The organism is Phytopseudomonas punonensis (assembly GCF_900142655.1).
Lineage (GTDB): Bacteria > Pseudomonadota > Gammaproteobacteria > Pseudomonadales > Pseudomonadaceae > Aquipseudomonas > Aquipseudomonas punonensis.
This window is the reverse complement of the sequence record NZ_FRBQ01000016.1, coordinates 1-47,069: the sequence shown is the minus strand read 5'-3', so window position 1 is coordinate 47,069 and position 47,069 is coordinate 1. Positions and strand designations below refer to the sequence as shown.

Annotated in this window: 37 protein-coding genes and 1 other RNA gene; 17 read left to right on the top strand and 21 right to left on the bottom strand. The window is 60.9% G+C overall.

All coding sequences use genetic code 11. The features are described 5' to 3' along the window. The 3 genes from BUC40_RS23040 to BUC40_RS22340 all read left to right on the top strand — a co-directional run. Positions 1 to 306: hypothetical protein (locus tag BUC40_RS23040; RefSeq protein WP_208605800.1), on the top strand; the 306-nt coding region annotated here is incomplete at its 5' end. A 226-nt stretch (positions 307 to 532) separates the two neighbouring features. Then, positions 533 to 973 carry a type II 3-dehydroquinate dehydratase gene (gene aroQ, locus BUC40_RS22345; protein ID WP_073269001.1) on the top strand — a complete coding sequence of 147 codons (441 nt, stop codon included), beginning with the start codon at positions 533 to 535 and terminating at the stop codon, positions 971 to 973. Between the two features lie 4 nt (positions 974 to 977). Then, the gene (locus tag BUC40_RS22340) at positions 978 to 1,835 is read left to right on the top strand and encodes a shikimate dehydrogenase (protein ID WP_073269000.1); all 858 of its coding nucleotides are present in this window, start codon (positions 978 to 980) and stop codon (positions 1,833 to 1,835) included. A gap of 31 nt (positions 1,836 to 1,866) precedes the next feature. Here BUC40_RS22340 and BUC40_RS22335 read toward each other — a convergent pair whose 3' ends face one another. Continuing rightward, positions 1,867 to 2,538, bottom strand: coding sequence for a TetR/AcrR family transcriptional regulator (locus BUC40_RS22335; RefSeq protein ID WP_425272950.1), 672 nt, complete (start codon positions 2,536 to 2,538; stop codon positions 1,867 to 1,869). A gap of 83 nt (positions 2,539 to 2,621) precedes the next feature. Then, complete coding sequence (gene quiC / locus BUC40_RS22330) at positions 2,622 to 4,529, bottom strand: 3-dehydroshikimate dehydratase QuiC (protein ID WP_073268998.1); 1,908 nt, start codon at positions 4,527 to 4,529, stop codon at positions 2,622 to 2,624. Between the two features lie 575 nt (positions 4,530 to 5,104). Between quiC and BUC40_RS22325 the strand changes: the two genes are divergently transcribed. Beyond that, positions 5,105 to 6,481 carry an MFS transporter gene (locus tag BUC40_RS22325; protein ID WP_073268997.1) on the top strand — a complete coding sequence of 459 codons (1,377 nt, stop codon included), beginning with the start codon at positions 5,105 to 5,107 and terminating at the stop codon, positions 6,479 to 6,481. Positions 6,482 to 6,548: 67 nt separating this feature from the next. Here the strand turns inward: BUC40_RS22325 and BUC40_RS22320 are convergent, their stop codons facing one another. Next, positions 6,549 to 7,430: a DMT family transporter gene (locus BUC40_RS22320; protein WP_073268996.1), complete on the bottom strand. Its 882-nt coding sequence runs from the start codon at positions 7,428 to 7,430 to the stop codon at positions 6,549 to 6,551. 1,139 nt (positions 7,431 to 8,569) lie between these two features. On the opposite strand from BUC40_RS22320, the gene BUC40_RS22315 reads away from it, so the two are divergent. The 4 genes from BUC40_RS22315 to BUC40_RS22300 all read left to right on the top strand — a co-directional run bounded on the left by BUC40_RS22315 (position 8,570) and on the right by BUC40_RS22300 (position 13,047). Then, positions 8,570 to 9,037: a tripartite tricarboxylate transporter TctB family protein gene (locus BUC40_RS22315; RefSeq protein WP_073268995.1), complete on the top strand. Its 468-nt coding sequence runs from the start codon at positions 8,570 to 8,572 to the stop codon at positions 9,035 to 9,037. A 13-nt stretch (positions 9,038 to 9,050) separates the two neighbouring features. Then, positions 9,051 to 10,565, top strand: coding sequence for a tripartite tricarboxylate transporter permease (locus BUC40_RS22310; RefSeq protein ID WP_073268994.1), 1,515 nt, complete (start codon positions 9,051 to 9,053; stop codon positions 10,563 to 10,565). A 63-nt stretch (positions 10,566 to 10,628) separates the two neighbouring features. After that, positions 10,629 to 11,630 (top strand): tripartite tricarboxylate transporter substrate binding protein, encoded by a 1,002-nt coding sequence (locus BUC40_RS22305; RefSeq protein ID WP_073268993.1) that lies wholly within the window; start codon positions 10,629 to 10,631, stop codon positions 11,628 to 11,630. A gap of 136 nt (positions 11,631 to 11,766) precedes the next feature. Further along, positions 11,767 to 13,047, top strand: a complete 1,281-nt coding sequence (locus BUC40_RS22300) for an OprD family porin (protein ID WP_083593681.1) — start codon at positions 11,767 to 11,769, stop codon at positions 13,045 to 13,047. A gap of 187 nt (positions 13,048 to 13,234) precedes the next feature. Here the strand turns inward: BUC40_RS22300 and ffs are convergent. Together ffs and BUC40_RS22290 are read right to left on the bottom strand one after the other, a co-directional pair. Then, positions 13,235 to 13,331, bottom strand: an RNA gene (ffs, locus tag BUC40_RS22295) — signal recognition particle sRNA small type. A 101-nt stretch (positions 13,332 to 13,432) separates the two neighbouring features. After that, positions 13,433 to 15,067: a methyl-accepting chemotaxis protein gene (locus BUC40_RS22290; RefSeq protein ID WP_073269002.1), complete on the bottom strand. Its 1,635-nt coding sequence runs from the start codon at positions 15,065 to 15,067 to the stop codon at positions 13,433 to 13,435. A gap of 288 nt (positions 15,068 to 15,355) precedes the next feature. Between BUC40_RS22290 and BUC40_RS22285 the strand changes: the two genes are divergently transcribed. Both BUC40_RS22285 and BUC40_RS22280 read left to right on the top strand, forming a co-directional pair. Then, complete coding sequence (locus tag BUC40_RS22285; RefSeq protein WP_073268992.1) at positions 15,356 to 15,634, top strand: HU family DNA-binding protein; 279 nt, start codon at positions 15,356 to 15,358, stop codon at positions 15,632 to 15,634. 121 nt (positions 15,635 to 15,755) lie between these two features. Next, on the top strand, positions 15,756 to 17,468 hold the full coding sequence (locus BUC40_RS22280; RefSeq protein ID WP_073268991.1) for an OPT family oligopeptide transporter: 1,713 nt from the start codon (positions 15,756 to 15,758) through the stop codon (positions 17,466 to 17,468). 189 nt (positions 17,469 to 17,657) lie between these two features. Here BUC40_RS22280 and ligA read toward each other — a convergent pair whose 3' ends face one another. The 3 genes from ligA to smc form a co-directional block, all read right to left on the bottom strand. Continuing rightward, on the bottom strand, positions 17,658 to 20,024 hold the full coding sequence (gene ligA, locus BUC40_RS22275; protein WP_073268990.1) for an NAD-dependent DNA ligase LigA: 2,367 nt from the start codon (positions 20,022 to 20,024) through the stop codon (positions 17,658 to 17,660). Positions 20,025 to 20,122: 98 nt separating this feature from the next. Further along, positions 20,123 to 20,950 carry a cell division protein ZipA gene (gene zipA, locus BUC40_RS22270; protein ID WP_073268989.1) on the bottom strand — a complete coding sequence of 276 codons (828 nt, stop codon included), beginning with the start codon at positions 20,948 to 20,950 and terminating at the stop codon, positions 20,123 to 20,125. 225 nt (positions 20,951 to 21,175) lie between these two features. Then, the gene (gene smc, locus BUC40_RS22265) at positions 21,176 to 24,664 is read right to left on the bottom strand and encodes a chromosome segregation protein SMC (protein WP_073268987.1); all 3,489 of its coding nucleotides are present in this window, start codon (positions 24,662 to 24,664) and stop codon (positions 21,176 to 21,178) included. Positions 24,665 to 24,920: 256 nt separating this feature from the next. Between smc and BUC40_RS22260 the strand changes: the two genes are divergently transcribed. Both BUC40_RS22260 and guaD read left to right on the top strand, forming a co-directional pair. Continuing rightward, positions 24,921 to 26,150 (top strand): MFS transporter, encoded by a 1,230-nt coding sequence (locus BUC40_RS22260; protein WP_073268985.1) that lies wholly within the window; start codon positions 24,921 to 24,923, stop codon positions 26,148 to 26,150. A gap of 166 nt (positions 26,151 to 26,316) precedes the next feature. Then, the gene (gene guaD, locus BUC40_RS22255; RefSeq protein ID WP_073268983.1) at positions 26,317 to 27,624 is read left to right on the top strand and encodes a guanine deaminase; all 1,308 of its coding nucleotides are present in this window, start codon (positions 26,317 to 26,319) and stop codon (positions 27,622 to 27,624) included. Between the two features lie 88 nt (positions 27,625 to 27,712). On the opposite strand, the gene BUC40_RS22250 is transcribed toward guaD, so the two are convergent. The 5 genes from BUC40_RS22250 to moaA form a co-directional block, all read right to left on the bottom strand. Continuing rightward, positions 27,713 to 28,495: an ABC transporter ATP-binding protein gene (locus BUC40_RS22250; RefSeq protein WP_073268981.1), complete on the bottom strand. Its 783-nt coding sequence runs from the start codon at positions 28,493 to 28,495 to the stop codon at positions 27,713 to 27,715. Beyond that, entirely contained in the window at positions 28,492 to 29,559 is a 1,068-nt protein-coding gene (locus BUC40_RS22245; RefSeq protein ID WP_208605799.1) for a FecCD family ABC transporter permease, read from the bottom strand. Before BUC40_RS22245 ends, BUC40_RS22250 begins: the two co-directional genes overlap by 4 nt. Positions 29,560 to 29,566: 7 nt before the next feature. After that, entirely contained in the window at positions 29,567 to 30,706 is a 1,140-nt protein-coding gene (locus BUC40_RS22240; RefSeq protein ID WP_073268977.1) for an ABC transporter substrate-binding protein, read from the bottom strand. 457 nt (positions 30,707 to 31,163) lie between these two features. Further along, positions 31,164 to 31,613: a PA2169 family four-helix-bundle protein gene (locus BUC40_RS22235; RefSeq protein ID WP_073268974.1), complete on the bottom strand. Its 450-nt coding sequence runs from the start codon at positions 31,611 to 31,613 to the stop codon at positions 31,164 to 31,166. A 198-nt stretch (positions 31,614 to 31,811) separates the two neighbouring features. Then, positions 31,812 to 32,807 (bottom strand): GTP 3',8-cyclase MoaA, encoded by a 996-nt coding sequence (gene moaA, locus BUC40_RS22230; protein ID WP_073268972.1) that lies wholly within the window; start codon positions 32,805 to 32,807, stop codon positions 31,812 to 31,814. 378 nt (positions 32,808 to 33,185) lie between these two features. Here moaA and BUC40_RS22225 point away from each other — a divergent pair, with 378 nt between their 5' ends. Next, the gene (locus tag BUC40_RS22225; protein ID WP_073268970.1) at positions 33,186 to 33,599 is read left to right on the top strand and encodes a CopD family protein; all 414 of its coding nucleotides are present in this window, start codon (positions 33,186 to 33,188) and stop codon (positions 33,597 to 33,599) included. Between the two features lie 45 nt (positions 33,600 to 33,644). Here BUC40_RS22225 and BUC40_RS22220 read toward each other — a convergent pair whose 3' ends face one another. After that, complete coding sequence (locus BUC40_RS22220) at positions 33,645 to 34,103, bottom strand: DUF2231 domain-containing protein (RefSeq protein WP_073268968.1); 459 nt, start codon at positions 34,101 to 34,103, stop codon at positions 33,645 to 33,647. Between the two features lie 132 nt (positions 34,104 to 34,235). Between BUC40_RS22220 and coxB the strand changes: the two genes are divergently transcribed. Genes coxB through BUC40_RS22205 form a run of 3 tightly spaced genes read left to right on the top strand, consistent with a single transcriptional unit; the run spans position 34,236 to position 38,004 of the window. Next, the gene (coxB, locus tag BUC40_RS22215; RefSeq protein WP_073268966.1) at positions 34,236 to 35,126 is read left to right on the top strand and encodes a cytochrome c oxidase subunit II; all 891 of its coding nucleotides are present in this window, start codon (positions 34,236 to 34,238) and stop codon (positions 35,124 to 35,126) included. After that, complete coding sequence (ctaD, locus tag BUC40_RS22210) at positions 35,123 to 37,651, top strand: cytochrome c oxidase subunit I (RefSeq protein WP_073268964.1); 2,529 nt, start codon at positions 35,123 to 35,125, stop codon at positions 37,649 to 37,651. The genes coxB and ctaD overlap by 4 nt, the downstream gene beginning before the upstream one ends. Beyond that, entirely contained in the window at positions 37,651 to 38,004 is a 354-nt protein-coding gene (locus BUC40_RS22205) for a hypothetical protein (RefSeq protein WP_073268962.1), read from the top strand. The genes ctaD and BUC40_RS22205 overlap by 1 nt, the downstream gene beginning before the upstream one ends. Before the next feature lie 57 nt (positions 38,005 to 38,061). Here BUC40_RS22205 and argR read toward each other — a convergent pair whose 3' ends face one another. From argR to acs, 6 genes are all read right to left on the bottom strand, one after another. Then, the gene (argR, locus tag BUC40_RS22200) at positions 38,062 to 39,042 is read right to left on the bottom strand and encodes a transcriptional regulator ArgR (protein WP_073268960.1); all 981 of its coding nucleotides are present in this window, start codon (positions 39,040 to 39,042) and stop codon (positions 38,062 to 38,064) included. Positions 39,043 to 39,104: 62 nt separating this feature from the next. Continuing rightward, positions 39,105 to 39,869 carry an ABC transporter ATP-binding protein gene (locus tag BUC40_RS22195; RefSeq protein WP_073268958.1) on the bottom strand — a complete coding sequence of 255 codons (765 nt, stop codon included), beginning with the start codon at positions 39,867 to 39,869 and terminating at the stop codon, positions 39,105 to 39,107. Between the two features lie 26 nt (positions 39,870 to 39,895). Then, a complete protein-coding gene (locus BUC40_RS22190) occupies positions 39,896 to 40,594 on the bottom strand; it encodes an ABC transporter permease (protein ID WP_073268956.1) in 699 nt (232 codons plus the stop codon). Between the two features lie 10 nt (positions 40,595 to 40,604). Further along, the gene (locus tag BUC40_RS22185) at positions 40,605 to 41,294 is read right to left on the bottom strand and encodes an ABC transporter permease (RefSeq protein ID WP_073268954.1); all 690 of its coding nucleotides are present in this window, start codon (positions 41,292 to 41,294) and stop codon (positions 40,605 to 40,607) included. A gap of 150 nt (positions 41,295 to 41,444) precedes the next feature. Beyond that, positions 41,445 to 42,224, bottom strand: coding sequence for an ABC transporter substrate-binding protein (locus BUC40_RS22180; RefSeq protein ID WP_073268952.1), 780 nt, complete (start codon positions 42,222 to 42,224; stop codon positions 41,445 to 41,447). Positions 42,225 to 42,548: 324 nt separating this feature from the next. Further along, positions 42,549 to 44,510, bottom strand: coding sequence for an acetate--CoA ligase (acs, locus tag BUC40_RS22175; protein WP_073268950.1), 1,962 nt, complete (start codon positions 44,508 to 44,510; stop codon positions 42,549 to 42,551). 245 nt (positions 44,511 to 44,755) lie between these two features. Between acs and BUC40_RS22170 the strand changes: the two genes are divergently transcribed. Further along, positions 44,756 to 46,300 (top strand): EAL domain-containing protein, encoded by a 1,545-nt coding sequence (locus BUC40_RS22170; RefSeq protein ID WP_073268948.1) that lies wholly within the window; start codon positions 44,756 to 44,758, stop codon positions 46,298 to 46,300. Positions 46,301 to 46,400: 100 nt separating this feature from the next. Here BUC40_RS22170 and BUC40_RS22165 read toward each other — a convergent pair. Further along, the coding region (locus BUC40_RS22165; RefSeq protein WP_139272230.1) for a TRAP transporter large permease at positions 46,401 to 47,069 on the bottom strand (669 nt) is incomplete at its 5' end.

Here is a 47,069-nt window from a genome sequence, read left to right as displayed (position 1 = left end):
AACGGTTGGTTGATTCTTTCGTCTCAACCGAGGCGCGCATCTTACAGCAGCCTCATTTCCTGTCAAGTTGTTTTTGAAGAACTTTTTCTTTCTTCTCAACACCTTGCAGCGCCCGACCAGATCATCTTCTCTCCAGCGGGAGGCGCATTCTACAGCGTTACAAACCGCTGTCAACACCCTCTTTTACCGCCTTCGATCACACCTGACCGAACCATCAACAGAACCACTCAAACCACCCTGTCGATGCCGGCGCATTCTACTCGAATTCGCCGTCCGTGCAACCTTTATTTTCGTCTAACTCGTTGATCTACAAGGAGTTTTCAGATCATGCTGCGCCGGAAGTGGTGCGCATTATAGGCCCCCACAGCTTCTGGTCAAGCGCTTATTTCAGTTTTCTGCGTTATGAGCCCGAGCTCGATAATCGAACGCTTTGTCTTACCTATATATAGAGGAGATATTGACCAAATTAACCGGTTAGTACATTTTTCACCCTACCCAACAGGGTGACTCCACAATAACAACAGGTAGCACCATGGCTCCCATCATCCTTATCCTCAACGGCCCGAACCTCAACATGCTCGGCACTCGCGAACCGGCGACCTACGGCCATGAGACCTTGGCCGACCTATCAAAGCTTTGCGCAGATACGGCCGAAGCGCTGGGTCTGGCCACTGAGTTCCGGCAGACCAATCATGAAGCCGAGCTAATCGACTGGATTCACAAGGCGCGGGGACGCTGCGCAGGCATCGTGATCAACCCGGCAGCCTGGACCCACACCTCAGTGGCCATACGCGATGCGCTGGTCGCTTGCGAGTTACCGGTAATAGAAGTGCATTTGTCCAACGTGCACAAAAGGGAAACCTTTCGCCACCACTCCTTCGTATCTCCTATCGCTCTGGGCGTGATCTGCGGCCTGGGCAGCGGTGGCTATCGCGCTGCACTTCAGCACTTCAGCCATCTTGTTAAGGAATAAGCCAATGACCACCAATACCCAAAGCATCCTGGCCGGCCTTATCGGCGCAGGCATTCAGGCTTCCCGAACGCCTGCCATGCACGAACATGAAGGCGACGCCCAAGGCATCCGCTACTTATATAGGCTGATCGACATCGACCAATTGAAGCTCGACAGCAGTGCCCTACCCGCCCTGTTGAGCGCTGCCGAACGTATGAGCTTTACCGGACTGAACATCACCTTCCCCTGCAAGCAGGCAATCATCCCTCTGCTCGATGAGCTTTCAGACGAAGCCAGAGGTATTGGCGCAGTCAATACGGTTGTATTCAAAGACGGCAAGCGTATTGGCCACAACACCGACTGCCTGGGTTTCCTGGAAGGTTTCCGGCGCGGGCTTGGTGACGTGCAGCGCCGTAAAGTCGTGCAAATGGGTGCAGGCGGCGCAGGTGCTGCGGTCGCTCACGCCTTGCTGAGTGAAGGCGTAGAGCAGCTGAGCATCTTTGACGTTGAGCTAGCGCGCGCCGAGGCATTGGCTGCCAACTTGAACAAACACTTCGGTTCGCAACGCGCTCAGGCTGGCGACGACCTCGCCTCCGCAATGTCGAACGCAGATGGTCTGGTCAATACCACCCCAATGGGTATGGCCAAGCTTCCAGGTATGCCGATTCCCAAAGAGCTGTTGCGCGCCGCCCTCTGGGTCGCGGAGATCGTTTACTTCCCACTCGAAACGGAGTTGCTTCGCGAAGCCAGAGCAATCGGCTGCAGAACGCTGGATGGTGGCAACATGGCGGTATTTCAGGCGGTGAAAGCATTCGAACTGTTCAGTGGCTCTGAAGCAGACGCGCAACGCATGCTCGACCACTTCCACAGCATGAATGCCTGATGCATATGGGCCGGCGAATTAGCCGGCCTTTTCAACGAGTGATGTAGCGCAACACTGCTTCGCAGATCATGGCCTTATGGCGCTGCTTGACTTGCTCATCCAGCAGATTGATCTGGAAGATTTCACCGAAAGTATGCCGGTTGGATACTCGATAGAAGCAAAACGAGCTGATCAGCATGTGCACGTCAACGGTAGTGAGGCCTTCGCGGAACAGGCCTTCCTGTTCTCCCCGCTTGAGCGTCTCCTCAAGTGCCTGCAGCACCACGTTGCTCATTCGGCGGATTTCCGGCGACTGTTTTACGTATTCGCCGTAATGGATGTTCTCGATACAGACAATGCGCACGAAATCCGAATTGCGGTCGTGGTGATCGAAGGTGAATTCGACCAGCCGGCGGATGGCATCGGGCGCGGGCAACTCATCGAGATGCAGGCGATGCTCCGTGCTACGGATATCGCCGTACAGCTTCAAGAGCACCTCGACATACAGTTGCTCTTTGCTGCCGAAGTAGTAGTAGATCATGCGTTTGGAGGTCGCTGTACGCTCGGCGATGGCATCGACCCGTGCGCCTGACAGGCCTTGCTGAACGAATTCGGTGATGGCGGCCTGCAGGATGTTCTCGCGGGTCTTTTCCGGGTTGTTCTTGCGCGGCTTGCGTGGCGCGGCGGCAACTGCCGGGCTCTGAGGCCCGAGGATAGTGGTCATGGAATCACTCATCATGGAATTCTTATTATTACTGCTGACGCAAAGCGGATGCAGGTACTGGCCTGCATCCGCCGGGGCACAACTTACAGCTTCGCCTGACGCACACTACCACTGCGCGCTTTAGCCATAGCGGCGAGACGCACTGCTACGTTAGCTGCGCCGTAGCCGACATAACCATTCTTGCGCTGGATGATCTCGAAGAAAAACCGCTCCTCGAAGGCTTCGGTGTACACATGGAAAAGCTCGCCGCCCTGAGCGTCGCGGTCATAGAGCACGTTGTAGTAGGCCAGCTCGCTGAGAAACTCGTCATCGAAATCGAAACGTGCAGCCAAGTCGTCGTAATAGTTGAGCGGAATGTCCAGCAGCGGCACGCCTGCTTCCTTAGCACGCTCGACTTCCTTGAAAATGTCTTCGCAGGAAAATGCGATGTGATGCACGCCAGAGCCGCGGTAACTCGATAGGGCATGAGCAATGGCGGTATTGCGGTTCTCCGAAATGTTCAGCGGCAAACGCACCGAGCTGCAGCGACTGCGCAATGCGCGGCTTTTCACCAGACCATACGGGTCTGGCAGCACCACTTCGTCGTCTGCCTCAAAATCCAGCAGGCTCTTGTAGAACAGTACCCAGCTGTCGAGGCTTTCGGCAGGCAACGCCAGCGCCATATGGTCGATACGCTGCAGGCTGCCGGTCGGAACCGCAGCAGGATCAAGTTTGAAGTCGCTATCGTAGATGGTCTCCCCCGCTTCGGCCTGATCAACCAGATAGATGAGGCTGCCATCAGGTGCGCGCATGGCGGGAATCTCCCGCTCGTTCGGGCCAACCAAACCACGATAAGGATGACCACGATAGTCGATCGCTCGCTGCAGCGCTGTGGCGCCGTCCTTTACCTTCAAGGCAGTGGCGCACAGCGATGGGCCATGGGCTTCGAAGAAACCATGGGCGAAAGAATATGGCTCGGCATTGAGCACGATATTGATATCGCCCTGGCGCAACAGGCTAACGTCCTTGGAGCGATGCTCACCGGCCTTTGCAAAGCCCAGTCGCTCGAGCCAACCGGACAGCTTAGCCCCTGCCGCCTCATCGACGGCAAACTCCAGAAACTCCACACCGTGGTAACGACTGGCGGGCGGCGTATCGAACAACAGGTCCAGATTTGGTGCCTGGGTGTCGGCTGCAAGCAGTTGGCGGGTCTTTTCTTCTAGATAGAGCAACGAGCGCAGGCCGTCGACCGCATTGGCACGCGGTGGCGCAGCTCGGAAGCCATCGTTGAAGATTTCCAGCGACAGCGGCCCGGTGTAACCGGTGCGGATGATCGGGGCGAGGAAGCCCGGCAGATCGAATTCACCCTGGCCTGGGAAGCAGCGGAAATGGCGGCTCCATTCCAGCACATCCATGGCCAGAACCGGCGCATCGGCCATTTGCACGAAAAAGATCTTGTTGCCTGGGATATCGGCGATGGCAGCCGGATCGCCTTTGAGTGAAAGCGTATGGAAGCTATCGAAGATCACACCCACCGCGGAGTGATCCACCTGGCGAACCAGGTTCCACACCTGCTGGTAAGTATTAACGTGCCGGCCCCAGGCCAGCGCCTCGTAGCCAATGCGCAGCCCGCGTGCACCAGCGCGCTCCCCCAGCAAGCGCAGGTCATCGACAAGAATTTCTTCATCGCCGAGCGAATCGGCGGCCACGTTGCTGCAGACCAGTACTAGGTCGGTACCCAGTTCCTGCATCAAATCGAACTTGCGTTCGGCGCGATCAAGATTGCGCTGCAGGCGATCACGGCGGCAGCCCTCGAAATCGCGGAACGGCTGAAACAGCGTGATGGCGATCCCCAGATCGGCGCACATCTTGCGCACATCACGCGGGCTGCCAGCGTAGTACAGCAGGTCATTCTCAAAGATTTCGACACCGTCGAAGCCCGCAGCCGCAATAGCTTCCAGCTTTTCGGGCAACGTGCCGCTCAGGGACACAGTGGCAATCGAGCGATGCATACTTCAGCTCCTTGTAGATTACGATCTCTGCGGATCGCGTTATGACCTGGGCCAACACCAGCAAGCGTAGCTATTAAAGGCATTCGAGCCTCTGGCTGCCCGCCGTTCAATGCAGCAGCCTACTACCTTCGAGGCTTTGATCGATTATTCGTGCCCCGGCGTGAGGCGGCAATTCAAAGTGTACGAACTAGTTAGTTTTTCGTGCGGTTATCGAACGAAAGGCCGTTTATCGAATTGACGCTATTTGATCGTTTGCAACACCATGTTTCCCACTGCAGCGCAAAATATCGTTCCGCGCGACCAGCAAGCAACCATGCATCATCCATAACAATTTCAATAAGAGTGCTCCCATGCTTACTTCCCAGCCCCTGCGTACCCGCATACCATTCGCACGCTTTTTGGCAACCACCCCGCCAACTGCTACGGCGCACGTCCAACCCTGACTCGCGACACTCCGCTCGATAATCCTGAAAGCGGGTTGACCGGCGCCACCACCAGGCCGGTCGCCTAACTCTGTGGCCAGAGCGCACTCCGGTGCCTCCTCGCTCAGCGCTCTAATAACAACGGAGACCATGATGGCTAAGCCCTCAAGTTCACAAGCCAAGAAAGCAACTGCCAGCGGCTGGGTCGGTTCAGCACTGGAGTATTACGATTTCTTCATCTACGCCCAAGCGGCTGCGTTGATATTCCCGCAGATCTTCTTTCCCAACACTGATCCGAAGATGGCCATCGTTGCCTCGCTGGCAACCTATGGCGTCGGCTATCTGGCTCGCCCAGTTGGCGCCTTCGTCCTAGGTCACTGGGGCGACACCCGCGGCCGCAAAAATGTGCTGCTGCTGTGCATGTTCCTGATGGGCATCTCCACTATGGCCGTTGGCCTGCTGCCGACCTATCACGATATCGGCCTACTGGCTCCAGCGATGCTGGTAGTGCTGCGCCTGATTCAGGGCTTTGCAGTGGCGGGTGAAATATCAGGCGCCAGCTCGATGATTCTTGAGCATGCCCCATTCGGACGGCGAGGCTTCTATGCCAGCTTCACGCTGCAGGGCGTACAAGCGGGCCAGGTACTGGCCGCCGCAGTATTCCTGCCGCTGGCGTACTTCATGCCGAGCGAAGCCTTTAACGACTGGGGCTGGCGGATTCCGTTCCTGCTCAGCGCTTTCGTACTGCTGGCAGGCTTCATCATCCGTCGTGAAGTCCATGAAACGCCTGCCTTCGTTAACGAAGAGAGCAAGCAGAAGATCGCCAAATCACCAATCTCCGAAGCGTTCAGCACCAGCTGGAGGACCATGTTCCTGGTTATGGTTATGGCCCTGATGAACGTGATCCCGGTAGTCGCAACCATCTTCGGTGGCGCTTACGCTGTGCAACCGGCCTACGGCATCGGCTTCGACAAGAGTATTTACCTGTGGATTCCGGTGGTCGGCAACATCGTCGCCGTGCTGGTGATTCCGTTCGTGGGCAACCTCTCGGACAAGATCGGCCGGCGCCCGACCATGATCACCGGTGCACTGGGCTCTGGCCTACTGGCCTTTGGTTACCTGTATGCGATCAGCATCGGTAGCGTGCCGCTGGCATTCATCATGTCGCTGCTGATGTGGGGCGTGGTTTATCAGGGCTATAACGCCGTGTTCCCAAGCTTCTACCCGGAACTGTTCCAGACCCGCTACCGCGTCTCGGCCATGGCCATTGCCCAGAACATCGGCACCATGCTGACCGCGATGCTGCCAGCAATCTTCGCTTTGGTAGCGCCGCCAGGCTCGGACAATATCCCTTGGATGATCGGTGGCCTGGCATTCGGCATCACCTGCCTGTGCGCCATTGCCGCCTTTATCGCTCCGGAAACCTACCGGATCCCGATGAGCGAGCTGGGTAAGCCAGGCGCCAAGCCGATGGACAAAGCTGAGTACGACGCTGCGCGCAGAAGCAGCGTGAAAGACGCCAGCCATTGATCAGCGTTAACGCGTAAAGCAAGAAGGCCCTTAATGGGCCTTCTTGCATTTCTGAGAGACTGAAACGTCAGCGCTTCCGGCGCTGCTGGTAGGCAGCAGCCAGGCCGCTCAGGCAGATAATGGCGATACCTACCTTGGCGCTGGTCTCCGGGTCGTGGCCAAACACCAACAGCCCAAGCAAACCGGCGAAGACGATCTGACAATAACCAAACGGTGCCAGCAGCGCCGGAGCAGCATGCCGGAACGCTTTGGTCAGCAGCAAATGAGCGAACATGCCACACGCACCAAGTGCCAGCATCAACGGCAAATGGTGCCACTGCGGCAATTGCCAGAAGAATGGCACCAGGCAGCTCATCAGCAGGGTGTTGAGCAAACCGGTGAAGAAGTTGCTAGTAGTTGGCGTGTCGTACTGACTGAGCAGCCGGGTGAGTATCTGATAGGCCGCAAAACAACTCGCCGAGCACAGCGGCAGCAACACTGCAGGGGTGAACAGCTCACCGCCCGGATGCACGATGATCAACACCCCTACGAAGCCAACCAGCACCGCTGCCCATTGACCACGGCTGACATGCTCCTTGAGCAACGGAACGGAAAGAGCGGTAACCAGCAATGGCGCAAGGAAGTTGACCGCGGTTGCCTCGGCCAACGGGATATAAAGCAGGCCGCTGGTGAAGAACAGGCTGCAGCCCAGCAAACAGACTGCCCGCAATGCCTGCAAACCTGGCCGCTTGCTACGTAAAACCCGCAGGCCTGACTGCGGCAGAAAGATGCCCGCCATCAGCAGGGTATGCACAACATAACGTGCCCACACCACCATGATCACCGGATAGAAACCGGACAGGTACTTGGACAGCGCGTCGTGAGTGGCGAACAGAAAGGTGGCCAACACGACAAGGCCAATGCCCTTTAGCGGGTGATTGACGCCAGATAGCGAACTGGGGGTACTCATGCAGCCTCTCGTGGTTGAGCGGATGACTTCACTCGGTAGCAGACTAACTATTTAGTCAGTCTGATCCTGATCAACAAGTTAAAACTGACGCGATCGATTCAGGTATGGGCTTAGCATAGGCAGGCAACCGGACTAACGACGCATTGGCTATATCGATATCGGCTCGGACGCATTCCACGGCAATTACGCCTGCCAGTAAATTCGGCGTGGAGCCTTCCCGGCTTACTGGAATGTAGGCCGGTAGACAGAGCAACAGCCCTGCCAAGTCACAACCACCTTCACCGGCAAAACGGCGTGTGATGCGGGCTTGGCAGAAAAATCGCTGCCCTCTCATCAGGTCGTGGTTCAGCCACATCGCAAGATTGGGCACAACACAGGCGCGATGGTTCCGCTTGGCGCAGCTTCTCGAGATACTCAGCGTAGCGTTTAAGATAGAGCGAATTTACTCGGGATGTATGCCCAATACTCCAGCCGCTAGAAGCGAACCGCAGCATCCCACCAGCCCCGCCTTCAATGGCCGAGCAGCAGCGAATAAATGGCGAGAGTCGCCAGCTCTACCTCGTAACTCGAGTGACGTAGCTCGCGAATAATGCTGACTAGTCGCATGTATTCCCCTCCTCACGAAGCCTCATAAAAGGCTTCAAGAGACCCGCCACATTTTGAAATAAACCCACGTGACACACCGGCCTGCAATCGTAGCGGGCTCTTTGAGCGCGCGCGATAATCAACGGCCGTCATTTGTACTAACTGGTTCGTTCCTGTTCGTTTATCGAACAGGAACGAGTTTTGCGAATTGAAATAGCTGGCATCACCGCACAGTATTCCCATCATCTTGCCGTGACTTGCCCGTTCCGCTGGCGACACTCACGACAACATGCCGCACCTATAAATATAAAAAGGTCATTCCATGCCACAGCTCAACACGGTATTCGTCCGTGCCAGGCAGATCTGCCTTGGCGCCCTCCGCTCGCTGATCAACACGCACAGCGATGACGCATCGTCATTCTCACCCAGCGCACTCGACCTGCTAAGGCCGCACGCCATTTCAAGCAGCGCCGCGCCGGTGACAACTCGAAACTGCACACGCCCCTGATTCTGGCAGCCCTGACGCAGCCAGAATGGCTGCTTGTGGAGTGACAATGAGCACATCGAAAAAAGTGCCGGTGGGCGAACGTACGTTCTGCGTTCTGCTGGTGATATTCAGCCTCGCTGTTCTGTATCAGGCCTACCTGATATCCGGGTTTTCCTCGATCAGCTCGCCGGGCGCCTTTCCCCTGGGGGTCGGCGCCGTGCTGCTGATCTCCGCCATGCGAGTGCTCTGGGAACTGCGCGGCAAGACGACTCACGGCGAAGGCTGGACAGCCTCGGCCAAGCGCTTCAGCCACGAACACTTCCCACGCCACATCGTGGTGTTCACCCTGCTCTCAGTGGCCTACCTGGCCGTCATCCAGTGGGCGAGCTTCTACGTCAGCACCTTCGCCTTCCTGATGTTTTCCATCGTCTATCTGCGACGCGGAAAGCTGCTGTCGGCCCTGCTGGCCAGCAGTGTATCGCTAGTGGCCATCTACCTGCTGTTCACCCTGGCGTTCAGCGTCTACCTGCCCTGAGGCGAGACTTTCCATGAGCGATACTTTTTCCTACCTGCTGATGGCCTGGATGGACCCCAACCTGCTGTTGCTGACAGCACTCGGCACCTTCGCCGGCATCTACATTGGCGCCATTCCCGGCCTATCAGTGACCATGGCGGTGTCCATCCTCGTCTCGTTCACCTTCTCCTGGGACGTCAATGACGCCCTGGCACTGATCGTCGGCATCTTCATCGGCGGCGTGTACGGCGGTTCGCGAAGCGCGATCCTGCTCAATATCCCGGGCGGGCCTTCCTCGGTAGCCACGTCTTTCGACGGTTATCCGTTGGCCAAACGTGGCGAGGCTGGTCAGGCGATCGGCCTGAGCACCGTAATGTCAGTGATTGGCGGCCTCGCCGGCACCGTGGTACTGGCCTGTGCCGCGCCCGTCCTGGGCGACCTGGCGCTGAAATTCGCGCCGCGCGATTATTTCCTGATCGCCGCCATCGGTCTGATGCTAGTGGGTAGCCTGGCTGAAGGCAGCCTGGCCAAGGGCATCTTCGCCGCCGCGCTGGGCGCGATCATCGGCCTGATCGGCATGGATCCGGTCACAGCCCAGGGCCGCTTCACTCTGGGACAAATGGAGTTGATGGGCGGCATTCACTACGTGGTGGTGATGATCGGCCTGTTCGGTGTGGCGGAAGCCCTGTACCAGCTGCACAACCTCGGCAGCGCAGCGGTCCGGCAGAACGTCAGCAAGATCGTTCCGCCGCTGGCGATGGTGCTCAAATTTCTGCCCTTGTCGCTGCGTACCTCGGCCATCGGCGTGGTAATCGGCGCGCTGCCTGGCGTAGGAGGCGACATCGCCGCTCTAATGGCCTATGACCATGCCAAACGCACCGTGAGGAATCCGAGCCGCCCCTTTGGCGAAGGCGCCTACGAAGGCCTGGTCGCACCGGAAACCGCCAACAGCGCGGCAGTGGGCAGCGCCTATGTGCCAATGCTGACTCTGGGCATGCCTGGCGACGCCGTAACGGCCGTGATCATCGGCGCGCTGGTGATTCACGGCCTCAATCCCGGGCCGATGCTGATGGTCGAGAACCCCCACATCTTCTGGTTCACCGTCGGCAACCTGGCGCTGGCCAACATCTTCCTGCTGATCTTCGGGCTGATGGGCATCAAGTTGTTCGCCAAGGTCGTCGAGCTGCCCAAGGCCATGCTTATTCCATTAATCCTGGTGCTCTGCACCGTCGGCGCCTACTCACTGAACAGCAGCATGACCGAGGTGTACTGGATGCTAGGTTTTGGCGTGCTGGGCTACTTCCTCAAGGCGTTCGGCTTTCAAATGGGACCAATTATTCTGGGCGTCATTCTCGGCCCACTGATGGACACCTCCTACCGTCAGGCCATGGCTTCGGTGGGCGACAATCCCCAGGAGTTGTTGCTCGAACTGGTCAACAGCCCGGTATCGCTGATTCTCAGCACAGCACTGTTGCTGGTTCTGATGAGCAACACACCGCTATTCGGCTGGCTCAAGGGCAAGTTCAAAGGATCCTCGATTCAACCCTGATGCACCCGCGTCACGCATGCCCGGAAACGGATATATAAAAACAACCAATGGAGAGTCTCCAACATGCTCAAGCAACTACTTACCGGCGTCGCATTTTCCCTTAGCGCACTGACGCTTGCCCTACCCGCCCATGCCGAATATCCGGAGCGCAGCATCCAGGCGGTAATTCCCTGGGGCGCCGGCGGTGCCACCGATAACGTGATGCGCAGCCTGGCGCCCTATGTCGAGAAGGAACTGGGCACCAAGCTGATCCTCAACAATCGCCCCGGCGGCACCGCCGTGATCGGCAGCAGCTACGTGATGCAGCAGAAGCCCAATGGCTACACCCTGCTGCTCGGCGCCGAAAATCCGCAGCTTTACCCGGTTCTCGGGCTGGCCAAGTTCGACTACAGCGATTTCTACCCGGTCAACATCATTGGCCAGAACGTGGTGGTGATCGCCACCAACGCCGACAGCTCGTTCAACTCCATGGCCGATCTGCTAGCCGCCGCCAAAGAAAAACCCGACACCCTGCGCATGGGCTCTACCGGCGCCGGCGGCCTGCCGAGCACTGTGCATGCCATGGTCAACGCGGTTGGCGAACTGAAAGTGCGTGAAGTGACCTTCGGTGGCGACGGCCCTGGCATCACCGCATTGATGGGCAAACACATCGACTTCATGCCGCTGAGCCTGGCAGCCGCCCAGGAACTGGTGCGCTCCGGCAAACTCAAGGCACTCGCCGTACTGGCTGCCGACGAAGTACCGGAACTGCCAGGCGTCGAACCGATCACCAAAGCACTGCCTGACATCGCCGAGTACCTGCCGTGGGGCCCGTTCTGGGGCGCCTTCGTCCACAAAGACACCCCGGACGACATCAAGCAGAAGCTGGTCGAAGCCTACTCTAAAGCAGTCGCCAACGAAGAGTTCCAAGGCTTCCTGAAGAACTACGGGGCGCAGAGCCTGAACCTCAACGGCGCCGAGGCCGAGCAGTTCCTCAAACGCTGGCAGTCGGTTACCGCTTGGTCGATGTACAAGGCCAAGGCCATCGAAATCTCGCCGGACAGCGTCGGTATCGCGAAGCCCTGATACACCGGCTGGGCAGGCAAGCTGCCCAGCCTTTGTAAACCCGGAAGCCCTAGCCTGGGCTTCCGCCACTCGATGACAGCTAACAATTTCCGCATAGGCGGCAGGGCATCTGCGTCCTGAAAAAAGGAAAACAGTCATGAATCTGATCGCAACAGCAGTTCGCGGCAACCTCCTGTTGACGCCCTCGCTACTAGCGTTTGCAGTAGCTTGTGCGCTGCCGGTAAGCGCACATGCAGAAGGTTTCGTTGAAGATGCCAAGGTCACGCTTGGTCTGCGCAACTACTACTTCAACCGCAATTACCTCAACGGCACCGACCCGGTAATCCGCGGCGAGCGCCAGGGCCAGGCCGAAGGCTGGACGCAGAGCTTCATTCTGGATGCTCGCTCCGGTTACACCGCCGGCACTGTCGGCTTCGGCCTCGACGTGCTTGGTCTGTACAGCGTGAAGTTGGACGGCAACCGTGGTGCCGCTAACACCCAGTTGATGCCCATCCATGATGACGGCGAGGCTGCCTACGACTTCGGTCGAACCGCCGTAGCGGCCAAGGCGAAAATTTCCAAAACCGAGCTGAAAGTTGGTGAATGGTTTGCCGTTCTACCAATACTGCGCGCTGACGATGGTCGCTCCCTGCCGCAAACCTTCCAGGGTGCTCAACTAACTTCCAGTGAAATAGACGGCCTGACCCTGTATGGCGGCCAATTCTGGAGGAACAGCCAGCGTAACGACGCCAGCCGCGAGGCCATGACCTACAACAACATCAAAGGTGATGACTTCAACTTCGGTGGTGGGGAATTCAAGTTCAACGGCAACAACACCATGGTCGGCCTGTGGCACGCGCGCCTGGAAAACATCTACCAGCAGAGCTACCTGCAGCTGACTCATACTCAGCCGGTCGGTGACTGGGTGCTGGGCGCCAACCTGGGCTATGTGGACGGCAAAGACGAAGGCGCTGCCAAGGCCGGCCGGCTGGATAACAAGGTATACCAAGGCAGCTTCTCGGCCAAAACTGGCAACAACACCTTCACGCTGGCCTACCAGAAGCTCAATGGCTCGACCAAATTCATGCGCGTAGACGGCACCAGCGGTGGCACCCTGGTCAACGACGGTTTCACCAACAGCTACGACGCACCTAACGAGCGCTCCTGGCAGGTGCGCCATGACTACAACTTTGCTGGCCTTGGTATTCCAGGCCTGACCATGATGAACCGCTATGTGAGCGGCGACAGCATCCATACCACCGATGGTCGCAAGGATGGCGAAGAGTGGGGCCGCGAATCCGAACTGGCCTACACCATTCAAGATGGCACCCTGAAAAACCTCAGCGTCCGCTGGCGCAACTCCGACGTCCGTCGTGACGTTGGTCAGGATCTTCACGAAAACCGCCTGATCTTCAACTATCCGCTGTCGATTCTGTAACCCGCAACTCTCTCCAGTGTCACCTCTTTTGCCCGTCTTCGTGACGGGCTTTTTTATGGCACACACGAAAGATCGCTTACCTGCGATTAAGAAAATAGGACAGCAAAAAGCGCCGCTACGGTGGGTACCGAGCGCCGAGGCGATATTCAGAAAGAGGCGACCTGAACAGGTCTGAAAATGGAGGCGACCCTACCAGCCACACCCCGGCACACAATGTTCCCGCTGTGGCTGCTTCCTTCCGGATCTGACCAGGTTCACGGGTAATCGTTGCGGGGGGACCGGCAGGGCCACCATAACGCTGCTCACCTTGCAGTGAGCCGGCGCCATTGTACCGGCTTGCGCCGAACTTACAACTGCTTCAAGCACTTAGCATGTATCCGGGTGGCTAGACGCGGAATCGCCCAACCAATCGCGCCAGGTCGCTGGACAGCTCGGACAGACGCTGGCTGGCCTCTGTGCTCTGCTGCGAGGTATGCGCCGCCTCGTTGGACAACTCGCGGATATCAGTGATGTTGCGAGCGATTTCCTCGGTGACGCTGCTCTGCTGTTCACAGGCGGTAGCGATCTGCGCGGTCATGTCGTTGATGCGCTGCAGTGAATCACTGGTATCGCTCAACGCCTGATCCACGCCTGCCGCCTGCTCGACACTTTCGCGCGCCTTCAAACTGCCGGAGTGAGTGGCCTTGACGGCGTTCTGCACGCCGCCCTGCAAGCGCTGAATCATGTCCTGAATGTCGGTGGTCGACTGCTGGGTACGCGCCGCTAGTGCACGCACTTCGTCAGCCACCACAGCGAATCCTCGCCCTTGCTCTCCAGCCCGCGCGGCCTCGATGGCGGCGTTGAGAGCCAGCAGGTTGGTTTGCTCGGCGATGCCACGAATGACTGCCAGCACCTCGCCAATCCGGCCGGCTTCCTGCTCAAGTGCCTGGATACTCTGCGAGGCGCTTTCGACCTCGCCCGCCAGGTGGCGAATTGTCTGGATGGTTGCGCCGACCACCCGCGCGCCTTCTCGCGATTGGCTCTCGGCGTGGCGAACGGTGTCAGCTGCGCCTTGGGCACTGCGCGCGACTTCGTGTACCGCTGCGCTCATTTCTGTAGCTGCCGTGCTGACTTGGTCGACCGCCGCATGTTCGCTGTTGATCAGCCGATCATTTGTCGCAGCCATCACTGCCAGACCTTGTGCCGCATTGGCGACCTCACCGGTGACGCGTCCTACGTCGCTGATCATAGGGTGAAGTTTGTCGAGAAAGCGGTTGAACGTTGCGCTGAGCCGGCCTAGCTCATCGCGCGAAGACACTTCCAGGCGCACACGTAGATCGCCGTCGCCATCGGCAAGCTCTTCAAGTCGGTTGAGCAAGCGATACAGCGGGCCTGTCACCAGTCTCGGGAAAACGATGATAAGCAGCAGGCACACCAGTAACCCGCTCAGCACCGCCGCGCCGAGCTGCCAGCCCAGGCGCTCGCCTTGGACTATGGCCGCAGTGCCAACATTATTGGCGCCCTGGTCTTCCAGCTCGCCGAGCTTGTTGATCACCTCGCGCATGGCATCGAACTGCGCCTCGCTTTCACCAAAACTAAGCCGCGCAGCTGCGGCCGCGTCCGTACCTATCAGTTGCATGACCTGGGCAGCGCTGCGTTCCCAGGCAGAGAACGCGCGCTCGAAGTCGCCTACCAGACGCAAGGCTTCATCGCCAGGCTGCAACTGCGCGTAGGCACGCACACGATCGGCAGCCTGCTTGACGTTTTCGGCCTGGGACTGACGCAGATCGGCGATGTGCTCGCGAGCACCGTCACTGAGCAGGCTGCGCTCGGCGACCAGCGCCTGGTACAGATCACGATCGGCGTTGAGCAGCAAGCTCACGCCGGGCAGAAACTGATGAGTCATGCGGTTGCTGGCACCGACCACCTGGCCGATGCCCCAGATGGCCAGGCCGCCCATCAGCACCAGCAGCAGCGCCAGGAAGATGATCGGCAAGGCAATCTTCGAACGAAATCCAAGATCGGCGAATGAGCGCAGCATGACTTCCCCCAGCAGAACCAATACGGCTCTGGCGACTGTTTTCAGGAGAATAGCCCTCTTTATCGCAACAGAGAGGCAAACCGCCAGTATCTTTACGCGAACTTAACAGCCCTGAGCACAGGCGATAAAAGGTCGCAAGCGCCCGAATTTGAGCACTAGGGCGGAATTAACCGGGAGAGGCTGGGTCACAATGAAGCCTGACCGATCGCGCATAAGTAACTCGATCGATCGCCTATGATGCACAGGCATTATTCGATGCCAGATTTTTCATCCCCAAGGAGCTATTACATGGCCATTACCAAAGACCAATTGATCGGTGACATCGCTGAAGCCATCGACTCGCCGAAGACCACTGTCCGCGCGGCCCTCGATCAACTCAGCGAGATCGTCAGCGACGCCTTGGAAAATGGTGGTGAAATCACCCTGCCGGGTATCGGCAAACTGAAAGTCAGCGAGCGTCCGGCCCGCACTGGTCGTAACCCGCAGACCGGCAAAGCCATCGAAATCGCTGCCAAGAAAGTAGTGAAGTTCGTACCGGCCAAAGCCCTGACCGACGCGGTCAACTGATCCATCGGCGGGGCGCCGAAGCGCGCCCCGCTGCTTTCTAGCAACACGCCCCTCTCGATAAGTCTGAACCCCTACCCGCCTGCTGCCTCAAACGACGACATCCGTCAGACGCAGGTTCGTCATGCCCGCCGACCGCGAACTCACCTTCCGCGCCCTGTTTTCAGGCGTGCTGCTTGGCGCCTTGCTGACGCCATCGAATATATATTCAGGCCTGAAGATCGGCTGGTCATTCAACATGTCGATCATCGCCCTGCTGGTCAGTTATGGCATCTGGCAGAGCCTGGTGCGCTGGCGCCTTGGCACGGCCTGGAGCATGCGTGAAAGCAACATCAACCAAACCACCGCGTCAGCTGCCGCCTCGATCATATCTGGCGGCCTGGTCGCGCCGATTCCCGCCTACACCCTGCTGACCGGCCAGCAACTGCCCACCCTGCCGCTGATGGCCTGGGTATTCTCGGTGAGCTTTCTGGGTATCTGGGTAGCCTGGTACCTGCGCCGCAGCATGGTCGAGGACACCCGCCTGCGCTTTCCAGAGGCGGTCGCCACCCTGGAAACCATGCAGCAGGTCTATAACCATGGCCGTGACGCCCTGCATCGGCTTTACGTACTCGGCGCGGCCGCCTTGCTTGGCGGACTGGTCAAGTGGGCCGATACCTTCATCTACACCGTGCCGCGTTGGTCGCCCAGTGCGCAATTGGAGCGGCTGACCTTCAACCTCGACCCATCGCCGCTGCTGATCGGCTTTGGCGGCATCATCGGCATTCGCGTCGGCCTTTCACTACTACTCGGCGCGCTGATCGCCTGGGGCAGCCTGGCGCCCTGGCTGCTCAGCAGCGGCCTGGTGCCGCTCTCCGATGATGCCAGCGGCCCACAGTTCGGCCCTTTGGTGGAATGGCTGCTGTGGCCCGGTGTGACACTGCTGGTCTGCGCCACGCTAACCGCGCTGGCCGTACGTTTTGTGGCAAGCCGGCGGGTAGCACGCGTCGCGGGTACAACAACGCGGCAGGCGCCCGCGAAGCTGCCGCTGCTTATGCTGCTCTTGGCATCTCTGCTGGTTCTCGCGCTGCAGGTGCTGCTGTTCGATATCGACCCGCTGATGGCGCTGCTCAGCGTGCCCCTGGCAGTCGCCCTCGCCTGCATGGCGGCGCGGGTGGTCGGCGCGACCGGCATTCCGCCGATTGGCGCCACCGGACAGCTGTCGCAGCTGACCTTCGGGGTAATTGCACCGGGGCAGATCAGCGTCAACCTGATGGCAGCCAACACCGCGGGCGGCGCAGCGGGGCAATGCACCGACCTGCTCAACGACTTCCGGGTTGGCCATGCCATCGGTGCCAAGCCTTACAACCAATTGATCGCTCAGTGCCTGGGCATTCTCGTCGGCAGCATCGTCGGCGTGCTGGTCTACCAGATCCTGATTCCCGACCCACAGAGCATGCTGATCAGTCAGCAATGGCCAGCTCCGGCCGTGGCCACCTGGAAGGCGGTGGCCGAAGTGCTGGGCTACGGCCTCGATTCGCTCGACACCAGCATCCGCTGGGCCATGCTGATTGGCGCGCTGTGTGGTGCGCTATTCGGAATTCTGGAAGCGAGCCTGCCAGTGCAGTCGATCTACGCCCGGCTGCTGCCGAGTTCGGCCGCCTTTGGCCTGGCCTTCATTATCCCGGCGTCAATTTCGCTGATGATGTCAATCGGCGCCCTGCTCGCCTGGGTGGTTCAATCGCGCTGGCGCAGCCTGGGCGAACGCTTCACCATCGCGGCCGCAGCCGGCCTGGTGGCCGGGGAAAGTATCGTCGGGGTCGGGGCGTCGTTCTGGATGATGCTGGCGGGTGGCTAGACGCTGGTGGCAAGCCAGCTCCTACACAAACCGTCCAGACATACCTATAGGAGCCCACTTACGGGAGAAAACAATCGCGGGCAAGTCGGCTTCTACACTGATCGTATTGATCGGCAACCGCCCGTAGCCTGGCGTTGAGCGAGGCGATACCCAGGGCATCCCGAGTGTCACTGCGCTCGACCCGGGCTACTACTCGGCGTTGATGCCGAAATCCGCCAGTTTGGCGATAAAGGTCTGTTCATCGAGCACCAGAACGTTCAGCTCGGTAGCCTTGGCCAATTTCGAGCCAGCGCCGGGGCCGGCGACCACGTAGGTGGTTTTGGCCGATACAGAGCCAGCGACCTTGGCGCCGAGGGCTTCCAGTTTCTCTTTGGCGATATCGCGGCTCATCACTTCCAGGCTGCCGGTGAGCACCCACGTCTGGCCGGCCAGCGGTAGGCCTTCGACCACCTTTTTCTCGCTCTCCCAGTGCATACCGAAATCACGCAGCTGTGCTTCGATTGCTCGTGCACGCTCGGTATTTTCAGTGTTGGCAAAGAACTCGCGTACCGATTGCTTGGCCTTCTCGTTGAGCCCCTTCATGGCGCTCAGATCGAGCCAATCAGCGGAAATCACCCCGTCGAGGCTCTTGAAGCGCTCGGCCAGATTCTTCGCGCCGGTTGCTGCGACGAAGGGAATGTTCAGCTTGTCGAGCAAGCCACCCAGCGTGGTGCTGGCGGCAAACTCGGCGGACAGCTCGCCCTGGTCCTGCAACTCCAGGCCACGTTCAAGCAGGTGCTTGATCACGGTCTGATTGTGCTCATCTTCGAAGAAGCTGTGAATCTCGTGGGCAACCTCCAGACCGATGTCCGGCAGATAGGTCAGCACCTCGGGCAGCGCCTGGATAACGCGCTCCAGCGAACCCAGCGAGCGCGCCAGCACCTTGGCAGTTTCCTCACCGACATCCGGGATACCGAGCGCGTAGATGAAACGCGCCAGACTCGGGCGCTTGCTGTCGGCGATAGCGTCGAGCAGTTTGCGGCTGGAGACTTCGGCAAAGCCCTCTAGGCCGACGATCTGCTCGAACTGCAGGGTGTAGAGATCAGCCGGCGAGCCGACCAGGCCTTCATCGACCAACTGCTCGACGCTCTTCTCGCCCAGGCCTTCGATATCCATGGCACGGCGCGAGACGAAATGGATGATCGCCTGCTTGAGCTGAGCCGCGCACGCCAGGCGCCCGACGCAGCGGTACACGGCGCCTTCGCTGACCGTTTCGCGGCCCTTGCTGCGCTTGATCAACTGGGTGCGCTCGACTGCCGAGCCACACACGGGGCATTGTTCAGGCACGGCGACCGGGCGGGCGTCCTCGGGACGACGATCAGTGACGACCTGCATGACCTGCGGAATCACATCCCCCGCGCGACGGATGATCACGGTGTCGCCGATCATCACGCCGAGGCGCGCTACCTCATCCATGTTGTGCAGCGTCGCGTTGGACACCGTCACCCCGGCCACCTTGACCGGCTTGAGACGGGCGACGGGCGTCACGGCACCGGTGCGGCCAACCTGAAATTCCACGTCGAGCAGCTCGGTCAGTTCCTCCATGGCGGGAAACTTGTGGGCAATGGCCCAGTGCGGCGTGCGTGCGCGGAAGCCCAGCTGTTGCTGGTCCTCGATGTTGTTGACCTTGAAAACCACGCCGTCGATGTCATAGGCCAGGCCCATGCGCCGCTCGCCGATATCGCGGTAATAGGCCAGGCAGTCTTCGACACCCTTGGCCAGCTTCAATTCGGGGCTGATGGGAATGCCCCAGGTCTTCAGCCGCTGCAGCATGCCGACCTGAGTGGTGGCCGGCTCGGCACTGTGCTGGCCGAGGCCGTAGCAGCAGAATTCCAGCGGGCGACTGGCGGTGATCTTCGAGTCCAGCTGGCGCAGGCTGCCAGCTGCGGCGTTACGCGGGTTAGCGAAGGTCTTGCCGCCAATCTCGGCCTGGCTGGCGTTAAGGCGCTCGAAGCCGGCGCGGGACATGTACACCTCGCCGCGCACTTCCAGCACATCCGGCCAGCCGGTGCCATGGAGTTTGAGCGGCACGTTGCGGATGGTGCGCACATTGACGCTAATGTCTTCCCCAGTGGTGCCATCGCCACGTGTGGCGCCACGCAACAGCTTACCATCGCGATACAACAGGCTAACCGCCAGGCCGTCGAGCTTAGGCTCGCAGCTGTATTCGACTTCGGCGCCACCACCAAACAGATCGCCGCCCTGCACACCAAGGCCGTTCTGCACACTGCGGTCGAAGGCGCGCAAATCGTCTTCCTCGAAGGCGTTGCCAAGGCTGAGCATCGGCACTTCGTGGCGTACCTCGCCAAATGCGCTCAACGCTTCGCCGCCCACGCGCTGGGTTGGCGAATCCGGCGTTACCAGTTCAGGATGTTCGGCTTCAAGAGCCTGCAACTCGCGAAATAGCCGGTCATATTCGGCGTCTGGCACGCTCGGCTCGTCGAGCACGTAGTAGCGATAGTTGTGCACATCCAGTTCGGTGCGCAGTTCGATGATGCGTTGGGCGGAGTCTTTCATGGGGTAGTTCTCGACAAATTACGACAGCAGCACAGAAATGAAAAACCCCAAGCCAAGCGCGCGGCTTGTAGCTTGGGGCTCGCAGCTTGCAGGGCTGCTTAGCGCTTCTGGGTCAGCAGTCGGCGTTCATATTCGACGATACGCTGGCGGTAGTGTTCGATGGTTTGCGCGGTAAGCACGCTGCGCTGGTCATCCTTCAACTCGCCGTTGAGCTCGTGAGCCAGCTTGCGGGCTGCGGCGACCATCACGTCGAAGGCCTGCTTGGGATGACGCGGGCCTGGCAAGCCGAGGAAGAAGCTCACAGCGCGGGTGCTGAAGCCTTCGATATCGTCCAGGTCGAAGGTGCCGGGCTTCAGGGCATTGGCCATGGAGAACAGCACTTCACCGTTGCCGGCCATGCTTTCGTGACGATGGAAGATATCCATCTCACCGAAACGCAGACCACTTTCCAGAATGTTCTGCAGCAGCGCAGGGCCTTTGAAGCCTTGCTCGTCGCGGGCAATGACGTTGATGACCAATACTTCGTCGACCGGAGCCTGATCCTTGCTAGCCGATTTGGCGGAAGCGCTGTCGCGGGAGTTGTCTTCGTCGTCGACCGGCGTGAGCAGCATCGGTACCGGTTCGTCAGCGATCAGATCCAGGTCACCCTGGCGCGGCTCGCCACGACGGCGGCTGTTGACGTCGCGTGCACTCATCGACGGCAAATCGTCTTCATCCAGCGAGGGTTCGTTGTTGCGCTCGATCACCCGGGGCGGGCTGAGCACGTCGGGGTCCCCTTCGTCATCGGGCAAATTGGACACACTGCGATCCAGGCGGAACTTCAGTTTGCCTTTGCCACCACGCATCCGCCGCCAGCCATCGAAAAGGATGCCGGCGATGACGATGATACCGATGATGATCAGCCACTCGCGTAGACCGAATTCCATGAAATGTCCTGACCCCTAAAGCAAAAATTGATTAAAAAAGGCGTCCTGGCCCGTACTGATAACCTTGAAACGTGGCGCCAACTCCATGTTCTGAATGGCGTTTTCCCACGTGCAACAAAAGTGGGCGTTAAGCTAGCACGACGAAAGGCAACTTTACACCGGCAAAACGCTGTAAAACCGCTGCTCCCGGCAGTTTTTACGCAACAGAATCTGTGTCGCGCTCGATTAGCCGTCCACCATCGCCAATGCTTCTTCTACATCCACTGCCACCAGTCGCGAACAACCGGGTTCGTGCATCGTCACACCCATCAGTTGATCGGCCATTTCCATGGCGATCTTGTTGTGGGTGATGTAGATGAACTGCACGGTTGCCGACATCTCCTTGACCAGCCGCGCATAGCGCCCGACGTTGGCATCGTCCAGCGGTGCGTCCACTTCGTCGAGCATGCAAAACGGTGCCGGGTTGAGCTGGAAGATCGAAAATACCAGCGCCAGAGCCGTCAACGCTTTCTCGCCACCGGACAGCAAATGGATAGTGCTGTTCTTCTTGCCCGGCGGACGCGCCATGATGGTTACCCCGGTATCGAGTAGATCTTCGCCGGTGAGTTCCAAATATGCGCTGCCGCCACCGAAAACTTTCGGGAAAAGTGCCTGAATGCCGGCATTGATCTGGTCGAAGGTTTCCTTGAAGCGGTTACGGGTTTCCTTGTCGATCTTGCGAATCACGTTCTCGAGCGTGTCGAGCGCCTCGACCAGGTCGGCATTCTGAGCGTCCAGATAGCGCTTGCGCTCGGATTGCTGCTGGTATTCCTCGATGGCCGCCAGGTTGATCGCGCCGAGGCGCTGGATGCGCCCCGCCAGCTGTTCCAGCGTCTGCTCCCAGGCATTCTCGCTGGCGCCTTCGGGCAAGGTAGCGAGCACGCCGTGCAGGTCGTAGCCATCCTCCAGCAGTTGATCCTGCAGGGCCTTGCGGCGCACGTTCAGCGACTGCCATTCCAGGCGCTGCTGCTCCAGCTGGCCGCGCAGCAACTGCGATTGCTGCTCGGCTTGGGTGCGGCGCTTCTCGGCATCACGCAGTTCGCGGTCAGCGTCTTCCAGCGCCAGGCGCGCCAGCCGCAGCTCTTCCTCGACGCCCATGCGCCGTTCGAGCAGTTCTTCGAGCTTCAGGCGCAGCTCTTCCAGCGGTGCGGCGCCCTCTTCCAGATTCAGATCCAGCTGCTCGCGTTTTTCGTGCAGGCGCTCGGCTTGCAGTTCGAGGCGCTCCAGTGCCTGGCGCGTGGAATCGTGCTGGGCGCGTAGCGAGCCCAGGCGTACGGCCAGCTGGTGGGCGTGATCCTTGTGCTGACGAGCGTCCTGGCGCACCCGGTCAAGCCGCTCGCGCAAGGCGTCGCGGCTGGCCAGCAGGCTTTCGCGCTGCTCGTTGTCCAGAGCCATGCTGTCCAGCGCATCCTGCAGATAAAGGCGCGCCTCGCCCAACTGTTCGGTTTCCAGCGCACGCTGCTCGCCTAACTCCTGCTGCTCGGCCTCGATACGCTGGCGACGCAGCAGCAACTGTTCAGCCTTGGCCTGCCCGGCCGACAAACGAGCTCTCAGTTCAGCGAGCTGACGGGCCTGATCCTGCAACTGACGGCGCTGCTGCTCGCGCGCCTCTTCCTCGTGGCGCTGGCGTTCGCGCAATTCCTGCAGACGTTCGTCGAACAGCGCCAGCGCAGCTTCCCGCTCTTCGCGCTCCAGGCCGAGGCCTTCCAGCTCCTGCCCGCGCGCCAGCACGCCGCTCTGCGCCTCACTGGCACGCAGTACGCGCAGAAAGTTGCGCCCGACCCAATAGCCATCGCGGCTGATCAGGCTCTCGCCAGCGGTCAGACCCGCTCGCGCGGCCAATGCCTGATCGAGGTTTTCGATCGGGCGAACCTGCCCCAACCAAGGCGTCAGGTCGACCGGTGATTCGACCTTGTCCAGCAGGCTGCCCACGATGCGCTCGCCGCCGCTGCCAGCCGATACCAGGCGCAGCTCCCCCTGCTCCAGAGAGGCGAAGTCCAGCCCGCTGAAATCGTCCTGCAGCACGGCCTGCAGGTCGGCGCCGAGCACCGTCTCTACCGCCAGCTCCCAGCCGGCTTCTACACGCAAGCCTTCAGCCAAGCGCGGGCATTTGTCGAGGCCGTGTTCACGCAGCCACTCTGCCGTGCCTTTGCCAGGGTCCAAAGCAGCCTGTTGCAGGGCTTCCAAGGAAGCCAGGCGACCACTCAGCCGCTGCAGTTCGCCCTGAGCCTGCTGCTGGGCCTGGCCGGCCTGCTGCAGGTCTTCGCGCAGTTGCTGCAAGCGCTCGGCCTGCTCGGCCTCCTGTTCCTGCAACTGCTCCAGATCCAGCTCACCAATGGCGATCTGCTCGCCGAGCTCGATGATCGCGGCATCCTCAGGGTCGGCGGCCAGTTGCTGCAGCTCATCGGCCAGGCGGCGCTGGCGCTCGGCGAGGCGTTCCAGGCTGTGTTCCAGCTGCTGAATGCGCGACTGCTGCACTTCAGCCTGGCGACGCGGCTCGGCGCTGCGCTGATTGAAGCTGTCCCACTGTTCCTGCCAGCCACTCATGCCGGTTTCGGCTTCTTCCAGCGCTGCGGCGGACTCTTCGGCGGCCGCCGCAGTGAGCTCCTGCTCTGGCTCAAGCATGGCCAGCTCTTCGCCAAGGGTCGCCAGCAGCGTGCGGTCGTGGCCTAAGTGCGATTCGGTTTCCAGGCGCGCGCGCTCAGCTTCACGCAGGTCATCCTGCAACTGGCGCAAGCGCTGCTGGCCGTGCTGGATGCTCTGCTCGACGCGGGCAATGTCACCACCGACCGAATAGAAGCGCCCCTGCACCAGGTTGAACCGCTCGGACAGCTCGTGGTGGCCGTCACGCAGGCGCTCGATACTGGCATCGGCGTTGCGCTGCTCGGCCACCAGCGCCTCGAAGCCGATCTCCTGGTTACCGATCACCGCTTCGCGCTGGCCGACCTGTTCGTTCAGCGCCTGCCAACGTAGCGCAGTCAGTTGCGCCTTGAGCTGGCGTTCCTCGGCTTTATATTCCTGGTACTTCTCGGCGGCCTGGGCCTGGCGATGCAGGCGTTCGAGCTGGCGCTCCAGCTCTTCGCGCAGGTCTGTCAGCCGCGCCAGGTTGTCGTGGGTACGGCGAATGCGGTTTTCGGTCTCGCGGCGGCGCTCCTTGTATTTGGAGATGCCTGCCGCCTCTTCGATGAAGTTGCGCAGTTCCTCGGGCTTGGCCTCGATCAGCTTGCTGATCATGCCCTGCTCGATGATCGAGTAGCTGCGCGGTCCCAGGCCGGTGCCGAGGAAGATGTCAGTGATGTCGCGACGGCGGCATTTCACGCCGTTGAGGAAATAGGTGTTCTGGCTGTCGCGGGTCACCCGACGGCGAATGGAGATTTCCGCGAAGGCCGCGTACTCGCCGGTCAGGGTGTTGTCGCTGTTATCGAAGATCAGCTCGATGCTGGCCTGGGTCACCGGCTTGCGGGTGTTGGAGCCGTTGAAGATGACGTCGGTCATCGACTCGCCGCGCAGGTTCTTCGCCGAGCTTTCGCCCATCACCCAGCGCACGGCATCAATGATGTTGGATTTGCCGCAGCCGTTGGGGCCGACGACCGCCGCCATGTTGCTCGGGAAATTCACCGTGGTGGGGTCGACGAAGGACTTGAAGCCCGCCAGCTTGATGGACTTCAGGCGCATGCGCAGGCACTCGCCGACATGGCAAACAGGCTGGCAGAGAGGTCAACGGCGCACAGCGTCATATATGTCCTTAAGGCGCGATGCTTGGGAAGCGCGAGGTTCTGGCCATTGGCCAGAGGGGGCGGGAGTTTAACACAGCGGCGCAATGAAGCTGAGCAGCGCATGCAGACATGGAACGCTGCCGCTTCGCTAGCATCCAATCGCCAAGCCAGGCACCCGTCTGGCGCCGTATTTCCTTATCGCCCCGAGGCTCTCCATGCAGACGTACGCATGCGCAGCGAAACTGGATCGTCTGAATTTTTTCCTGGCAGATGTACGCGACGGCCTCGGGCCGTACCTGGCGATCTATCTGCTCTCGGTGCATAAGTGGCAAGCGGGCGACATCGGCCTGGTGATGGCGCTCGGCGGGCTTGCTGGCCTTGCGGCGCAGATTCCAGCCGGTGCGCTGGTCGACTGGGTGCGCGACAAACGCCTGCTGATCGTCATTGCCTCGATACTGGTCACCGTCGCCTGCCTGGTCACGCTCTGGGAGGCGCAGTTTGCCTGGGTGGCGGCAAGCCAGATTGCCGCCGGCATGGCCTCCTCGGTGTTCGCCCCGGCGTTGGCAGGCATCACCCTGGGTATCGTTGGGCCGAAGGCCTTTACCCGTCGTATCGCCCGTAACGAATCCTTCAATCACGCCGGCAATGCCACGGCGGCGCTGCTGGCGGGGCTGTTCGCCTATTTGTGGGGCCCGGTGGCGGTGTTCTATCTGATGACCGGCATGGCCGTATTGAGCCTGCTATCGGCGCTGAGCATTCCGGCACATGCCATCGACGCCGATCAGGCCCGAGGCCGTGAGGCCGGCGTGGCGCTGACGCCGCTGCGCCAGCTGCTCACTCAACCGCCGCTTGTATTACTCGCCCTGTGCTGCGCGCTATTTCACCTGGCCAATGCGGCCATGCTGCCGCTGGTGGGCCAGAAACTGGCCCTGGCCAACCCGGACCTGGCGACCACGCTGATCTCGGCCTGCATCGTTGCCGCTCAACTGGTGATGATTCCGGCAGCCATGCTGGTTGGCGCCCGCGCTGACAGATGGGGGCGCAAGCCACTGCTATTGGCGGGCTTTCTGATTCTGCCGATCCGTGGTGTGCTCTACACGCTCAGTGACGACGCGGTGTGGTTGGTCTCGGTACAACTGCTCGATGGGATCGGCGCCGGCCTGTTCGGCGCACTGATCCCGCTGATGGTGCGCGACCTCACCCAGGGCAGCGGGCACTTCAACGTCAGCCTGGCCAGCGTCAGCCTGGTGTTCGGCATCGGTGCGGCGTTGAGTAACGGCCTGGCCGGTTATGTCGCCGAAGCCAACGGTTACGACAGCGCCTTTCTGGTGCTTGCCGCCGTTGCTGGTTGCGCTGTGCTGCTGTTGTTAGGCATGCCGGAAACCCTGAAAGCCGACATGACAAAGCCCGAACACGACGACTTGGCGCCTCGGCAAACTACCTGACCAAGCGATCAAATTTCGCCTCAACGACGGGCATGGTTGTCGACACCGCGCTTGTCACGCAGAATCCCGGTTCATAGCCGCGAGCGCCCTTTAATGAGCCCTCGCCGAGCGGGTATCGCTATCCGCGATGCCTTGCACCGCTCCATTGGATTTGAATCGAGGCCCCATGTCCAACGTCACCCACGCCTACCGCGGCGCCATCCTGCACAGCCTGGCCGATCCGGCCGAAGTCGGTATCGAGGCGTCCTACGCCTATTTCGAGGACGGCATTCTGCTGGTCGAAGACGGCAAAGTCCGCGAGGTTGGCCCTGCCGCAGACCTGTTGCCGCGCCTGGCTGACGTTGCGGTAACTCATTATGAAAACGCGCTGATCACACCGGGCTTTATCGACACCCATATTCACTACCCGCAGACCGGCATGATCGGCGCATACGGCGAGCAGTTGCTCGACTGGCTGAACACCTACACCTTCCCCACGGAAATGCGCTTTGCCGACAAGGCCCATGCCAGCGAAGTGGCGGACGTGTTCATCAAGGAAATGCTGCGCAACGGCACCACCACGGCGCTGGTGTTTGGCAGCGTGCACAAACAATCGGTAGACGCCCTGTTCGAAGCAGCCGAGGCACTCAACTTGCGCATGATCGCCGGCAAGGTGCTGATGGATCGCAACGCGCCCGAGGCGCTGACCGACACCGCCGAATCCGGCTATGCCGACAGCCGCGAGCTGATCGAGCGCTGGCACGGCAAGGGTCGCCTGCACTACGCGGTAACCCCGCGCTTCGCGCCGACCAGCACGCCGGAGCAACTGGCCATGGCCCGGCGCCTGCTGGGTGAATATCCCGATCTGTACCTGCATACTCACCTGTCGGAAAACCGCCAGGAAATCGAGTGGGTCAAAGCATTGTTCCCAGAGAACAGCGGCTACTTGGATGTGTATGACAAGCACCAACTGACCGGCCCACGCTCGGTGTTCGCCCACTCGGTGCACCTGTGCGACGCTGAATGCGAGCGCCTGGCGGAAACCGGCTCGGCAGTGGCCTTCTGCCCGACTTCCAACCTGTTTCTCGGCAGCGGCCTGTTCGACCTCAAACGCATGGAGCAGCACAAGGTGCGCGTCGGCCTGGGTACCGATATCGGCGCGGGCACCAGCTTCTCGCAGCTGCGCTCGCTCAGTGAGGCATACAAAATCATGCAGTTGCAGGGGCAGAAACTCGACCCGTTCAAGTCGCTGTACCTGGCAACGCTAGGCAGCGCGCGGGCGTTGTATCTGGATGAACGCATCGGCAACTTCGAGGCCGGCAAGGACGCGGATTTCGTGGTGCTCGACTACCAGGCCACGCCGCTGATCGACTACCGCCTGCAACAGAGCAGCAATCTGGCCGAGCAGCTGTTTGCGCTGATCACATTGGGAGACGACCGCGTGATCAAGGAAACCTTCGCCGCCGGGCAAAGCGTGCACCGACGCGATAGCTGATTACGCTGTTTTCCTGGGTATCGCTGCGCTCAACCCAGGCTACGGCCAGATCTGTAACCCGGGTTGAGCGCAGCGATACCCAGGAACGTTAGGCGCCGATCACCGACACCGGGTAGATGGCGGTATAGGCGCCGTCGTCCACGCTCAGCGTTCGGCAATCAACGCCGTATACGGCTGCCAGGTGCTCTGGAGTGAGCATCTCTTCCGTAGTGCCGTAGCCATGCACCCGACCGTTGTTGATCATCAACGCATCGTCGGCATAGCGACTGGCCAGGTTCATATCGTGGAAGATCGCCAGGGTGACGATATGTTCGCGGCGGGTGTATGCGCTCACCGCTTCGAGCATGTGCAACTGGTTAGCCAGATCCAGCGCCGAAGTCGGCTCATCAAGCAAGAGCAAACGCGGGCTGCGCACCAATGCCAGCGCCAGGGAAATCATCTGACGCTCACCGCCGGACAAATGCCCTGGCTGCTGCTCGGCGAAACGCTGCAAGCCCAGCAGTTCGAGTACTTCACTGGCGCGGCGCTGACTGTCGCGCTGCGTCGACCAGCCACGCGCACCGCCGTGTTGAGCCAGGAGCAGCAACTCGTAGGTCGACAGCCGCACGTCGAGATGAGTCAGATCCTGGGCCACGTAACCGATCAGCCGCGCGCGCAGCGCCGGCTCCAGACCAATCAATTGCGTGCCGTCGATGGTCGCCGAGCCTTCGGCGCGCAGCAGGCCGCACAGGCCTTTCATGAACGTCGACTTGCCCGCGCCATTGGCGCCGAGCAACGCCAAGGTACGCCCCGCTTCGGCACGCACGGCAAAGTCACAGATGATCGGCCGACCACCAATCGAAACTCGGTAATCCTGACTGACAAAACTCATCGGGACGTCAGCCTCCGGTCACGCAAGATCAAGATGATGAAAAACGGCAGGCCGATCAGCGAGGTGACCATACCGATCGGGAGCACGGCACCCGGCACGATCAACTTGCTCGCCAGGGACGCCAGGGTGACGAAGATGATCCCGCAGGCCAGCGTCACGCCAATGGTGAAGCGCTGATCCTCGCCAACCAACAAACGTGCCACATGGGGCGCGACCAGGCCGACGAAACCGATGATGCCGACCACCGAGGTCACTGCTCCGGCCAACAGCGCCGCCAGCACCAGCATCAGGGTGCGCACGCGCTTGACGCGAATGCCAAACACCACGGCCTGTTCGCCAAAACTGCGCAGCGCGGTCAGCGCCCAGGCCTGCATCAGAACCAGCGGCACGGCCACCAAGGCGATGGCGGCGCACAGGGCGACCTTGCTCCAAGTCACGTGCAGCAGCGAGCCCATCAGCCAGAACACGATGCTCTGCAACTGATCGACGCTGGACACGTACTGCACCAGGCCGAGCAGCGAGCTGAACACGAAGTGTACGGCGATCCCCAGCAAAGTGATGGCCTGCAAGCCGATTTGCCCACGGGTCAGCAGCAGGATCACGCCAACCGTGAGCAACGAAAACAGGAAGGCGTTGGCGGTGACCACCATCTCCGCACCAAAACCCGGCAGCCATTGCGCCAGCGACAGATTGAAGGTCAACGCCAGCGCCGCACCGAAACCTGCCGCCGAGGAAATGCCCAGGGTGAAGGGCTCGGCCAGGGGGTTGTCGAGCACCGTCTGCATGATCAGCCCAGCAAGCGCCAGGCAGGTGCCGGCGAGCACCGCCATAAGCGTCATCGGCATGCGCAGTTCCCAAAGGATTACCCGCGTCGATGCGTCTACCTGATCGGGCATGAACAGCCCCTGCACGGCATCGGCGAAACTCAAGGTACCGGAGCCGACAACCAGGTCAGCGATAAAGGCCAACAGCGCCACCAGCAACAAACCGACGAGCAGCAGGCTGCGCTGCCAGACCGCTCGGGCATAACGCTGCTGGTAACCATCGACGGGCACCACGCTCACGGCAGAATCACTCACTGGCATGGCCGAACAGAATCATCGGTACTTCACCAAGGCCGGTCATGCCCAGCAGGGCGTGGGTACTCGCGGCGGGGTCGAGGCGCTCGGCAGCATTTGGATAGAACGCCTGGGTCAGGTACTCGACGGCTAGAATGTTCCAGCTGCTGGCGTAAAACTGGTGATACACGCCAAACACGCGGTGCTGCTGAGTAGCCTGCAACTGTGCCATGCCAGGACGTTTGAGCAATTGGCCCATGGACTTGTCGATGGCCGCCTGCGACACCGTCGGGCCAAAGCCGAACGGCGGCGAAATCGAGGTATTGCCCGGGAATTTCGTACCGCTCATCACGTACACGTCGGGCTTCTTGCTGATCACTGTTTCCAGGGTCACATCACCGGTCGCGCCAGGCAGCAGTCGGCTGCCCAGGTTATCGCCACCCGCAGCCTGAACCAACTTGCCCCAGTACACGTCGCCATGGGTGAAGCAGCAACTGCTGGCACCGCCCTGCCCGGCCTTGGCCTCGACGAATACCAACGGGCGCTTGTCCTGCTCGGCGATCAGTTTGTCGACCTGCGCCAGACGCGCCGTGTAGAAGTCCAGATATTCGCTGGCACGCGCTTCGCGGTTAAGCACCTTGCCAAGCAATGCCACGCTCTTCTGGCTGTTCGGCACCGGGTCCAGATCGCTGTCGACGTAGATCGCCGGAATGTTCAGCGCCGCGAGCTTGCGCTCAACGCCTGCGCCCTCGAGCGACTTGCGTGCACGCAGTTGGAACACCAACAGGTCAGGCTTGCCGGCGACGACCGCCTCAAGGTTCATATCGCCGTCGTCACCAAACTGCATGTCAACGGCTTGCGCCGAAGTCTTCGGCCACTGCTTCTCGAAAACCTGCCAGGTATTCGGATCGGAACGCTTGATGATGTTGTTCCATACCGCGATACGCGCAAACGGGTCCTCACGGTCGAGCAACGCAAGGCTAAATATATCGCGGCCGTCCTGCAGCACTATGCGTTTTGGCTCGTGCTCGATGGTCACCTGGCGACCTGCAAGGTCGGTCACGGTGAGCGGATAATCGGTGGCATGCGCGACGGTGCTACACGCCAGACAAACAATGGCCGTGAAGCGGCTAAGAAACGCGGAGATAGTCATCGAGGGAGCGAACCTTTACTGCGCGGTAGAGCGGACGACAGGCGTCGGCGGGAAAAGCGGAAACAGATGGTAACAAAGGCTCAGGAGAACGTCATTAAGAACCATTATCGCTGCAGATTGCAGCGCTCATTGCACTGTCAGCTGCATCTGTCGCAATACCTCGGGGTCGACGTAGGTGCCGCCACCGTGGGCAGCCCTCTCAAGACCAGCCAACATGCTCCAGCAATTTTGGCTGCTGCTCATCAGGCGCAGCCTTTCGTAAAAGGCATCATTCGTTCCTGCTGGCGCTGCTGCTGATGATCACTAACAGCCCATTACGGCTTGTGTAGATCAACGAGGTAAGCGCCCATTTTAGGCACTGCGTGAAACGATTTATTGCCTAGCTGCTGAGGATCGCACGACGAATTACAGGCACAAAAAAGGATGCCCTGAGGCATCCTTTTTCAATCAGCGTTGATCAGCTGGCGCGTGCGGAATCACGCAGCGCTTTGACTTGATCGTGGTTGCGCTGTACGCCTTGCATTTGCTTCTCCAGAACAACGCGAACGTTGCTTGGCAGGTCTTTCTGCAGAGCTTCACGATAAGCCTTCAGGGCGACGTCTTCACCACGCTCACACTCATTGAGGATGGCCTCTTCGCTTTTGCCGGTCAGCAGCGATTTCAGGTCAACCCAGCCGCGGTGCAGAGCACCGGAAACGCTGGAGCTGGTTTCCGGGTCGCCGCCCAGGCCACGTACCAGCTGCTGCAGCTCAGCTGCGGCGCTGGCGCAGTCTTGCGAACGCTGTACGAAGAAGGTTTTGAGGCGCGGCTCTTTCACGTCTTCGGCACACTCGCTGAAGCCTTTCTCGCCGTCTTTGCTGGTTTCGATCAGGTCGTTCAGTACCGAAATAACGTCTTTGTTATCCACTTTGAATCTCCTCGTCGCTTCAGAAAATAGCCCTGTATGGGCCGCTCCCTTAAGTTGAGTGAGCGCCTGTAGCGGAGGTTCAGGGCAATTTCTGGCAAGGTGGTTTAGGGCAGATCGAGCGACTGCAGCCAAAGGCGCGCACCGTCTGGGCGCGAACCATTCGTCTGGATTAGGAAAGCGCGTAGCAAGCGAAACGGCTTAGCCGCCGGTCATGCTCATGAAGCGTATGACCTGCACCTGCTCATCTGTTTCGAAGTGATGGCGCTCGGGTTTGAGCTGCAGCGCTCCGACCAACGCCTCGCGCAAGCGCTCACTGTCACCGGGGTGGGCGCGCATCAGGCTGCGCAGGTCGAGCGCATTGTCGTGCCCCAGGCAGAGCACCAGCTTGCCCTCGGCGGTAACCCGCACGCGGTTGCAGTCACCACAGAAGTTGTTGCTGTGCGGCGAGATGAAACCAACGCGGGTGTCACTGCCGCTGACCTGCCAGTAGCGTGACGGGCCACCGGTTACATGGCTGCTGCGCACCAGCGTGTGGCGCTCCTCGATACGCTCGCGCACCACGTCGCTCGAGCAGAAGGTCTGCTCGCGCTGATGGCTGACCACGCTGCCCAAGGGCATTTCTTCGATGAAGCTGATATCCAGCCCACGGGCCATGGCGTACTCGACCAGGCCGAGCACTTCATCATCGTTGCGACCGGTCTGCACCACGCTGTTGAGCTTGATGCGCTTGAAGCCCGCTTCCGCGGCAGCATCGATGCCGGCCAGCACCTGATCAAGCATGTCGCGGCGCGTGAAGCCGGCAAAGCGCTCGCGCTGCAGCGAGTCGAGGCTGACGTTCAAACGCGTCACCCCGGCAGCGCGCAGGTCGTTCGCCATGTGCGAAAGCTGCGAGCCATTGGTGGTGATCGACAGGTCTTCGAGTTCCGGGCGCTCGCCGAGGCGGCGCAACAGGCTAAGCAGGTTCTTGCGCACCAACGGCTCGCCACCGGTGATGCGGATGCGTTTGACGCCCAGCCCGATGAAGGCATCGGCGAGGTTGTAGAGCTCTTCGAGAGTGAGAATCTGCGCACGCGGGGCGAAAACCATGTCTTCGCTCATGCAATAGGTGCAACGGAAATCGCAGCGATCCGTTACCGAGAGCCGCAAATAGGTAATGCGCCGGCCGAAGGGATCGACCAACTGCGTCGTGTGCATGTATCCCGTCTCCCGGCCCGAAGACCAGCTATCTGGTGGCTGCCTGCGAGTGGCAGAGCGCAGCACGTCAACGGCTGCGAAAGGGCCACCAGTTTATCACGATGGCACTGGCACAGTGCCGGTCACGGCGTCACACCTTGTCGGATCGGTCAGCAATACCCACACATCCAGTGACATAACCGCAGCACTCCACGAGCAATCCAACACGTCCGCTACGTATTCGGCGAAAGCGCTACAGGCCAGGCGCCATGAGCGATTGCGCTACACAGCCAGGTCGAAGCCGTGAGCCTGTGCACGCCGGGCGGAAAGGTCGAACCGCATTTCTTGGGGCGCAGTCACACAGACAGACCTCAGGACGACTGGCAATGGAGGGCGCCGATGCCACTGCTGAAACTGCTGCACTTCACCGCGCTGATCGTCTGGTGCGGCACCCTGCTCTATCTGCCCGCGCTGATCGCGGCCGGCTGCCGAGCAGCACAGGTGCCCGAGCGGCCCGGCCACCCCGAGCTCAATCGCACGCTATTCAATCTAATCGCCACCCCCGCCGCGATTATCGCGATCGGTAGCGGCACCGCGCTGTTTCTGCGCGACGGCACCTTTGGTGTATGGCTGGTGTTCAAGCTCACCACGGTCGCGGTGATGGTCATCTGTCATGCCCTGTGCGGGCTGCTGATTCTGCAATGCGAACGCCACCCGCGGCCGGCGCTAAGCGTCGCCTGCGCCGCGCTTGGCGCCACCACCATGGGCATGATCGTCGCCACATTATGGCTGGTGCTCGCTAAGCCTTTCTGAATGAGGAGTCACCGGGCAATGAATGCAGGCGGGCTAAAGCCGAACCTAATCGACATCGACCCCCACGGCGTGCTCGTAAACCAGGCGGCCGCCCAGGTACGCGGCGATGGCGATCAAACCAGCGGTGAACAGCGACAGGTAGAAGGCCCACATCTCGAAGCCATCGTCACCGTGACGGTAGCGCAACATCCAGTTCAGCGAAGCCAGCGACAGCATCATCACGGCGATGATGGCGTGGCACCAGGCGCTGATCTTCTGACGAATACGTTTCACGCTGACCAGGTCGATCATCCCGGCGATGCTGGCGATCCAGCCACCGGCAGCACCCACGCCCGCCAGCCACAAACTGGCCCGCGCCCAGAACGGATCGGTGGTCCAGAAATAGGCGAAATCGGTCGCCACCAGCCCCAGCAAAGCGGCCACCGGGAAGTGGATCATCATCGGATGCAACGGATGCCCGGCGATGGCTGCGCGACTGATGATGGACTCTTGTTGCTCAGCCATGGCGGCCTCCCTGTCGATTCGAAAAGTGGCCGCGGTGTCGCGTCACTCTTGAAGTTGACCGCACTCGCGTCAGCAGTTCCGATTATCTCGGCCTGCAGTGGTGACCAATCAATTCTGGCGCCGGCCGGGCCGGTGGCACGTGATATCGCCCTGCTGTGGTGGGCGATGTGCGGCTTCTTCACTCTGGTGCTGGTGGTCGTCAGCGCGCTGTGGATCTACGCGATGTGGCGCAAGCCACGTGAGTACACCGTCGACCAGGCGCGGACAATTCAACGCCGCTGGTTGATCGGTGGAGGCATCGTGCTGCCCTCGGTGACCATCGTTCTGCTGCTGGCATTCGGCATCCCCGTGGGCCAACGGATGATGCAGCTGCCGATTCTCGGTGAGCAGCCGCTGCAAATCGAAGTGATCGGCCACCAGTGGTGGTGGGAAGTACGCTACCCGGACAGCGGTGTGGTGACGGCCAACCAACTGCACCTGCCGGCCGGAAAACCGGTGGACATCACCGTCAGCAGCGCCGACGTGATCCACTCGTTCTGGGTACCGCGCCTGGGCGGCAAGATCGACATGATCCCCGGCCGCGAGAACCGCATTCGCCTGCAGGCCGACAAGCCCGGCACCTTTCGTGGCCAGTGCACGGAGTTCTGCGGTACCCAGCACAGCCACATGATTCTCGACGTGCAGGCGCACAGCGACGAAGACTTCGCAGCCTGGATCGACGCCCGTCGTGAACCGCAAGTCGAGGCGCTGCAGGGCCCGGCCGCCGATACGTTTCTGGCTCATTGCGGCATGTGCCATAGCGTGGCCGGTTTCAGTGCAGGCAATCGCGCGCCGGATCTCACCGACCTGGCCAGCCGCCGCAACCTGGGCGCTGGCGTGATGCCCAACGAGTCCGGCGCCATCCTGCAATGGATACGCGAGCACGCCCGCCTGAAACCGGGCACCGGCATGCCACTGACCGATGACCTCGATGCCGAGCACCTGCAAGCCATCGCCACCTGGCTGGAGGCCCTCGAACCATGAGTGACGCACGGGAATTGCAAAGCAGCGAAGACAGGGATGCCCTGCACGATCAGTTTGATGAGGTGTGGGGCAACCCGCGCGGCTGGCGCGCGCTGACCATCGTCAACCACACCACCCTGGGCCTGCGTTTCATGGTCACCGGGCTGGGCTTCTTTATCTTCGGCATCCTGCTGGCGATGCTGATCCGCACCCAACTGGCGCTGCCGGGCAACGCCTTCATGGGCCCGGAGATGTTCAATCAGGTGTTCACCATGCACGGCACGGTGATGATGTTCCTGTTTGCCGTGCCGATGATGGAAGGCCTGGCGGTGTACCTGATTCCAAAGATGCTCGGCGCGCGGGATTTGGTATTTCCTCGGCTGTCGGCGCTGGGTTACTGGTGTTACTTATTCGGCGGCCTGATTATCTGCTCCAGCCTGTTGCTCGGCGTTGCGCCCAATGCCGGCTGGTTCATGTACACGCCGCTCTCCAGCGCAGCGCACTCGCCGGGCATCAATGCCGATTTCTGGCTGCTGGGTATCACCTTTGTAGAAATTTCTGCAGTGTCGGCCGGGGTAGAACTGGTGGTGTCGATTCTGCGCACCCGCGCCGAAGGCATGGCACTGCACAAGATGCCGATCTACGCCTGGTACATCCTGACCATGGCGATGATGATCGTCATCGGCTTCCCGCCATTGATCCTCGGCAGCATCCTGCTGGAACTGGAACGCGCTGCCGGCCTGCCGTTTTTCGAAGTAGCACACGGCGGCGACCCGCTGCTCTGGCAACACCTGTTCTGGCTGTTCGGGCACCCTGAGGTGTACATCATCTTCCTGCCGGCGGCCGGCATCGTATCGACCCTGCTGCCGGTGTTCTGCGGTCGCCCGCTGGTGGGCTACCGCGCTGTAGTGCTGGGTGTGCTCACCATCGGTTTCATCAGCTTCGGGCTGTGGGTGCACCACATGTTCACCGTGGGCATCCCGCAGCTGGCGCAGGCGTTCTTTTCGGCGGCGAGCATGCTGGTGGCGATCCCCACCGCCATTCAGGTGTTTTCCTGGATCGCCACGCTATGGCTCGGCAAACCGCGCTACAACGTGCCGATGCTGTGGCTGGTAGGTTTTCTGATCATCTTCGTATGCGGCGGGCTGACCGGCGTGATGCTGGCATTGGTGCCGTTCGATTGGCAGGTGCACGACACCCAGTTCGTGGTCGCGCATTTTCACTACGTGCTGATCGGCGGCATGCTGTTTCCGCTGATCGCCGGGCTGTATTACTGGTTGCCGCATTTCTCCGGGCGCATGGCCTCCGAACGCCTCGGCAAGTGGGGGTTCTGGCTGGTGTTCATCGGCTTCAACATGACCTTTCTGATCATGCACTGGACCGGCCTGCTCGGTATGCCGCGGCGCGTTTATACCTACGAGAGCGGCCTGGGCTGGGACATGCCCAACCTGATCTCGTCGGTCGGCAGCTTCATCATGGTGATCGGTATCGCCACCCTGTTCCTGGATCTGGCCCTGCACTTTCGCTTCGGTCGCCCCTCCGGGAAAAATCCCTGGCAGGCCGACACCATGGAATGGGCCACTAGCCTGCCGCCCAATCCCTACAACTTCGTCAGCCTGGCCAAGGTGACCGACCGCCATCCGCTATGGCGTGATCCAGACCTGGGCGAAAGCATGGCCCGTGGCGAGCATGCGTTGACGGTGATCGACCACGGCCGCCGGGAAACCTGGGGCGTCGATCCACTGACCGGCGAAGTGCGGGAAATCATTCACCTGCCGGGCAACAGCTGGCTGCCGTTTATAGCGGCTTGCTGCATCGCCGTGCTGTGTTTGAGCCTGCTGACGAAAACCTATCCGCTGGCGCTGTTCGCCTGCTTTGCCTCGGTAGTCGTGCTGCTGCGCTGGAGCTGGGAGAACGGCGCCCATCCCAAGGCGGCGCCAGACGCAAAGACCCAACCCGATGAACCACCGCTGCACTCACGCACTTGTGACGGCCCAGGCCTGTGGGGCATGGGCGTGACGTTGCTGTCGAACGGCGCGCTGTACCTGTCGCTGCTGTTCGGCTGGTTTTACCTGTGGACGGTGGCGCCCAACTGGCAGGTGCCGAACGCGCCAGTGTTCAACCATTGGCTGCTCTTCGCCAGCAGCCTGCTACTCACACTGGCAACGCCCTGGCAGCGCCAGGTGCTCGCCCGCCTGCGCCGGGGCGACGACCGTGGCCTGTTCGCCTGCCAGATCGGCCTCGCAGCTGTCGGCCTGGTGCAGGCCGCACTGCTGTTGATAGCGCTGCGCAGCGAAGCACTGCAGCCAACCGCCAGAGCGCACGATGCGGTGATCTTCGTAATACTCGCCTACAGCTTCGGGCATGCCCTGCTGGCCGGCGTGCTCAGCGGCCTGCAGGCGTTGCGGGTACGCATAGGCTACGTCAGCGGCGAAGCGCCGTACGAGCCGCTGGTGGTGGCGCAGTTCTGGTACTACAACCTTGTGGTGTCGTGGTGCAGCTACTTCGCCATCGTGCTGCTGCCACCGACCTTCGGAGGTGCTTGATGCAGAGCCTTCGCAGCCTCTACAACCCGATTCATATAATCACGGGCCTGACCATCTGGGGCCTGTGGTTCGTCGCGCTTTACGGCGGTCAGGGCGTCGGCTGCTCGGTCGCGCCGCCGCCACTCGAGGACGGGCCCTGGACCTGGCTGAATCTGGCTCTGCTCGTTCTGTCCGCGCTCACCACCCTACTGCTACTGGCCCTCGCGCAACTATTCAGAAAAGCCGCGCGAAGGCGTGGCTGCAGCGACCGCGAGCGCTTCGTGGCGAGTGTATCGGCAGGCGGCAACCTGATCGCGGCAATTGCGGTGGTGTTTATCGCCCTGCCGATCATGGCGCTGCCGCCCTGCGCCTGAGGGAGGAGGAAACCTGCTATTGCAGTGCGGCGAGCGAAGCATCGCCCGCCTAGGTGATCAGCCGCGCTCGGCAGGCGCCGATGTTAGTTCGAAGGGACTGTTGCTGCGCCGCTGATTGCGGTCTTCGCGCGGCGTGGCGCCGAAGAAGTTGCGGTAGGCGCTGGAGAAATGCGGCCCCGAAGAGAAGCCGCAGGACAGGCCGATCTGGATGATCGATTTGCTGGTCTGCATCAGCAGTTGCCGGGCCTTGTTCAGGCGCAGCTCCAGGTAGTACTGGCTAGGCACGCGATTGAGGTACTGCTTGAAGATGCGTTCCAACTGACGGCGCGACACGCACACGTGCTGGGCAATTTCGTCGGTGGTCAGCGGCTCCTCGATATTGGCTTCCATCAGCAGCACCGCCTGGGTGAGCTTCGGATGGCTGGAGCCAAGACGGTTCTGCAACGGAATGCGCTGGCGCTCGCCGCCCTCGCGAATACGCTCGACCACCAATTCCTCGGACACCGCGCCCGCCAGCTCCGCGCCGTGATCGCGGGCCAGCAATGCCAGCAGCATGTCCATCACCGCCATGCCGCCACAGGCGGTGAGACGGTCGCGATCCCAGTCGAACAGGTGGCTGGTGGCAATCACCTTGGGAAAGCGCTCGGCGAAATCGTCCTGCCAACGCCAGTGCACCGAAGCGCGGTAACCATCGAGCAAACCGAGCTGCGCCAGCGGGTAGACGCCGGCAGATACGGCACCAATGCAGCTGCCACTTCGCGCCACCTGTTTGAGAGCAGCTGCCAGCGCCGGTGCCACTGTGGCCGGCGGCTCGTCAGCAACCAGAAACAGCTTGCGATAGCCTTCCAGGCTTGCGCTCCACGGGCTGCCCGGCAAACGCCAGGCACCGTCGGTGGGCTCCTCAGCCTGCAGGAACGTCACCTCGTAAACCACTTCCGGATGGACGCGTTGAGCGACGCTCAGCGCCTCTTCCGCCAGCGCCAGGGTCAGGGGCTTGGTGGAAGGCCAAAGCAGGAAGCCGATTCGGTGAGCAGTCATGGTAGGCAGGTCAGGCTCTGAAGGCAGTGGAAGGTTGAGGCGCGCAGGGATGATACCCCCAACTACTTGAGACTGCCGCTGAGGAACTGTTGCAGACGTTGAGATTGCGGATTGGCCAGAACCTCGCGAGGGTCGCCCTGCTCCTCAACCAGGCCCTGATGCAGGAACAACAGTTGATTGGAGACTTCGCGGGCAAAGCCCATTTCGTGGGTGACCACCACCATGGTACGCCCCTCGCCGGCCAGATCACGCATGACCTTCAACACGTCGCCGACCAGTTCTGGGTCCAGCGCCGAAGTCGGCTCGTCGAACAGCATCACCTCCGGTTCCATCGCCAGCGCCCGGGCAATCGCCACACGCTGCTGCTCGCCGCCACTCATATGCGCGGGGTAGGCTTCCTTGCGATGGGCCACGCCAACTTTGTGCAGGTAGTGCTCGGCCTTGTCGCGGGCCTCGGCTTTGCTCATGCCCAACACGTGCACCGGCGCTTCCATGACGTTTTCCAGCACGTTCATGTGTGCCCACAGGTTGAAGTGCTGAAAAACCATGGCAAGGCGCGAGCGCAGGCGCTGCAGCTGCTTGTCGTCGGCAGCGCGCAGGGCGCCATCCTTGCCGGGCACCAGCTTGAGTGCCTCGCCATTGAGCAGAATCTGCCCGGCGTGGGGCTGCTCGAGCAGGTTGATGCAACGCAGGAAGGTGCTCTTGCCCGAACCACTGGAGCCGATGATGCTGATCACATCGCCGGCCTTGGCCGCCAGCGACACGCCCTTGAGCACCTCATGGCTGCCGTAGCGCTTATGCAGATCCTTCACTTCGAGCTTGTACATGCTTTCCACTCTCTTGAATCCGATGTTTAGCTGCGACGCGGCGCCAGGTAGGCCAGCCAGCGGCGCTCGGCCAACTTGAACAAGCGCACGAGGATGAATGTCAGGCACAGGTAGAACAGGCCGGCGGTGATGAACGCCTCGAACGGCAGGTAATACTGCGAGCTGACGGTACGCGCGGCGCCGGTGATGTCGATCAAGGTGACGATCGACGCCAGGCTGGTGGTGTGCAGCATCATGATCACTTCGTTGCTGTACTGCGGCAGCGCACGGCGCATGGCCGATGGCAGCAGGATGCGCCGGTACAGTTTGGCGCGCGACATGCCCATCGACTTGGCCGCTTCGATCTCGCCATGGGGCGTGGCCTTGAGGCTGCCGGCGAGAATCTCGGCGCTGTAGGCGCTGGTATTGATGGCGAAGGCCAGGCAAGCACAGAAGGTGGCGTTGGACAGGTACGGCCACAACACGCTTTCACGCACCGCCTCGAACTGGGCCAGGCCGTAATAGACCAGAAACAGCTGCACCAGCATCGGCGTGCCGCGAATCACGTAGGTGTACAACCAGGCCGGCCCGTTGACCCACGGTGAGCGCGAGGTGCGCATCAGCGCCAGCGGCACAGCAGCCAGCAAGCCGAAGAACAGCGCGATGGCCAGCAGCTTGAGGGTGACCAGCACGCCGCCCAGATATAGCGGCAGGTTGTCCCAGATAACCGTGTAATCGAAGATCATCGTCTGCTCCTCACAGCTCAGCAGCCTTGGTGCCGACCGAATAGCGTTTTTCCAGATAACGCAGGGCCAGCAACGAGACACTGGTGATCAGCAGATACAGCCCCGCCACCGCCAGGTAGAAGGTGAAGGGCTCGCGGGTGGCGTCGGCGGCGCTCTTGGCCTTGAACATCATGTCCTGCAGGCCGACCACCGAGATCAGCGCCGTAGCCTTGGTGAGTACCAACCAGTTGTTGGTAAAGCCGGGAATGGCGAAACGGATCATCTGCGGCACCAGAATGCGCAGAAACACCTGCAGGCCGCTCATGCCGTAAGCGGCGCCAGCCTCGGCCTGACCCTTGGGAATCGCCATGAAGGCGCCACGAAAGGTCTCGGACAGATACGCGCCGAAGATGAAGCCCATGGTGAATACGCCGGCGATGAAGGGGTTGATGTCGATGTACTCGTCGTAACCGAGCATCGGCGCGACACGGTTCACCATGTCCTGGCCGCCGTAGAAGATCAGCAGGATCAGCACCAGATCAGGAATCCCACGGATCACCGTCGAATAGGTTTCCCCCAGCACCGCCAGCCAGCGCACAGGCGACAGGCGAAACGCGGCGCCAATCAGACCGAGCACGATAGCCACGGCCATCGACGTCAGCGCCAGAACCAGGGTGAGCCAGGCGCCATCGAGAATGGACGAGCCGTAGCCGTTGAGCATCCGCTTACCTCATGCGTGCGCCATAGGGCGCCGGAAATACAACGCAAAAGTGGCACACGCCAAACCAGTCAGCGTGTGCCACCTCTGACAAGAAGTCACGATAGCTAGAGCCTGCTTGAACAGCGTGTGCCCTTGCCCAGCATCGTGGTCTTACTTGCCGTAGACGTCGAAACTGAAGTACTTGTCCTGGATAGCCTTGTACTTGCCGTTCTCGCGGATCGCCAGGATCGCGGCGCTGATCTTGTCGGCAAGCGCCTTGTCACCCTTGCGCACGGCGATGCCCTGGCCTTCGCCGAAGTATTTCTCTTCGGTAAAATCCGGGCCCACGAAGGCGAAGCCTTTGCCGGCATCGGTTTTCAGGAAGCCGTCTTCGATGTTCACCGAGTCGGCAATAGTGCCATCCAGACGACCAGCACTCAGATCGAGAAAAACTTCGTTCTGCGAGCTGTAACGCACGATCTCGGCACCGGCTGGGGCGAAAACGTCGGTGGCGTAGCGGTCATACACGGAGGAGCGCTGCACGCCGATCTTCTTGCCCTTGAGGTCGGTGGCCACGTCGTTCATAACCGCACCACTCTTCATCGCCAGCTTGGCAGGCGTGGCGTAGTACTTGCCGGTGAAGTCGACAGCGCGCTTGCGCTCTTCGGTGATCGACATCGACGACAGCACAGCGTCGAACTTGCGCACCTTCAGGGCCGGGATCAGGCCGTCGAACTCCTGCTCGATCCACTTGCACTCGACCTTCATTTCTTCACACAGGGCAACGCCGATGTCGTAATCGAAGCCGGTGATGTTGCCGTCGGGAGTCTTGTAGGCGAACGGCGGGTAAGCCGCTTCGATACCGATACGCAGCGCCTTGGCCTCCTGGGCCATGGTCAGCGGCGACAGCAGGGATAGTGCCAACGCGCCGAGCAGTGCGATCTTTTTCATGAAGGAAACTCCTGACAGGGATAGGGTTTCGCTGGCCGTGGGCGGATTACCCAGACCATGGAGAAGTGACGTCGCCAGCGTAGCGCAGGGCTGCGGGCGGCGCACGGAAGTGCGGCATTCTAGCGATAGCGCGGCAGTCGATATTTCCTAGATGCGACAAGTAATTACAGAAGCACGAGGGGCGTGACGCAGGCATCTTGACAGAACAAAAAACAGCCAATTCACGCTATTAATCTGGCCTTATAGCTCAGCCGCCAATCTCTAAAAACAAACGCCCCGCGCAGGCTTCCCGACGCGGGGCGTTCGCTTCTAACGGCTATCAGCTCAGGCGCAGGCGCTCTGCATCGACTTGTGGGTGTCGATCAGGTGCTGTACCACGCCTGGATCGGCGAGGGTGGAGATATCACCGAGGCTGTCGTACTCGGACGTGGCGATCTTGCGCAGGATACGGCGCATGATCTTGCCCGAACGGGTTTTCGGCAGGCCGGGCGCCCATTGAATCACGTCCGGTGTGGCGATCGGACCAATTTCCTTGCGTACCCAAGCCTTGAGCTCCTGGCGCAGTTGCTCGGACGGCTCCTCACCCTGGTTGAGGGTGACGTAAACGTAGATGCCCTGCCCTTTGATGTCGTGCGGCACGCCAACCACGGCAGCCTCGGCGACTTTGGGGTGGGCGACCATGGCGCTTTCCACTTCGGCGGTACCCATACGGTGGCCGGAGACGTTGAGCACGTCGTCGACTCGACCGGTGATCCACCAGTAGCCATCTTCGTCACGGCGCGCGCCGTCACCGGTGAAGTACATGCCCTTGAAGGTCTTGAAGTAGGTATCGACGAAACGGTCGTGGTCGCCATACAGGCTGCGCGACTGGCCCGGCCAGGAGTCTAGGATCACCAGGTTGCCTTCCGTCGCGCCTTCCATGATGTTACCCAGGTTATCGACCAGCGCCGGCACCACGCCAAAGAATGGACGGGTCGCGGAACCCGGCTTGAGGGCGGTAGCGCCCGGCAGCGGGCTGATCAGAATGCCGCCGGTTTCGGTCTGCCACCAGGTGTCGACGATCGGGCAACGCTCTTTGCCGACGTTGCGGTAGTACCAGTCCCACGCCTCGGGGTTGATCGGCTCACCGACCGAACCGAGCAAACGCAGGCTGGAGCCATCGGCACCGGCCACGGCTGCTTCGCCCTGGGCCATCATGGCGCGGATCGCGGTCGGCGCGGTGTAGAGGATGTTGACCTTGTGCTTGTCGATGACCTTCGACACGCGGGTCACGTCCGGGTAATTGGGGATGCCTTCGAACAGCAGCGTGGTCGCGCCGTTGGCCAGCGGGCCATAGACGATATAGCTGTGGCCAGTGACCCAACCGACGTCAGCGGTGCACCAGTAGATATCGCCCGGTTTGTAGTCGAACACCCGCTCATGGGTCAGCGCGGCATATAGCAGGTAACCGCCAGTGGTGTGCAGCACGCCTTTCGGTTTGCCGGTGGAGCCGGAGGTGTAAAGGATGAACAGCGCTTCTTCGGCGCCCATTTCCTTCGGCGCGCAAACACTGCCTGCGACCTTCATCAGGTCCTCGAACCAGATGTCGCGATGCTGGTTCCATTTGATCTCGGAGCCGGTGCGCTGCACCACGATGACCTTCTGGATGCTGCGGGTCTCGGGGTTGGTCAGTGCATCGTCAACGTTGGCCTTGAGTGGGATCTTCTTGCCGCCACGCAGCCCTTCGTCCGCGGTGATGACGACCTTGGACTGACAATCGATGATGCGCCCGGCCAGTGCCTCTGGCGAGAAGCCGCCAAACACTACCGAGTGGATGGCGCCGATGCGCGCGCAGGCCAGCATGGCGACCACGGCTTCCGGGATCATCGGCATGTAGATGGTCACCACGTCGCCGCGGTGCACGTCCTGCCCACGCAGGGCGTTGGCGAACTTGCACACCTGCTCGTGCAGCTGGCGGTAGGTGATTTCCTTGTGCTCGGACGGGTCGTCGCCTTCCCAGATGATCGCGACCTGGTCGCCGCGCTCTGCCAGGTGACGATCCAGGCAGTTGTAGGAAACGTTGAGGGTGCCGTCGGCGAACCACTTGATGTCGACGTGGTGATCGTCGAAGGAGGTCTGCTTGACCTTGGTGAAAGGCTTGATCCAGTCGAGGCGCTGCGCCTGCTCACGCCAGAAACCATCCGGGTTGACCACGGACTGCTGGTACATGGCTTTGTAAGTGGCTTCGTCGGTCAACGAATTGGCCGCCACCTCGGGGCGCACGGGATACAGGGAAGCAGCACTCATTGAATCACCTCGGTTATTGATGTTGTTTTTCTATGCTCACATTTGTAACCATCACCCTCCCCCACAGCCATTCGACCATGGTCTTACCAGCGCTAGACCTTGGGCGCAGCCGGTTCGTCAGGCGCGGGTGGCCACCCAAATCTGCCTGACAACTCGCCGCTCGGCAATTGCGAGAAGCAGCTAGCATTCTGACAGCACGCGTTGCGCTAAACTTTTCCCAGCCCCTCTGGATTCTTCAACACCCCATGCCCTTGCACACTCTGCGCTCTCGTGGACGCGCCCTGCGCCTGAGCACCTCGTTTGCAGTCGCGGCGCTACCTCTGCTGCTCGGTATCCCGCTGATGTACTGGCAGGCCGCCACGTTGCTGCAGAACCGCGCTGAAAAAAGTGCGGCTGATGCCAGCGCCCAATTCGAACGTATGCTCGATGACGCGGCACGCGCTGCGGATGTAGTGCTGCCGCTCGCCGGACTGCCTTGTGACGACGTGGTGCAAACGTTGCGCAGCCAGGTCGCGGTCAGCCCGTTTTCGCGCTCAATCAACCTGGTCACCGATGGCCTGATCTACTGCACCTCACTGATGGGCGCCTATGAAAAGAGCGAGGACACCGGTAGCTACATAAGCGGCCAGCTGCGCCTGATGGCCGGCAATGTGGTCACCCCGGATCGCGCCGTACTGGTTTATCGACAAGCCAAAGCGAACCATGGCGTACTGGTGGGCATAGACGGTCAGCACCTGATCAATCTGCTGCAGATCAACGGCCAGGAAGTGCGGTTGCAGATTGGCGTGGGCAACAACTGGATCCGCCCCGATGGCCATGTGATCGACAACCCCGAGAGGGACGCAACCGGATATGCGCTCCAGGCTAGCTCCTCGCGCTATCCGTTCAAGATCACTGCCGGCTATCCGCCAGGCGCCACCCTGCAGTACATGCGCGAGCACTATCAGCCGCAGTGGCTGCTGTTCCTGATTCTCGGCGCACTGGCGGGTGCCGGCAGCTACCGCCTCAGCCTGCGCGCCACCTCTCCCGGTACGGCGCTCAAACGCGCCATGGAAGCCGACGAATTCATCCCCCATTACCAGCCGGTGGTGGAGGCTGAGACCGGCCAATGGCATGGCGTCGAGACGCTGATGCGCTGGCAGCATCCCAGCGAGGGCCTGGTGCCGCCGAATCAGTTCATCCCCCTGGCCGAGCGCCTGGGACTGATCGTGCCGATGACCCGCGCGCTGATGCGCCACATCCGCGAAGACTTCGCCGGCCGCACCGAGCAGCTGCCGATGGGCTTTCATATCGGCGTCAACATCACGGCAGCGCATTGCCGGAATCTGCAACTGATCGATGAGTGCCGTGACTTTCTGGCCGCTTTCGCACCCGGGCAGATCACCCTGATCCTCGAACTGACCGAACGACAGATGATCGCCCCTACTGAGATTACCGAACAGCTGTTCGCCGAATTGCGCCAGATGGGCGTGCGCATCGCCATCGACGACTTCGGCACCGGCCACTCCAGCCTGGCGTACCTGCGCGAGTTTCGTGTCGACGTGCTGAAAATCGATCGCAGCTTTATCTCCATGATCGACTCGCACTCGCTATCCCGCCATCTGCTCGACAACATCCTCGATCTATCCACCCGCCTGCAGCTGGATCTGGTCGCCGAGGGCGTGGAAAACTCCGAGCAGGTCGAGTACCTAAGGCAACGCGGCGTGCGTTTTCTGCAAGGTTTCCACTTCGCCCGACCGATGCCCGCCGCGCCGCTGTTCGATACGCTGCGCACACCGCCGACGGTATAGAACGAAGAAGCCCGGCACTGTGGCCGGGCTTCTCCGTATCGCGCTGGACAGTCCCTTCAACGGCCAGTAAGCCAGAACCTTGCAGTCGTTGGTCGGGCTATCACATGCCCAGCAAGTTCGGCAGCCCCAGCGAGATGAACGGCACGTAGGTGACCAGCAGCAGGAAGCCCAGCATCACCAGCAGCCACGGCGATACCGCGCGTACCACACGGGTCAGCGGCATGCCGGTGACCGCCGAGGTGACGAACAGGTTGAGCCCCGTCGGCGGCGTGATCAGACCGATTTCCATGTTCACCACCATAATGATGCCCAGGTGGATCGGGTCGATGCCCAGCTGCATGGCAATCGGGAACAGGATCGGCGCCAGGATCAGGATGATCGCCGACGGCTCCATGAAGGTACCGGCGATCAGCAGCACGATGTTCACCACGATCAGGAACTCGATCGGGCTGAAGCCCTGCTCGACGACCCAGGCGGTGATCGATTGCGGGATCTGCTCGGTGGTCAGCACGTGGGCGAACAGCATGGCGTTGGCGATGATGAACATCAGTACCACGCTCAGCTTGCCGGCCTCGATGATCACCTTCGGGCATTCGCGGATGGTCATGTCCTTGTAGACGAAGATCGCCACGAAGGCCGCGTACACCGCGGCCACCGCAGCGGCTTCGGTCGGCGTGAACATGCCCGAGTAGATGCCGCCCAGGATGATCACGATCAGCAGCAGGCCCCAGCCGGCCTTGCGCCCGGCGACCAGGATCTCCTTGAACGA

Coding starts and splice junctions, on each gene's coding strand:
- BUC40_RS22185 (WP_073268954.1), bottom strand. CDS start 41,294: ATGCTCAACGGCTACGGCTCGTCCATTCTCGATGGCGCCTGGCTCACC.
- BUC40_RS22285 (WP_073268992.1), top strand. CDS start 15,356: ATGGCCATTACCAAAGACCAATTGATCGGTGACATCGCTGAAGCCATC.
- ligA (WP_073268990.1), bottom strand. CDS start 20,024: ATGAAAGACTCCGCCCAACGCATCATCGAACTGCGCACCGAACTGGAT.
- BUC40_RS22220 (WP_073268968.1), bottom strand. CDS start 34,103: ATGGCTGAGCAACAAGAGTCCATCATCAGTCGCGCAGCCATCGCCGGG.
- BUC40_RS22170 (WP_073268948.1), top strand. CDS start 44,756: ATGCCCTTGCACACTCTGCGCTCTCGTGGACGCGCCCTGCGCCTGAGC.
- argR (WP_073268960.1), bottom strand. CDS start 39,042: ATGACTGCTCACCGAATCGGCTTCCTGCTTTGGCCTTCCACCAAGCCC.
- acs (WP_073268950.1), bottom strand. CDS start 44,510: ATGAGTGCTGCTTCCCTGTATCCCGTGCGCCCCGAGGTGGCGGCCAAT.
- aroQ (WP_073269001.1), top strand. CDS start 533: ATGGCTCCCATCATCCTTATCCTCAACGGCCCGAACCTCAACATGCTC.
- BUC40_RS22310 (WP_073268994.1), top strand. CDS start 9,051: ATGAGCGATACTTTTTCCTACCTGCTGATGGCCTGGATGGACCCCAAC.
- BUC40_RS22290 (WP_073269002.1), bottom strand. CDS start 15,067: ATGCTGCGCTCATTCGCCGATCTTGGATTTCGTTCGAAGATTGCCTTG.
- smc (WP_073268987.1), bottom strand. CDS start 24,664: ATGCGCCTGAAGTCCATCAAGCTGGCGGGCTTCAAGTCCTTCGTCGAC.
- quiC (WP_073268998.1), bottom strand. CDS start 4,529: ATGCATCGCTCGATTGCCACTGTGTCCCTGAGCGGCACGTTGCCCGAA.
- BUC40_RS22190 (WP_073268956.1), bottom strand. CDS start 40,594: ATGATCTTCGATTACACGGTTATCTGGGACAACCTGCCGCTATATCTG.
- moaA (WP_073268972.1), bottom strand. CDS start 32,807: ATGCACACGACGCAGTTGGTCGATCCCTTCGGCCGGCGCATTACCTAT.
- BUC40_RS22260 (WP_073268985.1), top strand. CDS start 24,921: ATGCAGACGTACGCATGCGCAGCGAAACTGGATCGTCTGAATTTTTTC.
- BUC40_RS22280 (WP_073268991.1), top strand. CDS start 15,756: ATGCCCGCCGACCGCGAACTCACCTTCCGCGCCCTGTTTTCAGGCGTG.
- BUC40_RS22205 (WP_073268962.1), top strand. CDS start 37,651: ATGCAGAGCCTTCGCAGCCTCTACAACCCGATTCATATAATCACGGGC.
- BUC40_RS22335 (WP_425272950.1), bottom strand. CDS start 2,538: ATGACCACTATCCTCGGGCCTCAGAGCCCGGCAGTTGCCGCCGCGCCA.
- BUC40_RS22340 (WP_073269000.1), top strand. CDS start 978: ATGACCACCAATACCCAAAGCATCCTGGCCGGCCTTATCGGCGCAGGC.
- BUC40_RS22250 (WP_073268981.1), bottom strand. CDS start 28,495: ATGAGTTTTGTCAGTCAGGATTACCGAGTTTCGATTGGTGGTCGGCCG.
- BUC40_RS22180 (WP_073268952.1), bottom strand. CDS start 42,224: ATGAAAAAGATCGCACTGCTCGGCGCGTTGGCACTATCCCTGCTGTCG.
- BUC40_RS22320 (WP_073268996.1), bottom strand. CDS start 7,430: ATGAGTACCCCCAGTTCGCTATCTGGCGTCAATCACCCGCTAAAGGGC.
- zipA (WP_073268989.1), bottom strand. CDS start 20,950: ATGGAATTCGGTCTACGCGAGTGGCTGATCATCATCGGTATCATCGTC.
- BUC40_RS22300 (WP_083593681.1), top strand. CDS start 11,767: ATGAATCTGATCGCAACAGCAGTTCGCGGCAACCTCCTGTTGACGCCC.
- BUC40_RS22305 (WP_073268993.1), top strand. CDS start 10,629: ATGCTCAAGCAACTACTTACCGGCGTCGCATTTTCCCTTAGCGCACTG.
- BUC40_RS22315 (WP_073268995.1), top strand. CDS start 8,570: ATGAGCACATCGAAAAAAGTGCCGGTGGGCGAACGTACGTTCTGCGTT.
- BUC40_RS22325 (WP_073268997.1), top strand. CDS start 5,105: ATGGCTAAGCCCTCAAGTTCACAAGCCAAGAAAGCAACTGCCAGCGGC.
- BUC40_RS22195 (WP_073268958.1), bottom strand. CDS start 39,869: ATGTACAAGCTCGAAGTGAAGGATCTGCATAAGCGCTACGGCAGCCAT.
- BUC40_RS22240 (WP_073268977.1), bottom strand. CDS start 30,706: ATGACTATCTCCGCGTTTCTTAGCCGCTTCACGGCCATTGTTTGTCTG.
- ctaD (WP_073268964.1), top strand. CDS start 35,123: ATGAGTGACGCACGGGAATTGCAAAGCAGCGAAGACAGGGATGCCCTG.
- guaD (WP_073268983.1), top strand. CDS start 26,317: ATGTCCAACGTCACCCACGCCTACCGCGGCGCCATCCTGCACAGCCTG.
- BUC40_RS22225 (WP_073268970.1), top strand. CDS start 33,186: ATGCCACTGCTGAAACTGCTGCACTTCACCGCGCTGATCGTCTGGTGC.